This is a genomic window from Streptomyces ambofaciens ATCC 23877, assembly GCF_001267885.1.
Taxonomy (GTDB): Bacteria; Actinomycetota; Actinomycetes; order Streptomycetales; family Streptomycetaceae; genus Streptomyces; species Streptomyces ambofaciens.
Map to the genome: position 1 here is coordinate 4424732 of NZ_CP012382.1, position 56637 is coordinate 4481368.

The 56637-nt window shown below is 73.2% G+C and carries 51 protein-coding genes (2 of these 51 only partly in view); 31 read left to right on the top strand and 20 right to left on the bottom strand.

The window, feature by feature from the left end; genetic code table 11:
- On the top strand, positions 1-1214 hold the 3' portion of the coding sequence (locus SAM23877_RS19755) for a hypothetical protein (RefSeq protein WP_079030317.1). It extends 229 nt beyond the left edge of the window; the window shows 1214 of its 1443 coding nt (coding positions 230-1443); its start codon lies beyond the left edge, outside the window; the stop codon is at positions 1212-1214.
- A 42-nt stretch (positions 1215-1256) separates the two neighbouring features.
- Here the strand turns inward: SAM23877_RS19755 and SAM23877_RS19760 are convergent, their stop codons facing one another.
- Positions 1257-2531, bottom strand: a complete 1275-nt coding sequence (locus SAM23877_RS19760; RefSeq protein WP_053142662.1) for a PH domain-containing protein — start codon at positions 2529-2531, stop codon at positions 1257-1259.
- A 323-nt stretch (positions 2532-2854) separates the two neighbouring features.
- The gene (locus tag SAM23877_RS19765) at positions 2855-3376 is read right to left on the bottom strand and encodes a PH domain-containing protein (protein ID WP_053134884.1); all 522 of its coding nucleotides are present in this window, start codon (positions 3374-3376) and stop codon (positions 2855-2857) included.
- Between the two features lie 31 nt (positions 3377-3407).
- On the opposite strand from SAM23877_RS19765, the gene SAM23877_RS19770 reads away from it, so the two are divergent.
- Positions 3408-4559, top strand: coding sequence for an NADH-quinone oxidoreductase subunit D (locus SAM23877_RS19770; RefSeq protein WP_053134887.1), 1152 nt, complete (start codon positions 3408-3410; stop codon positions 4557-4559).
- On the opposite strand, the gene SAM23877_RS19775 is transcribed toward SAM23877_RS19770, so the two are convergent.
- Positions 4524-5708 (bottom strand): SAM-dependent methyltransferase, encoded by a 1185-nt coding sequence (locus SAM23877_RS19775; protein WP_053134890.1) that lies wholly within the window; start codon positions 5706-5708, stop codon positions 4524-4526. The two genes, SAM23877_RS19770 and SAM23877_RS19775, sit on opposite strands and share 36 nt — an antisense overlap.
- Before the next feature lie 118 nt (positions 5709-5826).
- On the opposite strand from SAM23877_RS19775, the gene SAM23877_RS19780 reads away from it, so the two are divergent.
- Positions 5827-7029, top strand: coding sequence for a sensor histidine kinase (locus tag SAM23877_RS19780; protein ID WP_053134893.1), 1203 nt, complete (start codon positions 5827-5829; stop codon positions 7027-7029).
- 114 nt (positions 7030-7143) lie between these two features.
- Positions 7144-7818: a response regulator gene (locus SAM23877_RS19785; RefSeq protein WP_053134896.1), complete on the top strand. Its 675-nt coding sequence runs from the start codon at positions 7144-7146 to the stop codon at positions 7816-7818.
- 104 nt (positions 7819-7922) lie between these two features.
- Here SAM23877_RS19785 and SAM23877_RS19790 read toward each other — a convergent pair whose 3' ends face one another.
- Positions 7923-9029, bottom strand: coding sequence for a DUF5937 family protein (locus SAM23877_RS19790; protein ID WP_053134899.1), 1107 nt, complete (start codon positions 9027-9029; stop codon positions 7923-7925).
- Between the two features lie 159 nt (positions 9030-9188).
- Between SAM23877_RS19790 and SAM23877_RS19795 the strand changes: the two genes are divergently transcribed.
- Positions 9189-9398 (top strand): hypothetical protein, encoded by a 210-nt coding sequence (locus SAM23877_RS19795; protein ID WP_053134902.1) that lies wholly within the window; start codon positions 9189-9191, stop codon positions 9396-9398.
- Between the two features lie 228 nt (positions 9399-9626).
- Here the strand turns inward: SAM23877_RS19795 and SAM23877_RS19800 are convergent, their stop codons facing one another.
- Positions 9627-10892, bottom strand: coding sequence for a threonine aldolase family protein (locus SAM23877_RS19800; protein WP_079030319.1), 1266 nt, complete (start codon positions 10890-10892; stop codon positions 9627-9629).
- 212 nt (positions 10893-11104) lie between these two features.
- Between SAM23877_RS19800 and SAM23877_RS19805 the strand changes: the two genes are divergently transcribed.
- From SAM23877_RS19805 to SAM23877_RS19825, 5 genes are read left to right on the top strand one after another with little or no spacing between them, the layout of a single operon-like run.
- Complete coding sequence (locus SAM23877_RS19805) at positions 11105-12184, top strand: Rossmann-like and DUF2520 domain-containing protein (RefSeq protein WP_053134905.1); 1080 nt, start codon at positions 11105-11107, stop codon at positions 12182-12184.
- Positions 12181-13194, top strand: a complete 1014-nt coding sequence (panC, locus tag SAM23877_RS19810; RefSeq protein ID WP_053134909.1) for a pantoate--beta-alanine ligase — start codon at positions 12181-12183, stop codon at positions 13192-13194. Before SAM23877_RS19805 ends, panC begins: the two co-directional genes overlap by 4 nt.
- Positions 13191-14924: an L-aspartate oxidase gene (locus SAM23877_RS19815; RefSeq protein ID WP_053134912.1), complete on the top strand. Its 1734-nt coding sequence runs from the start codon at positions 13191-13193 to the stop codon at positions 14922-14924. The genes panC and SAM23877_RS19815 overlap by 4 nt, the downstream gene beginning before the upstream one ends.
- Before the next feature lie 5 nt (positions 14925-14929).
- Entirely contained in the window at positions 14930-15910 is a 981-nt protein-coding gene (gene nadC / locus SAM23877_RS19820; RefSeq protein WP_053134915.1) for a carboxylating nicotinate-nucleotide diphosphorylase, read from the top strand.
- Between the two features lie 4 nt (positions 15911-15914).
- Positions 15915-16712, top strand: coding sequence for a type III pantothenate kinase (locus tag SAM23877_RS19825; RefSeq protein WP_053134917.1), 798 nt, complete (start codon positions 15915-15917; stop codon positions 16710-16712).
- Positions 16713-17183: 471 nt separating this feature from the next.
- Here the strand turns inward: SAM23877_RS19825 and SAM23877_RS19830 are convergent, their stop codons facing one another.
- Positions 17184-18386 carry an IS110-like element ISSam1 family transposase gene (locus tag SAM23877_RS19830; protein ID WP_053126455.1) on the bottom strand — a complete coding sequence of 401 codons (1203 nt, stop codon included), beginning with the start codon at positions 18384-18386 and terminating at the stop codon, positions 17184-17186.
- Between the two features lie 638 nt (positions 18387-19024).
- Between SAM23877_RS19830 and SAM23877_RS19835 the strand changes: the two genes are divergently transcribed.
- From SAM23877_RS19835 to SAM23877_RS19855, 5 genes are all read left to right on the top strand, one after another.
- Complete coding sequence (locus SAM23877_RS19835; RefSeq protein ID WP_079030320.1) at positions 19025-19663, top strand: hypothetical protein; 639 nt, start codon at positions 19025-19027, stop codon at positions 19661-19663.
- A 23-nt stretch (positions 19664-19686) separates the two neighbouring features.
- Complete coding sequence (locus SAM23877_RS19840) at positions 19687-19866, top strand: hypothetical protein (protein WP_053134922.1); 180 nt, start codon at positions 19687-19689, stop codon at positions 19864-19866.
- A 179-nt stretch (positions 19867-20045) separates the two neighbouring features.
- A complete protein-coding gene (locus SAM23877_RS19845; protein ID WP_079030321.1) occupies positions 20046-20444 on the top strand; it encodes a BlaI/MecI/CopY family transcriptional regulator in 399 nt (132 codons plus the stop codon).
- Between the two features lie 9 nt (positions 20445-20453).
- Positions 20454-20963, top strand: coding sequence for an amino-acid N-acetyltransferase (locus SAM23877_RS19850; RefSeq protein WP_053134925.1), 510 nt, complete (start codon positions 20454-20456; stop codon positions 20961-20963).
- A 265-nt stretch (positions 20964-21228) separates the two neighbouring features.
- A complete protein-coding gene (locus tag SAM23877_RS19855; protein WP_053134929.1) occupies positions 21229-21564 on the top strand; it encodes a histone-like nucleoid-structuring protein Lsr2 in 336 nt (111 codons plus the stop codon).
- A gap of 44 nt (positions 21565-21608) precedes the next feature.
- Here SAM23877_RS19855 and SAM23877_RS19860 read toward each other — a convergent pair whose 3' ends face one another.
- Positions 21609-22274 (bottom strand): SCO3374 family protein, encoded by a 666-nt coding sequence (locus tag SAM23877_RS19860; protein ID WP_053134932.1) that lies wholly within the window; start codon positions 22272-22274, stop codon positions 21609-21611.
- 430 nt (positions 22275-22704) lie between these two features.
- On the opposite strand from SAM23877_RS19860, the gene SAM23877_RS19865 reads away from it, so the two are divergent.
- Complete coding sequence (locus SAM23877_RS19865) at positions 22705-25230, top strand: ATP-dependent Clp protease ATP-binding subunit (protein ID WP_053134935.1); 2526 nt, start codon at positions 22705-22707, stop codon at positions 25228-25230.
- A gap of 71 nt (positions 25231-25301) precedes the next feature.
- On the opposite strand, the gene SAM23877_RS19870 is transcribed toward SAM23877_RS19865, so the two are convergent.
- Both SAM23877_RS19870 and SAM23877_RS19875 read right to left on the bottom strand, forming a co-directional pair.
- Positions 25302-28250: an NACHT domain-containing protein gene (locus SAM23877_RS19870; RefSeq protein ID WP_079030323.1), complete on the bottom strand. Its 2949-nt coding sequence runs from the start codon at positions 28248-28250 to the stop codon at positions 25302-25304.
- A gap of 43 nt (positions 28251-28293) precedes the next feature.
- The gene (locus SAM23877_RS19875; RefSeq protein ID WP_053134938.1) at positions 28294-29010 is read right to left on the bottom strand and encodes an HAD family acid phosphatase; all 717 of its coding nucleotides are present in this window, start codon (positions 29008-29010) and stop codon (positions 28294-28296) included.
- A 591-nt stretch (positions 29011-29601) separates the two neighbouring features.
- Here SAM23877_RS19875 and SAM23877_RS19880 point away from each other — a divergent pair.
- On the top strand, positions 29602-30282 hold the full coding sequence (locus SAM23877_RS19880) for a M23 family metallopeptidase (protein WP_053134940.1): 681 nt from the start codon (positions 29602-29604) through the stop codon (positions 30280-30282).
- Positions 30283-30292: 10 nt separating this feature from the next.
- Here SAM23877_RS19880 and SAM23877_RS19885 read toward each other — a convergent pair whose 3' ends face one another.
- A complete protein-coding gene (locus SAM23877_RS19885) occupies positions 30293-30892 on the bottom strand; it encodes a TetR/AcrR family transcriptional regulator (protein WP_174532235.1) in 600 nt (199 codons plus the stop codon).
- Positions 30893-31050: 158 nt separating this feature from the next.
- Between SAM23877_RS19885 and SAM23877_RS19890 the strand changes: the two genes are divergently transcribed.
- Together SAM23877_RS19890 and SAM23877_RS41960 are read left to right on the top strand one after the other, a co-directional pair.
- Entirely contained in the window at positions 31051-32655 is a 1605-nt protein-coding gene (locus tag SAM23877_RS19890; RefSeq protein ID WP_053134943.1) for an MDR family MFS transporter, read from the top strand.
- A 46-nt stretch (positions 32656-32701) separates the two neighbouring features.
- A complete protein-coding gene (locus SAM23877_RS41960; protein WP_342342863.1) occupies positions 32702-33031 on the top strand; it encodes a VOC family protein in 330 nt (109 codons plus the stop codon).
- Here the strand turns inward: SAM23877_RS41960 and cseC are convergent.
- The 5 genes from cseC to SAM23877_RS19920 all read right to left on the bottom strand — a co-directional run bounded on the left by cseC (position 33028) and on the right by SAM23877_RS19920 (position 38078).
- Entirely contained in the window at positions 33028-34470 is a 1443-nt protein-coding gene (gene cseC / locus SAM23877_RS19900; RefSeq protein WP_053134946.1) for a two-component system sensor histidine kinase CseC, read from the bottom strand. The genes SAM23877_RS41960 and cseC overlap by 4 nt on opposite strands.
- A 24-nt stretch (positions 34471-34494) precedes the next feature.
- Positions 34495-35199 (bottom strand): two-component system response regulator CseB, encoded by a 705-nt coding sequence (gene cseB / locus SAM23877_RS19905; RefSeq protein ID WP_053134949.1) that lies wholly within the window; start codon positions 35197-35199, stop codon positions 34495-34497.
- 363 nt (positions 35200-35562) lie between these two features.
- The gene (locus SAM23877_RS19910; protein ID WP_053134950.1) at positions 35563-36228 is read right to left on the bottom strand and encodes a hypothetical protein; all 666 of its coding nucleotides are present in this window, start codon (positions 36226-36228) and stop codon (positions 35563-35565) included.
- Complete coding sequence (locus SAM23877_RS19915; RefSeq protein ID WP_053134953.1) at positions 36216-36755, bottom strand: SigE family RNA polymerase sigma factor; 540 nt, start codon at positions 36753-36755, stop codon at positions 36216-36218. The genes SAM23877_RS19910 and SAM23877_RS19915 overlap by 13 nt, the downstream gene beginning before the upstream one ends.
- 297 nt (positions 36756-37052) lie before the next feature.
- On the bottom strand, positions 37053-38078 hold the full coding sequence (locus tag SAM23877_RS19920; RefSeq protein WP_053134956.1) for an HhH-GPD family protein: 1026 nt from the start codon (positions 38076-38078) through the stop codon (positions 37053-37055).
- A 119-nt stretch (positions 38079-38197) separates the two neighbouring features.
- Between SAM23877_RS19920 and SAM23877_RS19925 the strand changes: the two genes are divergently transcribed.
- Both SAM23877_RS19925 and SAM23877_RS19930 read left to right on the top strand, forming a co-directional pair.
- The gene (locus SAM23877_RS19925) at positions 38198-39880 is read left to right on the top strand and encodes a sensor histidine kinase (protein ID WP_244902969.1); all 1683 of its coding nucleotides are present in this window, start codon (positions 38198-38200) and stop codon (positions 39878-39880) included.
- Positions 39877-40548, top strand: a complete 672-nt coding sequence (locus SAM23877_RS19930; RefSeq protein WP_053134959.1) for a response regulator transcription factor — start codon at positions 39877-39879, stop codon at positions 40546-40548. Before SAM23877_RS19925 ends, SAM23877_RS19930 begins: the two co-directional genes overlap by 4 nt.
- 78 nt (positions 40549-40626) lie before the next feature.
- On the opposite strand, the gene SAM23877_RS19935 is transcribed toward SAM23877_RS19930, so the two are convergent.
- A complete protein-coding gene (locus tag SAM23877_RS19935) occupies positions 40627-41271 on the bottom strand; it encodes a phosphatase PAP2 family protein (protein ID WP_174532236.1) in 645 nt (214 codons plus the stop codon).
- A 174-nt stretch (positions 41272-41445) separates the two neighbouring features.
- On the opposite strand from SAM23877_RS19935, the gene SAM23877_RS40055 reads away from it, so the two are divergent.
- Complete coding sequence (locus SAM23877_RS40055) at positions 41446-42309, top strand: hypothetical protein (RefSeq protein ID WP_162492117.1); 864 nt, start codon at positions 41446-41448, stop codon at positions 42307-42309.
- 98 nt (positions 42310-42407) lie between these two features.
- On the opposite strand, the gene disA is transcribed toward SAM23877_RS40055, so the two are convergent.
- Together disA and radA are read right to left on the bottom strand one after the other, a co-directional pair.
- On the bottom strand, positions 42408-43532 hold the full coding sequence (disA, locus tag SAM23877_RS19945; RefSeq protein WP_053134964.1) for a DNA integrity scanning diadenylate cyclase DisA: 1125 nt from the start codon (positions 43530-43532) through the stop codon (positions 42408-42410).
- Positions 43533-43613: 81 nt separating this feature from the next.
- Positions 43614-45023: a DNA repair protein RadA gene (radA, locus tag SAM23877_RS19950; RefSeq protein WP_053134967.1), complete on the bottom strand. Its 1410-nt coding sequence runs from the start codon at positions 45021-45023 to the stop codon at positions 43614-43616.
- A gap of 276 nt (positions 45024-45299) precedes the next feature.
- On the opposite strand from radA, the gene SAM23877_RS19955 reads away from it, so the two are divergent.
- A complete protein-coding gene (locus tag SAM23877_RS19955; protein WP_425314762.1) occupies positions 45300-47060 on the top strand; it encodes a BACON domain-containing protein in 1761 nt (586 codons plus the stop codon).
- Positions 47061-47068: 8 nt separating this feature from the next.
- Here the strand turns inward: SAM23877_RS19955 and SAM23877_RS19960 are convergent, their stop codons facing one another.
- Positions 47069-47881: a DUF3109 family protein gene (locus tag SAM23877_RS19960; RefSeq protein ID WP_053134973.1), complete on the bottom strand. Its 813-nt coding sequence runs from the start codon at positions 47879-47881 to the stop codon at positions 47069-47071.
- 71 nt (positions 47882-47952) lie between these two features.
- Between SAM23877_RS19960 and SAM23877_RS19965 the strand changes: the two genes are divergently transcribed.
- The 4 genes from SAM23877_RS19965 (at position 47953) to ilvD (ending at position 52475) form a co-directional block, all read left to right on the top strand.
- Positions 47953-48885: a Ppx/GppA family phosphatase gene (locus tag SAM23877_RS19965; protein ID WP_053134975.1), complete on the top strand. Its 933-nt coding sequence runs from the start codon at positions 47953-47955 to the stop codon at positions 48883-48885.
- Between the two features lie 127 nt (positions 48886-49012).
- Complete coding sequence (locus tag SAM23877_RS19970; protein WP_053134977.1) at positions 49013-49879, top strand: sugar phosphate isomerase/epimerase family protein; 867 nt, start codon at positions 49013-49015, stop codon at positions 49877-49879.
- On the top strand, positions 49876-50487 hold the full coding sequence (locus tag SAM23877_RS19975; protein ID WP_053134980.1) for a TetR/AcrR family transcriptional regulator: 612 nt from the start codon (positions 49876-49878) through the stop codon (positions 50485-50487). Before SAM23877_RS19970 ends, SAM23877_RS19975 begins: the two co-directional genes overlap by 4 nt.
- 134 nt (positions 50488-50621) lie before the next feature.
- Complete coding sequence (gene ilvD, locus SAM23877_RS19980; RefSeq protein ID WP_053134984.1) at positions 50622-52475, top strand: dihydroxy-acid dehydratase; 1854 nt, start codon at positions 50622-50624, stop codon at positions 52473-52475.
- A 25-nt stretch (positions 52476-52500) separates the two neighbouring features.
- Here the strand turns inward: ilvD and SAM23877_RS19985 are convergent, their stop codons facing one another.
- Positions 52501-54609 carry a serine/threonine-protein kinase gene (locus SAM23877_RS19985; RefSeq protein ID WP_053134987.1) on the bottom strand — a complete coding sequence of 703 codons (2109 nt, stop codon included), beginning with the start codon at positions 54607-54609 and terminating at the stop codon, positions 52501-52503.
- A 191-nt stretch (positions 54610-54800) separates the two neighbouring features.
- Between SAM23877_RS19985 and SAM23877_RS19990 the strand changes: the two genes are divergently transcribed.
- The 4 genes from SAM23877_RS19990 to SAM23877_RS20005 all read left to right on the top strand — a co-directional run.
- The gene (locus SAM23877_RS19990; RefSeq protein WP_053134989.1) at positions 54801-55139 is read left to right on the top strand and encodes an SH3 domain-containing protein; all 339 of its coding nucleotides are present in this window, start codon (positions 54801-54803) and stop codon (positions 55137-55139) included.
- Positions 55140-55188: 49 nt separating this feature from the next.
- Entirely contained in the window at positions 55189-55689 is a 501-nt protein-coding gene (locus tag SAM23877_RS19995) for a hypothetical protein (RefSeq protein ID WP_053134992.1), read from the top strand.
- Positions 55690-55774: 85 nt separating this feature from the next.
- Positions 55775-56593 (top strand): class I SAM-dependent methyltransferase, encoded by an 819-nt coding sequence (locus tag SAM23877_RS20000; RefSeq protein WP_053134995.1) that lies wholly within the window; start codon positions 55775-55777, stop codon positions 56591-56593.
- A 32-nt stretch (positions 56594-56625) separates the two neighbouring features.
- Positions 56626-56637, top strand: partial view of an ABC transporter ATP-binding protein gene (locus SAM23877_RS20005; RefSeq protein WP_053134997.1) — the 5' end (the start) only. It continues 804 nt past the right edge of the window; only the first 12 of its 816 coding nucleotides appear in the window; the start codon lies at positions 56626-56628; its stop codon lies off the right edge, out of view.

A 56637-nucleotide genomic window follows, 5' to 3' on the forward strand; every position in this document is an offset into this window, starting at 1 on the left:
GGGCGAGCGACGAGTGGCGGTACGAGGAACGGGTCGCCGAACTGGAGTCCGACCTGGAGGAGTCGCGCGAACTGCGCGTGAAGCTGGAGCACCGGCTGCGGGCCAAGCGCACGGAACTGGCGGGGCTGCGCAACGAACACGCCGCCCTGCTGCGGCGCTACGCCACGGCGGAGACCGAGCGGGCCAGCGCGCTGGAGGGCCGCAGGCTGCTGGAGATAGAGGCCGTGCCGTCGGCGCGCGCCCTGCCGGCGGCACGAACGGCACCGGCGGGGGAGACCTCGGCCGGTGTGGTCGCGGGTGACGGGGCTTCGGTCGGCGTCGCCGCGGCGAGCGGGACGCCGGTCGGAGCGGGTGCAGAGGGCGGAGAGGGCTCGGAGGGCGCCGAGGAGGCCCCGGCCGTCTTCTCTCCCGAGGGCTCCCGGCTGTTCCTGCGGGCGAACGCCGCCCTGGCACGGTTGGACGAGGGCGCGCCCGCCGCACCGGACGCCGCCCACCGTGACGGTGACAGCGAGTCCGAGGACGGTGGCGGCGACGACGGTGACGGAGGGGGCAACGGCGGCGGCGAGCGCGCGGCGGCGGCCGAGGCCGACCAGGAGGACGAGGCACAGGGCCGGCCCGAGGCCCTCGGCGGACACGAGCGCACCGCCGCCGCCTCCCCGACGACCCAGCCCGGCGGGCCCGGGCAGCCGCAGGAGCCCGAGCAGACCGGCGAGCAGTCCGCCGAGCGGAACGAGCAGTCCGGCGAGCAGGCCGAGCAGTCCGGCGAGCAGTCCGAGCAGTCCGGCGAGCTGAACGAGCAGGCCGAGCAGGCCGAGCGGTCCGGCGAGCGGCCGGGTGAGCGGTCCGACGGGGAGCCCGCACAGCCCCAGCAGGCCACCCGGCAGACGTCCGGTCACTTCACGGTGCCGACCGCGGTGGCCGTCGTCCCGACGGCTCCGGTGCGGCGGCCCGTGGTCGAGGGCGGTTTCGACTTCTTCGGCACCAAGGACGCCGAGGACGGACCGGCCTCGCCCGGCACCCTGGAGGCCGTCCAGAACGAGGACCTCGCCGACGTGGTCGGCCAGGAGGCCCTCGCCCTGCACAAGGCCGAGGCGGAGGCCGCCTTCAAGCCGGCCGGCGAGGAGTCCCGGGGAGTGGGCCAGGTGATCGACCTGACGGCCCACGACGAGACGGAGCAGATCGACGTGCAGGGGCTGCGCAGCGCGGTGTCCTGACACCGGCCCGCGGCGTGGCGGGCGGGTGGGTCGCCGCCGCCCTCAGGCCATCCACCGGTCCGGCGGCGCGTCCCGCCGCCCGGTCCGGGAGCGTTCCGCCTGGGCCCGCAGCAGTTCCGCCGCCTCGTCCGCGTCACGCAGTCGCGCGGTCACGGTCTTGTTCGCTCCCGTGTCCACCCGTACGTCGGCCAGCCGCAGCGCCCGCTGCCAGGGCCCCTGGGTGCGGCGCACGCTCTGCACCTTGGCGTGCGGCACCAGCGCCAGGGTGCGGCGCAGCAGCCCGTACCGGGCGGCGAAGACCGCGTCGGTGACGACGAGCCCGTAGCCGCGCCACCACCACGGCCGGCACCGTGCGGCGCGGCGCGGTGGCCGCGACAGCGCCGTGTCCGTCGGCACGGTCACCCCGGGCAGCACCCGCGCGACGACCGACTCCGCGATCTCCCGCGGGGCGACCGGCAGCAGCACGGAGTTCGACGACCCGGCCACGTCCAGCTCCACCCGCACCCAGCCCCGCCGCCGCCACAGCAGCGGCTCCACGATCCGTACGGTCTGCACCCGGCCCGGCGGCACGGTCTCGTGCGTGCGGTCCAGCAGGCCGCGGTCGATGCGCAGACCGTCCGGGGACTCGGCCACCGTCCAGTCGTACTCCCCGACGAACCGGCCCGCGCTGCTCGCGCCCGCGGCGCCCAGCAGGGGCAGGGCGGTCGCCAGCACCGTCCACAGGTTGTGGGTGGCCAGCCACAGCAGCGTCGGTACGAGGACGGCGGCGATCAGCGTGCCCCAGGTCGCGCCGGTCAGCAGCAGCGAGGCGGCGAGCACGCGCGGCGGCACCCGCAGCAACTGCCGGGAAGGGGCCTCGCCGACCTCGTGCGCGGTCTCGGGGGCGAGGCCGGCGGCGCGGGCGAGCAGCTCGGCCCGCAGCGCACCGGCCTCGTCGGCGCCCAGGAAGGCCAGCTCGTCCTTCTTGCCGGTGCCTATGACGTCGAGTTTCAGTTTCGCCACCCCGGCGACGCGGGCGAGCAGCGGCTGGGTGACGTCGATGGCCTGGACGCGTTCCAGGCGGATGTGGGCGGTGCGCCGGAACAGCAGACCGGTACGGATGCGCAGTTCCGTGTCGGTCACCGCGAAGTGGGTGAACCACCAGGTCAGGAAGCCGTACAGGGCGGCAGCCGGGATGAGTACGGCGAGGCCGATCAGCAGGTGGGTCGTCGTCAGCCGGGTGAGCTGGCGCTGCGCCTGGTCCGGATCGTGCACGGCCCACCCGACCAGCACGGCCACCGGCGCCCACGCCCGCCGCAACGGCGTGACGGGATGCAACCGCCGCTCGACGACACCCCCCGCGACCGGGGCCGTGCCGTCGAGCCCGGCCCCTGCCGGGTCGCCCTCGGCCGCGGTCGCACGGCTGCCGGCCTCGGCGCCGGTGGGGCCGTCTCCGGTCGCGGTCACACCGTGCCCGGGGCCGGTCCCGGTCGATCCGTCCGGGGTGCCGGTGTGGGGCGTGCCGGTGCCGGTGCGGGGCTTGGTCGTGCCGGTTCCGGTCGTCGTTCCGGCCCCGGTTCCGGTTCCGGTCGTCGTCCCGGTCTCGGTCCCGGTCGCGCCGTCTCCCGTTCCCGGTCGGCCGTTCTCCGCCCCGTGCGTGGTCACAGCCCCGCCGATCGGGCTTCGCCCAGCTCGGTGAGCCGGTCGCGCAGGCGTTCGGCCTCGGCCGGGTCGAGGCCGGGGATGGTCGCGTCGGTCGCGGCGGCCGCGGTGTGCAGTTGCACGCTGGCCAGGCCGAAGTACCGTTCCACCGGCCCGGACGTGACCTCGACCAGTTGCATTCGCCCGTACGGGACGACGGTCTCCTCCCGCCACAGCACGCCCCGGCTGATCAGCAGGTCGTCGGCTCGCTCGGCGTAGCGCCAGGAACGCCAGTTGCGCTCCAGCATCGCCCAGCCCCAGGCCGCCCCGGCCAGGGGGAGTACGGCCGACGTCGCCCAGAAGGGGCCCAGGAACAGCCCGAGCAGCACGCCCGCGGCGAGCGCGAGCAACCCCAGCCACACCACCAGCAACAGCCGCCGCATGCGCAGCAGTCCCGGTGGCAGGCCGGTCCACACCGGCTCGTCCGGCGCCGCCCGCGTCCCTCTCGCCGTACCCGTGTCGTCAGGGCTCCCCGTCTCCATGGGGCCAGCGTACGTAGGGGAGACTGTGGGCATGACTCCCAAGACGGAGACCATGGTCGGTATCGGCGGCGCCGCGGAGAGCACCGACATGGTGCTCAACATCGGGCCCCAGCACCCGAGCACGCACGGCGTGCTGCGGCTCAGGCTGGTGCTGGACGGCGAGCGCATCACGAGTGCCGAGCCCGTGATCGGCTACATGCACCGCGGCGCGGAGAAGCTGTTCGAGGCCCGGGACTACCGTCAGATCATCGTGCTCGCCAACCGCCACGACTGGCTGTCGGCGTTCTCCAACGAGCTGGGCGTGGTCCTCGCCGTGGAGCGGATGCTCGGCATGGAGGTCCCCCCGCGCGCGGTGTGGCTGCGGACGCTGCTCGCGGAGCTCAACCGGGTGCTCAACCATCTGATGTTCCTCGGGTCGTACCCGCTGGAGCTGGGCGGTATCACCCCGGTCTTCTACGCCTTCCGGGAGCGCGAGGTCCTCCAGAACGTGATGGAGGAGGTCTCCGGCGGGCGCATGCACTACATGTTCAACCGTGTCGGCGGCCTCAAGGAAGACCTGCCGGCCGGCTGGGCCACCCGCGCGCGCGGCGCCGTCGCCGCGGTGCGCTCGCGCATGGACGTCTTCGACGACCTGGTGCTCGGCAACGAGATCTTCCGGGGCCGTACCCGCGGGGTCGGCACCCTCGCCCCCGAGGCCGTGCACGCCTACGGCGTCAGCGGGCCGATCGCGCGCGCCTCGGGCGTCGACTTCGACCTGCGCCGCGACGAGCCGTACCTCGCCTACGGAGAACTCCAGGACACCCTGAAGGTCGTCACCCGGACCGAGGGCGACTGCCTCGCCCGCTTCGAGTGCCTCCTGGAGCAGACGCACAACGCCCTCGACCTCGCCGACGCCTGCCTGGACCGCCTGGCCGGACTGCCGCCCGGGCCGGTCAACCAGCGGCTCCCCAAGGTACTGAAGGCGCCCGAGGGCCACACGTACGCCTGGACCGAGAACCCGCTCGGCATCAACGGCTACTACCTGGTCAGCAAGGGCGAGAAGACGCCGTACCGGCTGAAGCTGCGCTCGGCCTCGTACAACAACATCCAGGCGCTCGCGGAACTGCTGCCCGGGACGCTGGTCGCGGACATGGTGGCGATCCTGGGGTCACTTTTCTTCGTGGTCGGGGACATCGACAAGTAGCGCGGACGCGTCGACGGCCCCCACCGGCTGGAGCAGCCACACGAAGTCGCCCAGCCCGCCCGGCGCGATCAGCTCGGCGGCCTCCGAGGCGCGCGTGAGGGCGCGTACGTACGCCGCCGGGTCGGTGGAGGCCAGTGTGAGCGGAGGGCGTGCGCCTGTGACACCGAGGGCGCGCAGGGCCTCGCGCTGGGGGCGCAGAAGCGCACCGGAGGGCGCGCACTCCGGAACGCACTTCTCGGCGTGACGCGCCGCGTCGCCTTCGGCGTGACGGGCCGCGCCACCGTCGGAGCGACGCGTCGCGTCGTCAGCGGCCTGACGCGCCGAGGAGCCTGCCGCCGCGCACGCGTCCAGGGCGACGTGCGAGGTGATGTCGCACGTCCCGTCGGGCACCGGCGCCGTCTCCCGCCCCTCCCGGAAACCGGTGAGCGACCCGTAGGGCGGGCGGGTGGCCGCGGTGTGGGCGTAGTCGGCGGCCACCGCGAGCCCGCCGTCCAGCGCCGCCACCGCGGACGCCCAGGCGGAGTCCCGGGGGAGGCCGATCTCGGCCCGCAGCCCCTCCTCGCCGGGCAGCGGCCACCAGCGCGCCAGCCACCGCGCCTCCGCCCCGCCCACCGGCTCCCCGAGCCGTTCGGTGCCGTCGTCGCGGACGAGCACCCGCCGTGCCACGCCGGCGGAGTCCACCTCGGCCACGTCCACGGGCACGTTGTCCAGCCACTCGTTGGCGAACAGCAGCCCCGTCACCCCGCCCGGCGGCTCGGGGAGCCACTCGATCCGGTGGTCCAGCCCCCGCGGGCGTCCGGCGACCTCGACGGCGTACGCGCGCGTGCGAGCGGCCACGTCGGCGGGCAGCGCGGCCAGTACCCCGGTGACCAGCTCGCCCCGCCCGGCCGCCATGTCCACGAAGCCCAGCGACGCGGGCCGCCCGAGCGCTTCGTCGACCCGGCACAGCAGCCGCGCCACGGCCCCGGCGAACAGCGGCGATGCGTGCACGGACGTGCGGAAGTGCCCGGCCGGACCCTCGGGCCGGACTCGGTAGAAGCCGGCCGGACCGTAGAGGGCGTCCTGCGTCGCTTCCCGCCAGCCCCGCCAGCCCCGCCAGAGGTCCCGCGTCCCAGAGGCCGCTCTGTTCCCTGTCGTCCCTCGCGTCACAGACCCAGGCTAGGCGGACAGGAGAGCGGAGCCTCCACCTTGCGGAGTACGCGCGCGGGACGCGGATCGGTCCTCCGGTTGACCCTTGCACCTATCGCGCTTCCCTACGCTGGTTTACGTGCAGCGCCTCTACGCTTTCCTCCGCAGACACCCGACCGGGGTCGACTGTTTCTGGGCTCTGGTCCTGTTCGGAGTCTCCGTCATGTCCGTGGTCCCCCAGCGGGAGGCCAGAGGGACGGACGCCACGGCGCTGATCATCCCCTGTGTCCTGCTGCTGTGCGTCGTGATAGCGCTGCGCCGGGTGGTGCCGGAGAAGATGCTGCTGCTGGCCGCCGCGGTGGGCCTCGGGCAGGTGGCGCTGGACGTGGCGACGATGGCGGCCGACTTCGCCCTCCTGGTGATCGTCTACACGGTGGCCGTGTCCGGCGCCCGCTGGGCCTCCAGAGCCGCCCTGACCATGGGGCTGTGCGCGGCGCCCGTCGCGCAGCTGCGCTGGCCCATGGAAGACGTGAGCATAGGCAACAACGTCGCGATAACGGTCTTCCAGACGGTGCCCTTCGCTCTGGCCTGGGTGCTCGGGGACTCCATCCGCACCCGCCGCGCCTACTTCGCGCAGCTGGAGGAGCGGGCCGCCCGGCTGGAGAAGGAGCGCGAGGCGCAGTCCAAGGTCGCGGTGGCCGCCGAGCGCGCCCGGATCGCGCGCGAGCTGCACGACGTCGTCGCGCACAACGTCTCCGTGATGGTGGTGCAGGCGGACGGCGCCGCCTACGTCCTGGACGCCGCCCCCGACCAGGCGAGGAAGGCCCTGGAGACCATCTCCTCCACCGGCCGCCAGGCCCTCGCCGAGATGCGCCGCCTGCTCGGCGTGCTGCGCACCGGCGAGCACCATGAGGCCGGTGAGTACGTACCGCAGCCGGACGTCCAGCAGATCGAGGACCTCGTCGAGCAGTGCCGCAGCTCGGGGCTGCCCGTGGACTTCAAGGTCGAGGGCAGCCCGCGCACGCTGCCCAGCGGCGTCGAGCTCACCGCGTACCGCATCGTGCAGGAGGCGCTGACCAACACGCGCAAGCACGGCGGCCCCAACGCGGGCGCCAGCGTGCGGCTGGTCTACTTCGACGACGGTCTCGGCCTGCTCATCGAGGACGACGGCAAGGGCGCCCCCCACGAGCTGTACGAGGAGGGTGGCTTCGACGGCCAGGGCCACGGCCTGATCGGCATGCGGGAACGCGTCGGCATGGTCGGCGGCACCCTGGACGCGGGCCCGCGGCAGGGCGGAGGATTCCGCATCAGTGCGTTGCTGCCGCTGAAACCCGCACACTGACACCCGTGCTCGTACGCATGTACGGCGTTGACACCTGTCACAACCGGCCGGCGATCCGGCGGAGAACCGGCGCAACCGGCACAACCGGACGGCCGGAGAACGGAAGAGGCCCCGATGGCGATCCGCGTAATGCTCGTCGACGACCAGGTGCTGCTGCGCACCGGTTTCCGGATGGTGCTGGCGGCCCAGCCGGACATGGAGGTCGTCGCCGAGGCCGGGGACGGCGTGGAGGCGCTCCAGGTGCTGCGTTCGACGGCCGTGGACGTCGTGCTGATGGACGTCCGCATGCCCAAGCTCGACGGCGTCGAGACCACCAACCGGATCTGCGTGGACCCGGACGCGCCGAAGGTGCTGATCCTGACCACCTTCGACCTCGACGAGTACGCCTTCTCGGCGCTGAAGGCGGGCGCCTCGGGCTTCATGCTGAAGGACGTGCCGCCCGGCGAACTCCTCGCGGCGATCCGTTCCGTGCACAGCGGTGACGCGGTGGTCGCCCCCTCGACCACCCGGCGGCTCCTGGACCGGTTCGCCCCGATGCTGCCGACCACCGGGCAGGAGCCCCGGCACAAGGAACTGCAGCGGCTCACCGGGCGCGAGCGGGAGGTCATGGTGCTGGTGGCCCAGGGCCTGTCCAACGGCGAGATCGCGGCCCGCCTCGTGCTGTCCGAGGCGACCGTGAAGACGCACGTGGGCCGCATCCTGACCAAGCTCGGCCTGCGCGACCGGGTGCAGGTCGTGGTCCTCGCCTACGAGACCGGGCTGGTGCGGGCCGGCGGCGGGCAGGGCTGAACGGCGGGCCGGGACCGGTGGCGGGGAGGGCCGGCTGAGGGCAGAGGCCGGGGGCGGAGAGGGCTGAACGGCGGGCCGGGGTCGACCGACCGCGGTCCGGCGGGTCAGCGGAGTATGCCCTCCAGGAAGTCGCTGCCCAGCCGGGCCACCACCGTCACGTCCAGCTGGTGCAGGACGTACCGTCCGCGCCGGCGCGTGGTGATCAGGCCCGCCTTCTTCAGCACGGCCAGGTGCCGGGATATCTCCGGGGCCGTCATGCCGTGCACCTGCGCCAGCTCGCTCGTGGTGTACGAACTGCGCGCCAGGTAGCGGCAGATCCGCATCCGGACCGGGTGCGACAGCGCGGACATCCGCAGGGTGAGCTGCTCGACCGACGGAGGCGAGGCCAGTTCCGGGGAGTTGACGGGATAGTGCAGCACCGGCTGCCAGTCGTAGCGGTGCAGGACGGACAGGTGGGGCCAGCCGAGGCTGGTGGGTATCAGCAGCAGGCCGCCGTCCCCGGTGGCCGTCCGGCCGTCCCCCAGCTTGTCGACCGTGATCCGCCCGGCGGGCTCGTCCAGCTCCACCGCCGGGGACACCGCCGCCAGCGCCTCGGCCAGGCCCCTGCGCCGCAGGATCTCCGTCTTGTGCCGGGCGTCGGCCGCGAGCTGATGGCACAGCCGGGACCAGGCCGCCGCGAAGAACGCCTCGTCGCAGTCCTGCGCGAACTGCCGCAGCCAGCTCCGGATGCGGGGCGGGTCGGCCAGCAGCCGCTCGCTGAAGCGCAGCTGCTGCGGCCCCCGCGCGGCGGCCAGGTCCAGCGCCCGCCGGCGCACCCCGGCGTCCGTGAGCGCGGAGACCCCACGGGTGCTGTACGGCAGGGCACAGGTGAACTCCAGCGCCGCGTCCACGAACTGCTCGTCGGTCAGCTTGTCGAGCAGGTCCAGGTCGTCGGCGAGGGTGGCGCCGGGCAGGGTGCTGCGGCCCGGCACGCCCGCGAACGGCATGAAGAGGTCCGAGAACGTCGTACGCCACAGGAAGTCGGCCTCGCACATCCGGTCGGCCAGATGCGAGTCGAGCCCGGCGGTCACGCCCGTGGCCCAGCCCTGGAGGCCCGGGTGGTGCCCCGGCTCGGACAGCGCGTGCAGCGCCATGCCCAGCTCGGCCAGGGGCGAGGGCACGACGGCGACCCTCTCCGGCCGCAGCCCCGCGATGTCGATGTGCACGCTCATGTCCTCATGGTGCACCCGGCCACCGACAACGCCGCCGTCGATTGACCGTCGCGGTCAATCGACGCGACCGCCGCGCCGCACCGGCGCAGGCTGGACCCACCGGGGCAGCCGCGGAGCCCGCCCTCCCCGCCAGACGTCCCTCCGAGAAGGCGATCCGCCATGAGCGTCACGCAGCAGTACCTCCTCGACATCCACCGCGCCCGGCAGCTGGGTGAGCCCGCGCCGCCGGCGCCCGGCACCCACGACCGGCAGGTCGTGCGCGCCTGGCGCGACCGCCGCCGGTTCCACGCGGTCCTCGCCGGCCGCCCGGTGCGCGGGCGCGTACGGCGCGCCCTGCGCCGGCGGTGGCCGCTCCCGCCACGGGCCTGACCCGCGAGGCCGACCGCGGCCGTCGATGCGGTCGGCACCCGGCACCCGGCACCCGGCGACCGGCGACCGGCACCGGCACCGGCACGCGGCGACCGGCGATCGGCACGCGGCGATCGGCGATCGGTGCGGTCAGCCCTCCGGCGGTCGGTCGGTCGCTCGCTCGGCGCGGTCAGCCGGTCAGCCGGTCATCGTCAGCCGGCCGCCAGAGCCGGTGCACCGCTCCGTCGGTCAGCCGGTCAGCCGGGCCGCGAAGTCGGCCACCGCGGCCCTCACGTCGTCGGCCGTCCACCGCAGGCCCGCCGCCTCCACCCCGACCTCGGTGACGGCGAGCCCCGGACCGGGGGTCTGCCAGCCCCGGGAGAAGAGCAGCGTGCCGGTCTCCTCACCCTGCCGGACCGCGGCCTCACCGACGACCTCGGCCTCGTACGGCAACCAGACCTGGAACTCGTGGGTGTGCGGTACCTCGGGGTGCACCCGCGCCCACGGCAGCCCGGCCGCCGCGAAGCCCTCCCGCAGCGCGGCGGCCACCACGCGCGCGTGGGCCACGTACTCCGGCAGCCGGGGCAGCTCGCGCTCCAGGCCGGCCAGCGCCGACAGCACCGTGGGGAACTGCTGGAAGACCTCGCCGCCGTACCGGTGCCGCCAGGCCCTGGCCTCCTCGATCAGGGTCCGGGGGCCGGCGAGAGCGGCGCCGCCGTAGCCCTTGAGGGACTTGTAGAACGAGACGTACACGCTGTCCGCGAGACCCGCGATCTCGGCCGCGGACCGGCCGAAGTGGACGGTGGACTCCCACAGACGGGCACCGTCGAAGTGGACCACCGCGTCGCGCTCCCGCGCGGCGTCGACGACCTCGGTGAGCTCCTCCCAGGTGGGCAGCACGAAGCCGGCCTCCCTGAGCGGCAGCTCCAGCATCAGGGCCCCGAAGGGTTCCTCGAAACCGCGTACCTCCTCGGCCGTCGGTATCCGCGGCTCACTGGTCAGCCGTACCGGGCGCAAGCCGCTGACCAGGCTGAAGGCGTTGCGTTCGTGCAGCTCGGGGTGGCTGAGACCGTGCAGGGCGACCGCCGGGTCGCCGGTACGCCCCGCCCAGCAGCGCAGCGCCACCTGCTGGGCCATGGTGCCGGTCGGGAAGAACGCGGCGGCCTCGGTGCCGAGCAGGGCGGCGGTCTTCTCCTCCAGGGCCTCCACGATGCCGTTGCCGTACATGTCGGAGGCCTCGTCGAGGTCGTACAGCTCAGCGGCCCCGTCCAGCAGGGCGAGCCGCTCGCGCAGGGTCGTACCGAAACCCGGTGCGGCGAGCACGCGCCGGGCACCGCGGTGGGCGGCCACGCGCCGCTCCCGGAGTCCGCGGCCGGGCACCTCCGCCGCCTCCGTTCCGGCCGGTCCCGGCGCCCCGGCCCTCCGCTCGCGCCGCACCGCGTCCTCGCCCCCTCCCGCCTCCGCGCCCCGCGCCCCGCGCTCGTCGTGTTCCGTCCGCTCCGCCGCATCGCTCATGCCGGGATCATGCCGCGCGGACGTCGGCGTGGGCACGCCGTTTTTCCCACAGCTTCCGCCACGCCCGACCACGCGCGGGGAGAGGTGTGCGCCGTCACCGCACGGAAACCCACAGCCTGTGGACAACCGGACGTGCCCCGAACCAATCGCGTTAACATGACGAGAAATCGTCCGGTACCCCGAGCGGACTGGAACGGGAAGGCCGCCGTCGCGTGAACACAGCCCCACAGCCAGACCCCAAGGACCGCCCCGCGCGGCTCACCGTAGGCGTCGTCGGCGCCGGACGCGTGGGCCCCGCGCTGGCCGCGTCCCTCCAGCTCGCCGGGCACCGCCCGGTGGCCGTCTCCGGGGTCTCCGACGCCTCCAGACGGCGTGCCGCCGCACTGCTCCCCGACGTGCCGCTCGTGCCGCCGGCGGAGGTCCTCCAGCGCGCGGAGCTGGTCCTTCTGACGGTCCCCGACGACGCCCTGCCGGACCTGGTGACCGGGCTCGCCGAGACGGGGGCGGTGCGTCCGGGCCAGCTGCTCGTGCACACCTCCGGGCGGTTCGGCGCCAAGATCCTCGACCCCGCGCTGCGCGCCGGCGCCCTGCCGCTGGCCCTGCACCCCGCGATGACCTTCACCGGCACGCCCGTGGACGTCCAACGCCTGGCCGGCTGCTCGTTCGGCGTGACCGCTCCCGAGGAGCTGCGGCTGGCCGCCGAGGCCCTGGTCATCGAGATGGGCGGCGAGCCGGAGTGGATCGCCGAGGAGAAGCGCCCGCTGTACCACGCCGCCCTCGCACTCGGCGCCAACCACCTGGTCACCCTGGTCGCCCAGTCCATGGAGCTGTTGCGCACGGCCGGCGTCGAGGCTCCCGACCGCATGCTCGGCCCGCTGCTGGGCGCGGCCCTGGACAACGCCCTGCGCTCGGGTGACGCGGCGCTCACCGGCCCCGTCGCGCGCGGGGACGCGGGCACGGTCGCCGCGCACATCGTGGAGCTGCGCGCCCACGCCCCGCAGGCCGTCGCCGGCTACCTGGCCATGGCACGCGCGACCGCCGACCGGGCCCTGGACCACGGCCTGCTGAAGGCCGAACTCGCCGAGGACCTGCTCGGAGTACTCGCCGACGGAACCGGCGCGGCAGGCGCCCCCACGAACACCGAAGGCGCCCGGGGACCCGCAGGCCCAGCGGCCCCCGAAAGCCCAGCAGACGCAGCAGACCCCACAGCCCCCGCAGACCCAGCCAAGAACACCGACGACCGCGACGGAACGGACGGCACCGGCCCCGGCCCCGAGGGAGACGCCCGATGACCACCACCCCGCCCGTCCTGCTGCGCACCGCCGACGAGCTGCACGCGCGCGTGCGGCACGGCCGCCGGGCCGTCGTGATGACCATGGGCGCCCTGCACGAGGGCCACGCCACCCTGATCCGCGCGGCGCGCGACCTCGTGGGCGGTGACGGCGAGGTCGTCGTCACCGTCTTCGTCAACCCGCTCCAGTTCGGCGCCGGCGAGGACCTCGACCGCTACCCGCGCACCCTGGACGCCGACCTGGAGATCGCCGGGCGGGCGGGCGCGGACGCCGTCTTCGCCCCCTCCGTCGAGGAGGTCTACCCGGGCGGCGAGCCCCAGGTGCGCGTCACGGCGGGCCCCATGGGCGAACGCCTGGAGGGTGCCTCCCGCCCCGGTCACTTCGACGGCATGCTCACCGTCGTCGCCAAGCTGCTCCACCTCACCCGCCCGGACCTCGCCCTCTACGGCCAGAAGGACGCCCAGCAGCTGGCCCTGATCCGCCGCATGGTCCGCGACCTGAACTTCGGCGTGGACATCGTCGGCGTCCCCACCGTGCGCGAGGAGGACGGCCTGGCCCTGTCGAGCCGCAACCGCTACCTCTCGCCCCAGGACCGGCGCACGGCCCTCGCCCTCTCCCAGGCGCTGTTCGCCGGCCTGGACCGGCACGCCGCCCAGGAGGCCCTGCGCGCGCGGGCCCGCGAAGTACCCGCCACGCAGGCACGCGCCGAGGCGCTCAGCGCCCTGGGCGAGTCCCGCGCGGCAGCCGACGCGCACGCCGTCGCCACCTCGGCCCCGGCGAGCACCACGGCGAGCGCCACGGCCGTCAAGGCCGCCGCCCGCCTGGTCCTGGACGACGCCGCCCGCCTCGACCCCCCGTTGGAGCTGGACTACCTCGCCCTGGTCGACCCGTCCGACTTCACGGAGGTCGGCGACGACCACACCGGCGAGGCCGTCCTCGCGGTCGCCGCCCGGGTCGGCGCGACCCGGCTGATCGACAACGTCCCCCTCACCTTCGGAGCCGCCTCGTGACCAGCACAGGCATACGTCTGCACGCCCCCGCGCCCGGCTGGGCCATCGCCGCGGACGTGGTGGTCGTAGGCTCCGGCGTCGCCGGACTCACCGCGGCCCTGCGCTGCGAGGCCGCGGGGCTGCGGACGGTCGTCGTCACCAAGGCCCGCCTCGACGACGGTTCCACCCGGTGGGCGCAGGGCGGTATCGCGGCGGCCCTCGGCGAGGGCGACACTCCGGAGCAGCACCTGGACGACACCCTGGTGGCCGGCGCGGGCCTGTGCGACGAGGAGGCGGTCCGCACCCTGGTCACCGAGGGCCCGGACGCCGTACGCCGCCTCATCGCCACCGGCGCGCACTTCGACGAGTCCACCGAGGGCGGGCTGGCCCTCACCCGGGAGGGCGGCCACCACCGCCGCCGCATCGCCCACGCCGGCGGTGACGCCACGGGCGCGGAGATCTCCCGCGCCCTGGTCGAGGCGGTACGCGCGCGAGGGATGCGCACGATCGAGAACGCCCTCGTCCTGGACCTCCTCACGGACGCCGGGGGCCGCACCGCCGGCGTCACCCTGCACGTCATGGGCGAGGGCCAGCACGACGGCGTCGGGGCGGTCCACGCCCCCGCGGTGGTCCTCGCCACCGGCGGCATGGGCCAGGTCTTCTCGGCGACGACGAACCCGTCCGTCTCCACGGGCGACGGCGTCGCGCTCGCCCTCCGCGCGGGCGCCGAGGTGAGCGACCTCGAGTTCGTCCAGTTCCACCCCACGGTCCTCTTCCTCGGCCCGGACGCCGAGGGCCAGCAGCCCCTGGTGTCCGAGGCGGTGCGCGGCGAGGGCGCCCACCTGGTGGACGCGGACGGCGTGCGCTTCATGCTCGGACAGCACGAGCTGGCCGAACTGGCCCCCCGCGACATCGTCGCCAAGGGCATCATGCGCCGCATGCAGGAGCGGGGCACCGAGCACATGTACCTGGACGCGCGCCACTTCGGGGCGGCGATGTGGGAGCACCGCTTCCCGACGATCCTCGCCGCCTGCCGCGCCCACGGCATCGACCCGGTCACCGAGCCGATCCCGGTCGCCCCCGCCGCCCACTACGCCTCCGGCGGAGTCCGCACCGACGCCCACGGCCGTACGACGGTCGCCGGCCTCTACGCCTGCGGCGAGGTCGCCTGCACCGGCGTGCACGGCGCCAACCGCCTGGCCTCCAACTCCCTCCTGGAGGGCCTGGTCTACGCCGAACGCATCGCCGCCGACATCGCGGCGAGCCACGCGGCCGACACGCTCCCCGCGCCCGCGCCCGCCCCCCTCCCGCAGCCGGCCCACCCGGCGCACCCGCTGCTCCCGCCCGAGGCCCGCCTCACCGTCCAGCGGATCATGACCGGGGGCGCGGGCGTCCTGCGCTCGGCCGACTCCCTCGCGCGCGCGGCCGACCAGCTGCACCACCTCCACACCGAGGCCCGCGAAGCCCTGTACGAGAACGGCAAGACGTCCGAGCCGGGCGTCGACACCTGGGAGGCCACCAACCTCCTGTGCGTCGCCCGCGTCCTGGTGGCCGCCGCGCAGCGACGCGAGGAGACCCGCGGCTGCCACTGGCGCGAGGACCACGCGGACCGCGACGACACGACGTGGCGCCGCCACATCGTCGTACGCCTGAACCCGGACCGGACCCTCGCCGTGCACACCACGGAGACCGCAGACTTCCCCCCGACCACCGACAGCCCCCAGTCCCCGCAGCGTCCCCAGGAGCAGTGACAGCAGTGAACACCCCCGACCTTCCCCTCGCCTCCGGCGGAGGCTGCGGCGACGGCTGCGCCTGCGGCGCGGACACCGACGAAGAGACCTACATGGAGTGCGGCCTCGATCCCGCACTCGCGGCACTTCTCCTCGACTCGGGTCTCGACCCGGTGGAGGTCGAGGACATCGCGAACATCGCCGTCCAGGAGGACCTGGCGGGCGGCGTCGACGTGACGACGGTCGCGACCATCCCCGAGGACGCCGTGGCCACCGCCGACTTCACCGCGCGGGAGGCCGGCGTCGTGGCGGGCCTCAGGGTCGCCGAGGCGGTCCTGTCGGTCGTCTGCACGGACGAGTTCGAGGTGGAACGCCACCTGGAGGACGGCGACCGCGTCGAAGCGGGCCAGAAGCTCCTCTCGGTCACCACCCGCACCCGCGACATCCTCACCGCCGAACGCAGCGCGCTGAACCTGCTGTGCCGCCTGTCGGGCATCGCGACGGCCACGCGCGCGTGGACGGACGTTCTGGAGGGCACCAAGGCCCGGGTCCGGGACACCCGCAAGACCACCCCCGGCCTGCGCAGCCTCGAGAAGTTCGCGGTCCGCTGCGGCGGCGGCGTCAACCACCGCATGTCCCTCTCGGACGCGGCCCTGGTCAAGGACAACCACGTGGTGGCCGCGGGCGGCGTCGCGCAGGCCTTCCAGACGGTCCGCGAGAGCTTCCCCGACCTCCCCATCGAGGTCGAGGTCGACACCCTGCACCAGCTCCGCGAGGTCGTGGACGCGGGCGCCGACCTGATCCTCCTGGACAACTTCACCCCGGACGAGTGCGAGGAAGCCGTCGCCCTGGTCGCCGGCCGGGCCGCCCTGGAGGCCTCGGGCCGCCTGACCGTCGGCAACGCCAAGGCGTACGCGGCCACGGGAGTCGACTACCTGGCCGTGGGCGCCCTCACCCACAGCTCCCCGATCCTGGACATCGGCCTGGACCTGCGAGCGGCGGAGTAGAGCCATGCTGCTGACGATCGACGTAGGCAACACCCACACCGTCCTCGGCCTCTTCGACGGCGAGGACATCGTCGAGCACTGGCGCATCTCGACGGACTCGCGCCGCACGGCCGACGAACTGGCCGTCCTCCTCCAGGGCCTGATGGGCATGCACCCGCTCCTCGGCGACGAACTGGGCGACGGCATCGACGGCATCGCCATCTGCGCGACGGTCCCCTCGGTCCTGCACGAACTCCGCGAGGTCACCCGCCGCTACTACGGCGACGTCCCCGCGGTCCTCGTCGAACCGGGCGTCAAGACGGGCGTCCCGATCCTCACCGACCACCCCAAGGAGGTCGGCGCCGACCGCATCATCAACGCGGTCGCGGCCGTCGAGCTCTACGGCGGCCCGGCGATCGTCGTGGACTTCGGCACCGCGACGACGTTCGACGCGGTCAGCGCGCGCGGGGAGTACGTCGGCGGGGTCATCGCCCCCGGCATCGAGATCTCGGTCGAGGCGCTCGGCGTCAAGGGCGCCCAGCTCCGCAAGATCGAGGTGGCCCGCCCGCGCAGCGTGATCGGCAAGAACACGGTCGAGGCGATGCAGTCCGGGATCGTCTACGGCTTCGCCGGCCAGGTCGACGGCGTCGTCAACCGCATGGCCCGCGAACTGGCCACCGACCCCGACGACGTCACGGTCATCGCGACGGGCGGGCTCGCACCGATGGTCCTGGGCGAGTCCTCGGTCATCGACGAACACGAACCGTGGCTGACCCTGATGGGCCTCCGCCTGGTCTACGAACGAAACGTCTCCCGCATGTAGCCGCCGCCCGCCCGAAACCAGCAAGCCAGCCGCCGGGGGACGCCCCGCACCCCCCGCCCGCCCGGAACCAGCAAGCCAGCCGCCGGGGGACGTCCCGCATCCCCGCCCGCCCGGAAGCAACAAGCCAGCGGCCGGGGGACGCCCCGCACCCCCCGCCCGCCCGGAACCAGCGAGCCAACGGGCGGGGGCGACCCGCGCCCGCGTACGGCGGCAAGGGGCCGTGCCGGGGGGGTGCCTCTATGTCCTTCGTCAAGCGCGGCGTGGCCGCCTCCCAGGACGCGTCGTCAAGCGCGCGCCGTTGCGTCTTCGCCGGCTGCGGGTGCGGCTCGGGTGGACGCGCCGGGGCGGGGGGCGTTCGTGTGGCGTTGCGGAGTCCGTTGGTTGCCGCGCCGGAGTGGTCATGCGCGGTGCGGGGGCGCGTCGGCGGCTTCGCGGAGTCGGGTTGCGGCTGGGGGTGCTCTATGTCCTTCGTCAAGCGAGTCGAGGGCTCCTCGGCTCGTAGAAGGTTCCGTCGCGGAGCAGGGCGAACAGGACGCTGATGCGATGGCGGGCGAGGCGGAGGAGGGCCTGGGTGTGGGTTTTGCCGCGGGCTCGGCAGCGGTCGTAGTAGGTGCGGGAGGCGGGGTCGTGGAGGGCTGCGAACGCGGAGAGGAACATCGCTCGTTTCAGCTGCCGGTTGCCGCCTCTGGGGGCGTGCTCGCCGTGGATCGACGTGCCGGACTGCCGGGTTACCGGGGCGAGGCCGGCGTAGGAGGCCAGGTGGGCGGCGGTGGGAAAGCTGCTGCCGTCGCCGACGGTGGCCAGGAGGACTGCGGCGGTCCTGACGCCGATGCCGGGCATCGAGGTCAGGACCTGGGAAAGAGGGTGGGCCTCCAGCAGTGCCTCAATCCGCGTTTCCAGGGCCCGGCGTTGTTCGTGAACGGCGGCCAGCGACTTCGCCAGCGACGGGACGATCACGTCGAGGGTGCCGGTGCCCGGGACGACGACGGTCTGCTCGTCGAGTGCGGTGAAGGTGTCGTCGACCAGCCGCTCGGCCATGCGCGGGGCTCTCGGGCGGACGACCTCGACCAGCTTGCGGCGGCCCGCTTTGCGGAGTGCTTGCGGGGATCCGTAACGCTCGAGGAGCCAGGTCACTGCCGGATGGTCCAGGCGCGGGCCGAGGACGCGCTCCAGGCTGGGGTGGAACTGGGTGAGCAGGCCGCGGATGCGGTTGGAGGTGCGGTTGGCCTCGCCTGCGAGGTCCTGGTCGAAGCCGACCAGCATGGTCAGCTCCGCGGTGACCTCATCGGTCAGGTCGAGGGTGCGCAGGGTGTGGGGCATGGTGCGGGCAGCGTCCGCAATGACCGCGGCGTCCTTCGCGTCGGTCTTGGCCTCGCCCGGGTAGAGGTCGGCGATCCGGCGCATCGCCAGTCCGGGCAGGTAGGCGACCTGGCAGCCGGCGTCCCGGGCGACGGTCAGTGGGAGGGCGCCGATGGAGGCGGGCTGGTCCACGATCACCAGGACGGTGCCGAACTTGGCCGTGAGCTTGTCGAAGACAGCCCGCAGCTTCGGTTCGCTGTTCGGCAGCTGCTTGTCGAACACCTTCTTCCCGGCCGGGGTCAGGCCGTGGCCGTGATGCGTCTGCTTGCCGACGTCCAGGCCCAGGAAGACGCCCACCCCGTCGATGCTGATCACCGTGCCCCCACATGTGTCGATGCGTGCCGGCCTCAAGGTCGGGAGCCGTTCTCGCGCATCCACGTTATGCAGACCTGCCGCCCGCGAGCGGCCTGGCATTGCGCCCGGCCGGACGGTGGTCGGACCTCTGATCAGCGTCTCCGACGGCACCCCTCGGACCCGGTGACACCACCCCCCAGGTCATCCCATCGACAGGGGGCAACAGTCATGCCGGGCCCGGAGGCCAGCGGCCCTCTTGCAGGACCGCGAAAAAGATAACGGGGGGTGTCCGCCCGCAGCGGTTGGCGCGTCAACGCCCTCACCTCCCGGCCGACCGACTCCGCGCCGTTCCGAGGACCGATACCCCCCGGCGCGGCCCCGACCCACAGCCCACCGCACGCGCACCGCACACCCCCACCGAACCCGCACAGGCGCCGCAGGCACCCCGCACCGAAACCGGCACAGGCGCCGCAGGCAGGCCACCCGCACCCCCACCGAACCGCACAGGCCGCCGCAGGCAGCCCACCCGCACCCCCCAAACCCCGCAGGCCGCCGCAGGCCCCCCGCCCAACCGCCGGAGGCCCTCGCATCCGAGTGGCCCCCCACGCCACACCCACCCCCTATGCCGAGTTTGTCTGATTAGCGCGTATCGTCGCCCCATGCCCACGCCCTACGGATCCCGCGGCGGTATGGCGTTCGGTGCCCAGGAGCTGCGTGTGCTCCGGCGCGCCCTCGCCCTCGCCCTGAACCCCAGCCCCGTCACGGCGGAGGAGGCCCAGGACTGCCTCCGCCTCGCAGAGTCGCTCGACGAGGCGATGCGGGAGAGCGCCCGGCTGCGCGCCTTCCTGGTGGCCGACCTCGCCCGGTACCGCGCCGCCCTCCCCGGCACCGCCACCGGTTACCTCACGCTCCTGGACGAGGCGCTGAGTGCCGGCCACCGCCCCGACGCGGACGACCTCGCCGCCCTCGGAGCCCTGCGCGGCAACGCCACCGCGGCCGCTCTCCTCGACCGCTGCAGACCCCCACGCGCCAGGGCAGGCACGGCGACCACCGCGACCACCACCACCGCGACCGGCGTCACGACCACCGCGCCCACCGTCGTCCTCCCCGCCGCACGCACCCGCCTCCACGCCCTCCCCGGCGGCCAGCAGCCCGAGAAGAAGCCCGCGCAGAAGCCGGCCCCCCGCCCCGCCCCGGCCACGCCGAAACGCCCCGTCCCCACCCCGGGCGAGGTCTTCCCCCGCCGCAAGCCGGCCCCTCCCGCCCCCGGCTCCCGGCACCACCTCGCCGTCGGCTGACCCGGCCTGGCTACCCTGGGGTCATGGACTACGTCTCCGCGCTCCTGCCCCCGGCCGTCATGGCCGTGTTCTTCATCGGCGTGATCAGGGTGATCGTGAAGACCCAGGGCGGCGCCAACAAGGCCAAGGAGGACGCGGCCGTGGACGCCGCCCTCGCGCGAGCGGAGGGCGCCCGCCAGCCGTCCGCCCACCCCGAGGCCTGACCTCCGGCTCCCTTCTCTCGCCTCCCCCTCCCGCCTCCCCCCCCTCGTCGAACACCGGCGTACGGCTCCCCGCTCCACGGCGAGCCGTACGCCCTTTTTGTGCCCGTTTGACGGCAAAATCGCACGTCCGGCACGCCATCGCCGGGATCTCCCACTATCGTCGAGGTGTGCCTCGCCCATTGGGAGAACTCGAAGACGCGGTCATGACGAGGGTGTGGAAGTGGAACCGCCCCGTGACCGTTCGAGAAGTCCTGGAAGACCTGCAACAGGAACGGTCCATCGCGTACACCACGGTGATGACCGTTTTGGACAATCTCCATCAGAAGGGCTGGGTGCGACGAGAGTCGGAAGGCCGGGCCTATCGATATGAGGCGGTCTCCACCCGCGCCGCCTACGCCGCCGCGCTGATGAACGACGCATGGTCCCAGAGCGACAACCCCGCCGCCGCCCTCATCGCCTTCTTCGGCATGATGAGCGAGGAACAGCGCCAGGCTCTCGGAGACGCGATCCGCATCGTGCAGGGACCGGAAACCCCCGCACCCAACCCCGGCTCCGTACCGGACGCGGGCGAGCGATAGCGTCCCCACATGTCAAATGCCATCAGCGTCCGACGGGCCCGCACCAGCGATGTCCCGGACGTGCGCCGGCTCCTCGACGCGTACGTCCGTGACCGCATCCTGCTCGACAAAGCGATGGTGACGCTTTACGAGAGCATCCAGGAGTTCTGGGTCGCGGAACGGGACGACAACGCCGAGGTGGTCGGCTGCGGCGCCCTGCACGTGATGTGGGAAGACCTCGCGGAAGTACGGACGCTCGCGGTGAAGCCCGGCCTGAAGGGTGTCGGCGTCGGGCACCGGCTGCTGGAGAAGTTGCTGGACACGGCTCGTTGGCTCGGTGTTCGTCGCGTTTTCTGCCTCACCTTCGAAGTGGACTTCTTCGCCAAGCACGGCTTCGTGGAGATCGGGGAGACTCCCGTCGACACCGATGTCTACGCGGAGCTGCTGCGTTCCTATGACGAGGGCGTAGCGGAGTTCCTCGGTCTCGAACGAGTGAAACCGAACACCTTGGGCAACAGCCGGATGCTTCTGCATCTGTGATCACCGAGCACCGATGCCATCCGCAGCACTTCGCCAGGTTTATTCCGCCGAAGGACCGTGTGCGGGTTCGTTCGGGTTCCCTATGTCCGAAACGCGCACCTTTTCGGTCCGGGGGCGGGCTGCCGGTCTCCGTCGGGGGTTTGTGTTTTTCCGGCAAAAGCGGTTTGCTTTCCGACGTACTGCAGTACTGCATATAACAGGGGTTGGCGATACGGCGGACGCCGACGGACCTCCGGCCCTCACGTTATCGATGAAAGGAAATCCGGTGGCACAGAAGGTTCAGGTCCTTCTTGTCGACGACCTCGACGGTGGCGAGGCAGACGAGACCGTGACGTTCGCGCTGGACGGCAAGACGTACGAGATCGATCTCACCACCGCCAATGCGGACAAGCTCCGTGGACTTCTCGACCCGTACGTGAAGGGTGGTCGTCGCACCGGGGGCCGCGCCTCGGGCGGACGCGGCAAGGCGCGCGCCTCCGCCGGCGGCAGCCAGGACACCGCGGCGATCCGCGCCTGGGCCAAGGAGAACGGCTACGACGTCAACGACCGCGGTCGTGTCCCCGCGATGATCCGCGAGGCGTACGAGAAGGCCAACGGCTGATCACCCGCCCCGCACCACAGGACCAGCCGCCGGCCCGCGGGCCGTCAGCGCGTCGCCCGGGAGGGACGCGCGAACCGGGAGGACGGGGCGAGCCGGATCCGGTGGCACTGGGTCGCCAGGGTGTGGACCAGCCGTGCGAGATCGGGGGCGGTGCCCGTGCCCCCCATGGCCGACAGCGTCGGCAGCGAGGCCTCGACCTCGCACCCCGGCTCCGGGGGCCGCAACCAGACGGCGGCCCCCCGCAGCCCGTCGCGACCCGGGGGACGCGGCGGCGGACCGGTCGATGCGGATCCGACGGGCAGGGGTGCGTCGATGACGCCGCCCGCGCCGACCGCCGTGAGGCCGAGCGGCAGCGAGCCCCAGTCCAGCCACTCCAGCAGCCCCGGCATCTCCTCCGCGCTGCCCGCCGCCACGAGCAGCAGCATCCGCTCGCCGTGAACGGCCACGGGGAAGCCCGGTCCGTGCGCGGCCGAGCCGAACCGGTCCAGTGCCGCGTGCCCGGCCTCGGCCGGGACCTCCAGGACGTCGAAGCGGACGCCGGTGCGGAGCCGCACCGGAGGGCCGGGCGTCGTCGGCCAGCCGAGCACGCACTCGTACCACCGCAGGCACTCCCGGGCACCGCCCGGCGCGAGCGGTCGGCGGGGGAACGGCACCGCGGGGACCGAAGGGGCCGGAAAGGCCGGAGGGACCGGGAGCGGGGCGCCAACCATGCCAAGTGCAACGGTCGAAACGGCGTCCGGGTTACGCTGGGTGGTGCGCTGATCGCACTGTGTGCCGCCCCAGGGGGCGTGCGGGGTCGCGGGGAGGCACAAGGTTGTTCGCCCGTAGCGGAGGGAACCGGTGCGCGCGGCATGGAGTGTCAGTCCCAGCGGGTAAGACATCCCTAGTGGGAGGGGGCGACACGCGGATTGGGCCGTCTCACGTTCGCCATCGGCGTACTGGCGACTGGGGTAAGTGCCTGGCCTGCGGGAACATCGTCTCGCACCATCGGGTTGTGGCAGATGTCGGCGTCAGGGGTCAGGAGGCCATCGACGGTGTCGGCAGTTGGAATGAGCGGTCCCCGCTTGCGGGACTAAGCTGCGGAAGGACAGGGAGGGGAAGTTCCCCTTACTGCCTGACCGCTCTGAGGAGCGATTAACGATGTTCGAGAGGTTCACCGACCGCGCGCGGCGGGTTGTCGTCCTGGCTCAGGAAGAAGCCCGGATGCTCAACCACAACTACATCGGCACCGAGCACATCCTCCTGGGCCTGATCCACGAGGGTGAGGGTGTCGCCGCCAAGGCCCTTGAGAGCCTCGGGATTTCGCTCGAGGCGGTCCGCCAGCAGGTGGAGGAGATCATCGGGCAGGGCCAGCAGGCCCCGTCGGGTCACATCCCCTTCACCCCCCGTGCCAAGAAGGTCCTGGAGCTGTCGCTCCGCGAGGCCCTCCAGCTCGGTCACAACTACATCGGCACGGAGCACATCCTGCTCGGCCTGATCCGTGAGGGCGAGGGCGTCGCCGCCCAGGTCCTGGTCAAGCTGGGTGCCGATCTCAACCGGGTGCGGCAGCAGGTCATCCAGCTGCTCTCCGGTTACCAGGGCAAGGAGACCGCCACCGCCGGTGGTCCTGCCGAGGGCACGCCCTCCACGTCCCTGGTCCTCGACCAGTTCGGCCGGAACCTCACCCAGGCCGCTCGCGAGTCCAAGCTCGACCCGGTCATCGGGCGCGAGAAGGAGATCGAGCGGGTCATGCAGGTGCTGTCCCGCCGCACCAAGAACAACCCGGTCCTGATCGGTGAGCCCGGCGTCGGCAAGACCGCCGTCGTCGAGGGCCTCGCGCAGGCCATCGTCAAGGGCGAGGTGCCCGAGACCCTCAAGGACAAGCACCTCTACACCCTGGACCTCGGCGCGCTGGTCGCCGGCTCCCGCTACCGCGGTGACTTCGAGGAGCGCCTGAAGAAGGTGCTCAAGGAGATCCGCACCCGCGGCGACATCATCCTGTTCATCGACGAGCTGCACACGCTGGTCGGTGCGGGTGCCGCCGAGGGCGCCATCGACGCCGCGAGCATCCTCAAGCCGATGCTGGCCCGCGGTGAGCTCCAGACCATCGGTGCCACCACCCTGGACGAGTACCGCAAGCACCTGGAGAAGGACGCGGCCCTCGAGCGCCGCTTCCAGCCGATCCAGGTCGCGGAGCCGTCGCTGCCGCACACGATCGAGATCCTCAAGGGTCTGCGTGACCGGTACGAGGCCCACCACCGCGTCTCCATCACGGACGAGGCCCTGGTCCAGGCGGCGACGCTCGCCGACCGCTACATCTCGGACCGCTTCCTGCCGGACAAGGCGATCGACCTGATCGACGAGGCCGGCTCCCGGATGCGCATCCGCCGGATGACCGCGCCGCCGGACCTGCGCGAGTTCGACGAGAAGATCGCCGGTGTCCGCCGCGACAAGGAGTCCGCGATCGACTCGCAGGACTTCGAGAAGGCCGCCTCCCTCCGCGACAAGGAGAAGCAGCTCCTGGCCGCCAAGGCCAAGCGGGAGAAGGAGTGGAAGGCCGGCGACATGGACGTCGTGGCCGAGGTCGACGGCGAGCTGATCGCCGAGGTCCTCGCGACCGCCACCGGCATCCCGGTCTTCAAGCTCACGGAGGAGGAGTCCTCCCGCCTGCTGCGCATGGAGGACGAGCTCCACAAGCGGGTCATCGGCCAGGTCGACGCCGTCAAGGCGCTGTCCAAGGCGATCCGCCGTACCCGTGCCGGCCTGAAGGACCCGAAGCGCCCCGGCGGCTCGTTCATCTTCGCCGGTCCGTCCGGTGTCGGTAAGACCGAGCTGTCCAAGGCGCTCGCCGAGTTCCTCTTCGGCGACGAGGACGCGCTGATCTCCCTCGACATGTCGGAGTTCAGCGAGAAGCACACGGTCTCGCGTCTCTTCGGTTCGCCCCCCGGCTACGTGGGCTACGAAGAGGGCGGCCAGCTGACCGAGAAGGTCCGTCGCAAGCCGTTCTCCGTCGTCCTCTTCGACGAGGTCGAGAAGGCCCACCCGGACATCTTCAACTCGCTGCTGCAGATCCTGGAGGACGGTCGCCTGACCGACTCCCAGGGCCGGGTCGTGGACTTCAAGAACACGGTCATCATCATGACGACCAACCTCGGCACCCGGGACATCTCCAAGGGCTTCAACCTCGGCTTCGCCGCCGCGGGCGACACGAAGACCAACTACGAGCGCATGAAGAACAAGGTCCAGGACGAGCTCAAGCAGCACTTCCGGCCCGAGTTCCTCAACCGCGTCGACGACGTGGTCGTCTTCCCGCAGCTCAGCCAGGCCGACATCCTGCGGATCGTCGACCTGATGATCGACAAGGTCGACGAGCGCCTCAAGGACCGGGACATGGGCATCGAGCTCTCCCAGTCCGCCAAGGAGCTGCTGTCCAAGAAGGGCTACGACCCGGTGCTGGGCGCGCGTCCGCTGCGTCGCACCATCCAGCGCGAGGTCGAGGACACGCTGTCGGAGAAGATCCTCTTCGGCGAGCTGCGTCCCGGTCACATCGTGGTCGTGGACACCGAGGGCGAGGGCGAGACCCAGACCTTCACCTTCCGCGGTGAGGAGAAGTCGGCACTGCCCGACGTCCCGCCGATCGAGCAGGCGGCCGGCGGCGCCGGTCCGAACCTGAGCAAGGAGGCGTAGCCCTCCGGGGGTGAGCCTGGAAAGGGGCCGCCCGGGACTTCGGTCCCGGGCGGCCCCTTTTCCCTGCGCCGTCATCGGACGCGCAGGATCCTGGCCCGGGGGAGGAGGCCGGTGATCCTGGTGGTGTCCGGCTCGCGGTAACCGCGCAGGAAAAGGGTGTGCACTCCGGGAAGCGGCTGCGCGTCCGGGCCGAGGTCGAGGACCGACGCGTCCAGCGTCAGACACTCCAGCCGTGGCAGTCGGGACAGTTCCGTCCAGTCGTCAGGGGTGACAGGGCCGGTCATGCTGACTTCGCGCAGCGTGGACCAGTGGGACAGACCGCGAAGACCGGTGTCCACGGTGGTCGTCCGGCCGAGGTGGAGCTGTTGCAGGCGCGCCGACACCGGGAGGGTGTCGGTCAGGCGGGTGCCCGGGAGCCGTTGCAGTACCGACAGCTCCTGGAGCGAGGCCAGTTCCTTCAGGCCGGTGAGATCGGCGCGTCCGACCACCTCGAGGCCCTCCAGGGGCAGGGCGGACAGCCGCCCCAGGCACCGCGCGGACCCGCAGTCGAACAGTGCCAGATGCCGCAGGGAGCCGAGTGCCAGCAGCGGTTCCAGATCGGCCACCTCCGGGTTGTCCTGGACGACCAGTTCCTCGACCGCGCCCGGCTCCGGCAGACAGGCGAGGATGTCGTCCAGGGTGTGCGTACCGTGGAACGCGATCTTGCGCCACGGCCGCATGTCCGCGTGCGCTGCGCGCTGCGCCGCTGTCGTGCAGCTCAGGAACAGTCGCGTCGGATCCAGGTGCTCCAGGACCTCCTTCGCGTACTCCCGCGCGTCGAACCGGTCCCACGTCCCCACCAGCTGCCGCCGCACGTCCAGCGCGGGGTGCCCACGGAACCGGCGTAGAACGGCCAATGCCCCGCTCGGTTCCCGCTCCGCCAGCAGTGAGGCCGTCACCGTCACCCCGTGGGCCTCCGCGTCCGTCAGCCCATCCGGACCCGGCAGCAGCTCCAGAACCAGTGGCCCCGCCTCCGCCAGCGCCCTCGCGGCCGCCGTCGACCTCGGCGGGATCAGCGTCCCCGCCCGGGCCTCCACCTCCGCCCGCACCGCCGGGTCCAGGGCGGTCGCGTGTTCCAGGCAGGCCAGGGCCAGCAGGGTGAGGCGAGAAGAGTCCGCCGCCAGCAGCCGCCGCAGCAGTACCGCGCGCTCGCCGGGCCGGGCGTGGGCGACCGCCATCCGGATCACGTCCTCCCAGAGCGGATCGTCCGCCCGGCCCGCGATGACGTCCAGGTGGCCCTCCTCGACCGCGTACCGCGCGCCCAGGTAGTCCTGGAAGGTGCGGTGGACGAAGTCCAGGACGCCCTCGCCGGGCCGGCGGAGCAGGCCGCTGCGCAGCACCAGCGCCCGCAGGACCGCTGCCGCGTCCCCCTGTCCCGCCGCCGAGGCGACCGACGGCAGGGCGCGCTCCACGATGCCCTCCGCCGTCTCCACCTCCATCTCCGTGCGCCCGCTCAGCACCAGCGCGTACGCCAGTCGCTGGAGCAGCTCCAGCTGGGCCTCCTCGCCGAGCTCCACCGCCTCCATGCCCCGCTCCCGGTCCCGGCGGGCCAGCAGCATGGTCAGGGCGGCGTCGTACAGCTCCTTGCGCCCGGTGGGGAGGTAGCCCCGCCGTTCCCGGTGGAGGGCGCAGATCAGGCCGCACATCAGCGGGTTGGTGGCGAGGCGGGCCAGGTCGCGCTTGGTGCGCAGGGCGTCCAGCAGCCGGGCCTCGTACTCGGGCGCCTCGGCCGCCGTGTGCCAGCGCCGTACGAAGGTGGTGACGTCGGACTGACGCATCGGGGTGAGGGTCAGTTCCCGGAAGCCCTCGGCGGCCAGCCAGTCGGGGCGTACGGCGGTGGGGCGGGAGGTCAGCAGCCAGCGGTTGCCGGGGAAGGCGCGGATGAGGGCGAGGAGCCAGTCGCGGGTGCGGTGCCGGTCGGCGGCGGGGATCTCGTCCAGGCCGTCCACGAGGACCAGGCCCCGGCCGGCGCCCAGCACCCGCTCCGCCCAGCCCTCCGGCGGGGTGAGCGGGCAGCCCACGGCGGTGAGGAAGGCCGCCGGTGAGGGCAGCGCGCCCGCCCGGACCAGGGTGCGCAGGGGCAGGACGTACGGGACCCGGTCCCCGCCGCGCGCGGCGGTCACCGCCAGCCACTGGACGAGGGTCGTCTTGCCGGAGCCCGCGTCACCGCGCAGCAGCACGCGGTCGTCGGCGCGCAGGGCGTCCTCGGCGCGGAGGCTGACCGTGCGTTCCGGCTCGGGAGGTTCGCCGGGGAGCACCGTCCGCTCCCCGGTGCCGGTCGCCTCCAGGCTCAGGTAGGCGACCTCCAGGGGCCACCGGTCCGGGGAGTCGCGCAGGTCGATGCCGTAGATGGTGATGCGGTTGTACTGCTCTGCGGCGTGGGGCAGATAGCGGCGTTCGAAGGCGGTGTCACGGGCGTCGGGGCGCGGGGTGCGGGCGATCAGTTCGTCGACCCTGGCGATCAGCTCCGCCTGCCACCGGGACTGCTCCACCAGGGTCCGGGCGACGAAGGTGGAGCGCCGGGTGAAGAACTCCAGGACGTGCAGGCAGGCCCACTCCGTCACCGAGTCGAGGAAGTAGCAGGCGTCGGCGGACAGCCCTCCGGTGGCCGAGGGCGTCCGGTACTGCAGCTGCTTGGCCAGCTCCTGGTGCCCCAGCCGGACCGCCTGGACGTCGTCCATGTCCAGGTCGCCGAGGGCCAGCAGCCGGGCGGCCAGGGCGTCGGCGACGGCGGTCTCCTCGTCGCGGGGGAAGGGCGGCTCGCCGGGGGAGTCCAGGGAGTCCCCGACCAGCCGCCCCGCGAGCCTGCGCACCTCCTTCTCGCCGAGCGTGCGCTGCTCGCCCCGGAAGGAGACCAGGCGGGCCAGCCGGACCGGCTTGTCGACCAGTCCGGCGCCGGGGCCGCCCGTCACGAAGAGCTTCTTCACCAGCGGGGCGACCAGGCCGGACGCCAACTTCCCGCCGAGTACCGCCGGTTCCATGCGCCACCCCCGTGGTCGGTCGACCAGGGGAGCCTAGCGGGCGTCAGGACAGTTGGCCGTCGTAGTCCGGGAGCTTGAAGCCCTTCTCGGCGTGGCCGCCCGACAGGTCGGTGGCGCTGTTGCCGATGTTCGCGATGATCGTGTAGCCCTTCGACTCGATCTTGGCGCGCTGGGCGGTCTTGTACTCGGCGACGTCGCGGAACAGGTCGAGGAAGCCGCGGACGTACAGGCCGGAGGACTCGTAGCCGGCGTGGTCGAGGTTCCACTCGGTGGGCGCCGCGATGATGCCCGGCCGGGCGGTCACGAAGAACAGGGCGACGCCGTGCTCCTGCGCGTACTCGGCGACCTCCAGGACCGGCCGGTTGGCGGGCTGCGGGTAGCTGAAGCCGAAGTCGGTCTCCAGGGAGGTGTTGTCGATGTCGAGGACGATCGCCTGCTTCTCCCCGGGCCGGGTGTCGGCGATCCGCTCCTTCAGGTACGGCAGTGCCTGGTCCATCACGGCCCGGCAGTCCTTCTGCCAGGTGTCGTAGCCGACGTCCGCGGCGGACGCGGCCATCGGCGCCGCGGCGGGCCTCGCCTGGACGGACGGCGTCCCGACGGACGTCCCGGCGGGCCGTGTCTCGGCCGGGGCGGCGGCGACGGACGGCGTGGCCGTCGCGGTGAGCGCCGCCGCGGCGACGGCGGCCGTGCCCGCGGCCCGCTTCCAGGTACGCCGGGTCTGCCCGGCCCGTCTGGGCTGTTCGGTCACGGGGGATGTCATGGGGGGTGTCATGGGAGGTTCGGGGTCCTCTCGTGCTGCGCGGATGCCTGACGGCAAAGTTGTCGCGAGCATGCTCACCTGAGCAAGTGGCCGTACGGCAACGATTGGGTTACTCGGCGGTAGGTGGCTGGTTCGCGCCCGCGAGAGGGGTCTTGGGTGAGGGGAAATGGCCCCTTTCGCGTGACCCCGACCACGTTCGGACCCCCGGTCGACCCCCTCGCACGGGGGGCGGGTCAGGCCGGAAGGCAGTAGCCCCCGTCACATCGCGGGGGGCCCCGGTCGAGGCCGCCGGTGATGTGCCGCACAGGCGATCCGAGGGGTACTACGCGGAATAGTGGAAGCCGCAAGAACTACGAAAACGGACAGATCGGGCCAGGGTGGTAGGGGTTTTCCGGGGCCCTGAGCTGGTTTTGTCCGTAATGGGGGCTCTGTCAAGGGTCGGGAAGTTTCATCTGGAAGTACTAAATAACGTCGTAGGTCACACCTTTGTGCGGTTCGGGCCCGTCGGGTTACCAAGGTGGAGCCCGCCCGGTGAGCGCCTCGGCGTCACGCCGGAGGGCATCCCTCTGTTCCCGTCCCCATGAGGTTCGAATGTTTCCGCGTGTCACGTCCCGTTCTTCCCGTACGACCATCCGCACCCGCGCCGCGGTGATGGCCGCCGGCCTCGGAGCCTCGGTCGCACTGGGAGCCGGGGTCGCGGCCGCCACCGGCACCACGGCGGCTTCCAGCACCTCCTCCGCCGCGAGCGCCGTCGAGGCCCAGGCCGCGGCGCAGGCCAAGGCGGCGCAGGCCGAGAAGGCGACGAGCGCGAAGACCGTCGCCGCCAAGAAGACGGCCGCCAAGAAGAAGGCCGCCTCCTGGGTGGACCCGGTGAAGAAGTACACGCTCAGCGCGAGCTTCGCCCAGAACGGCGGCATGTGGGCCAGCAAGCACAGCGGCCAGGACTTCGCCGTGCCGATCGGCACCAACGTCGTCGCCACGCACGGCGGCACCGTGGTCAAGGCCGGCGGCAACGGCGCCGGTGACGGCCCCGCCTACGGCAACGCCGTCGTGATCAAGCACGGCAACGGCACGTACTCCCAGTACGCGCACCTGTCCAAGGTCAACGTGAAGCCCGGCCAGATCGTGAAGACCGGCCAGTCGATCGCCAAGTCCGGCAACACCGGCAACTCCAGCGGTCCGCACCTGCACTTCGAGATCCGTACGACCCCGAACTACGGCTCGGCCGTCGACCCCGTCGCCTTCCTGCGCGACAAGGGCGTGACCGTCTGACGATGACCGGCTAGGAGCCGTCGGCTCCCCGGTGGGCCTGGCTCACCAGGTCGGTGGCGACCTCGAGAACGGCCGCGCGCTTCTTCTCGGGGTCGCCCTCCAGATCGTGGAGCACGAACATCCCGGCGTGCAGCGTGAACAGCGCACTCACACAGCGGACCTGGTCGACCAGGTCCGCTTCCGGGTCTATGAGGATGTCGCGCAGACCGAGCATGCGGGTCTTGAACATCTCGCCGATGCGCAGGTCCCGCACCGTCGCCTGGTTCTCCTGCATGAAGCGGAAGAGCGGCGCCGCGGCCGCCAGGGCCTCGCTGTAACGGCGGACGATGTCCTGCTTCGTCTCCAGCGTGTGCGGCTGCCGCGACCCCCAGGCGATCAGGTCCTCGATCGGCCGCGAGAGATCCTCGAAGATGCTGACCAGGATCTCTTCCTTGGTCTTGAAGTGGTAGTAGAGCGCCGCCTTGGTGACGTCCAGGCGCTCGGCGATCTCGCGCAGCGAGGTCTTCTCGTACCCCTGCTCGGCGAAGAGCTCCAGTGCCACGTCCTGGATGCGCTGGCGGGTGTCCCCGCGGCGCCGCTGCTGCTTGGTGCTGTCCATCGTGCCGCCCATCCTCCTACGCACCCCCTGTTCCGCGCACATGCCCGGCCGCGCCGGACGCCTTTCCGAAAAACTTACTTGACGCCCGGCTAGTTACGCGTCTACTTTCCCGAGTGTAGTCAACTTGCCGGTCGGCAAGTAAGTAGCAGTGGCTGGGGGAGTGAAGGGCAATGGCGGACACACCGGCGGCAGGGACCGTGGAGAAGGACGGCGAACAGCCGAAGAGCGTGCGGGTGGTCCTGCTCGCGCTCATGATCGCGATGATGCTCGCGATGCTCGACAACATGATCATCGGCACCGCCATGCCCACGATCGTGGGCGAGCTGGGCGGCCTGGAGCACCTGTCCTGGGTGGTCACCGCCTACACCCTCGCGACCGCCGCCTCCACCCCGCTGTGGGGCAAGCTCGGCGACATGTACGGGCGCAAGGGCTCGTTCATGACGTCGATCGTCATCTTCCTGATCGGCTCCGCGCTCAGCGGCATGGCCCAGGACATGGGCCAGCTGATCGGCTTCCGTGCGGTGCAGGGGCTCGGCGCCGGCGGCCTGATGGTCGGCGTGATGGCCATCATCGGCGACCTGATCCCGCCGCGTGAGCGGGGCAAGTACCAGGGCATGATGGCCGGCGTCATGGCGCTCGCGATGATCGGCGGACCGCTGGTCGGCGGCACCATCACCGACCACTGGGGCTGGCGCTGGTCCTTCTACATCAACCTCCCGCTCGGCGCGGTCGCGCTGGTCGCCGTCAGTGCCGTGCTGCACCTGCCGAAGAAGCGCAGCGAGGCGCGCATCGACTACCTGGGCGCGGCGCTGCTGACCGTGGGCATCACCGCGATCGTGCTCGTCACCACCTGGGGCGGCACCGAGTACGCCTGGACCTCCGCGCGGATCATGGAGCTGATCGGCATCGGCGTCGCCGCGCTGGTCGGGTTCGTGTTCTGGCAGACCAGGGCCGCCGAGCCGATCGTGCCGCTGCACATCTTCCGCAGCCTCAACTTCACGCTGATGTCCCTCATCGGCTTCATCACCGGCTTCGTGATGTTCGGCGCCACCCTCTTCCTGCCGCTGTACCAGCAGGCGGTGCAGGGCGCGTCCGCCACCAACTCCGGGCTGCTGCTCCTGCCGATGCTGGGCGCGATGCTCGTCACGTCGATGGTCGCCGGGCGGGTCACCACGAACACCGGCCGCTACAAGGTCTTCCCGGTGGTCGGCGGCGCGCTGATGACCGTCGGGCTGTACCTGCTGTCGCTGATGGACACCGACACCAGCCGCTTCACCTCCGGGGTGTACATGGCCGTGGTCGGCCTCGGCATGGGCTGCCTGATGCAGATCACCATGCTGGTGGCGCAGAACAGCGTGGAGATGAAGGACATGGGCGTCGCGTCCTCGTCCACCACCCTCTTCCGCACCCTCGGCTCCTCCTTCGGCGTCGCGATCATGGGTGCCCTGTTCAACCACCGGGTCCAGGACGTCATGGCCGAGCGGGCCGGCGCGCTGGGCTCCGAGGTGACCGAGCAGTCGGCGCAGCTGGACGCGGACAGCCTGGCCAGGCTGCCGGAGGCGGCGCGCGAGGCGTACCAGCACGCGGTGTCCTCCGGGACGCACGGGGCGTTCCTGCTCTGCGCCGTGGTGGCGGTGCTGGCCCTGGTCGCGGCGGTCTTCGTGAAGGAGGTCCCGCTGAAGGGGGCCGGTCCGAAGACGGCGGAGGGCCCGGACGGCGCCGGTGGCGACGAGGACGGGACCACGGCGAGGACGCCGGTGGCCGAGTCGGTCTGACCCGCACCACGCAGGGCCCCGGGGCGCGTCCCCGGGGCCCTGCGGCGTGCCCGGCCGCCGGTCCTCGCCCCGAGGGACGGGCCGTCGGCGAGATCCCGGCGGGCGGTCGCCGACGGGGCGACGGTGCTCGCTCCTGCCGCTGTCGGTGCCCCGTGGCACCATCGGCCCCATGGACCTCGGTGCCGGCGTGCTGACCACCGACGACATCCACGGCGACTACCAGAAGCTCAAGGACCGCGGGGTCGAGTTCCTCCAGGAGCCGCAGGAGCGCCCGTACGGCACGGAGGCCCTCTTCCGCGACGACTCCGGCAACTGGTTCTCCTTCACCCAGCCCCGTGAGGGCGGCCTCGACACGGACCGGGACTTCGCCTGCTAGACCCGGCCGCCCGCGGAGCCGCTGTGGGAGCGGTCCGGCAGCATCGGGTAGCTCCCGGTGTTCGTCGGTGCGTGCTCCGGCAGCCACAGGACGGCGACGGCCCCCTCGGCGGGCACGTGCTCGGGTGCTCCGGCGGGCCGTACGTTGCGGAAGGTGAGCCGGGCCCCCAGTACCCGCGCCTGGCCGGCCGCGATGGTCAGGCCCAGCCCGTGACCGCGGCCGGCCCGGTCCGTGCTGCCGGTGCGGAAGCGGCTCGGGCCCTCGGCGAGCAGGGCCTCGGGGAATCCGGGACCGTGGTCGCGCACCCGGATCACCCGGCCCTCGACGCTGACCTCGACGGGGGACCGGCCGTGCCGGGCGGCGTTGGCGAGCAGGTTGAACAGCACCCGTTCCAGGCGGCGCGGGTCGGTGGTGACCTCCGACTCGTGCACCACGTGGACCGCGACGGCCGGGTCCTTGGCCGCCACCCGCCGGGTCACGAAGTCGCCCAGCATGATGTCCTGGAGCTCGGCCCGCTCGGAGGCCCCGTCCAGCCGGGCCACCTCCAGGACGTCCTCGACGAGCGTGCGCATCGCCTTCGCCCGGTCCAGCACCAGCTCGGTCGGCCGGCCCGGCGGCAGCAGCTCGGCGGCGGTCAGCAGCCCGGTCACCGGAGTGCGCAGCTCGTGCGCGATGTCGGCGGTGACCCGGCGTTCGGCCTCCAGCCGTTTCTGCAGGGCGTCCGCCATCGCGTCCACGGCGCTCGCGAGGTCGTCGGTCTCGTCCCGGACGACCCCGCCGATGGCGTCCCGGACGCGGACGTCGGGCTCACCGCCGGCGACCCGGTGCGCGGCGGTGGCGGCCTTGCGCAGCCGGCGCGACAACTGGCCGCCGATGAGCACGCCGAGCGCGCTGCCTCCGAGGACGACCGCGATGGAGCCGATGACCAGGGCCTGGTCGAGGTCCTTGAGGATGTCCGCGCTGCGGTCGGTGAACCCGGAGTGCAGGGACATCACGTGCCCGTCCTTGAGCGGCACCGCCGCCCAGATGTCCGTCACCCCGTCCGCCCGCTCGGAGACGTACGTCGCCCGCCGCCCGTCCTCGACCTTCCTGCGCAGCTCGGCCGGCAGCTCGGGGTCGTCGATCTGGGCGTTGGGGAAGTTCTGCCGCCCGGACAGCTCGTAGTTGCGCTGGGCGATCAGGACCCGGTCGTCCGCGAGGTCGCGCGCGTTGTCCAGCATCGACACCCGGGCCGCGTTGTGCACGACCAGGCTCAGCGCGACCGCGACCAGCGCGCCGACCAGCGCGATGGCGGCGCTGAGCTTCCAGCGCAGGCCGGTACGGATGCTCAGCGCACGGATGCCCGGCGCACGGTTGCCCGGCGCACGGTTGCCCGGCCCCGTACGGGTGCCCGGGCGCCCCGGTCGCGAGGCGGTCAGGCGTCGGAAGAACCCCCGCATGTCCCTGTGTCCCCGTATCCCCGCTCAGGCCTTCAACTTGTAGCCGAAGCCGCGGACCGTCTCGATCCGGTCCTGGCCGATCTTGGTGCGCAGCCGCTGCACATGGACGTCGACGACGCGGGTGTCCCCGCCCCAGCCGTAGTCCCACACGCGTTCCAGGAGCTTGTCGCGGGAGAGCACCGTGCCGGGCGCGGAGGAGAACTCCAGCAGCAGCCGCATCTCGGTCGGGGTGAGCGCCACCGGCCGCCCGGCCCGGCGCACCTCCATGCCCTCGGTGTCGACCTCCAGCTCGCCGAAGGTGAGCGGGCCCCCGGTGTCCGCCGCGCCCCCCGCGTCCGAGCGGTCGCCGCCGCCGGCGTGGCCGAAGCGGCGCAGCACCGCCCGCATCCGGGCGACCAGCACGGCCCCGTCGAACGGCTTGGTGACGTAGTCGTCGGCGCCGGCCTCCAGACCGAGGACGACATCGATGGAGTCCGCCCGCGCCGACAGCATGATCACCGGCACGGTGGACTCGTCCCGGATGCGGCGGCACAGGCTGACCCCGTCCAGGCCGGGGACCATGACGTCGAGGAGCGCGATGTCGGGGCGGTCGGCCCGGAACGCCTCCAGGCCCGACAACCCGTCGGGCATCGCGGTGACCGCGAAGCCGTCCCGCTCCAGGGCGAGCTGGGTCGCCTCGCGGATGACGTCGTCGTCCTCGACGAACAGGACGTGTGTCTGGTCTGCCATCCCGGTGCTCTCAGTCCTCGTGTGCCGTCACTGGGGAGACGCGGGGAGCGTGCGCCGCGTTCACTTCTGCGTGGGTGTTCATGTCTCCATCGGTCCGAGCGGCCCGCCCGGTTCACGCGCGTGTCCCTGTCCGTGCGCGTCGGGCGTCTCGTCGGGTTCTCCTAGGCGTCGGGTGTCCTACGCGTCGGGTGGTCGTCTCGCCTCGGGTGGTCGACCCGCATCGGTCGGGTGGTCGTCTCGCCTCGGGTGCCCGTGCCCGTCCGGGGGCCGAGCGCGTCAGCCGTCCGGGCACGTCGCTCCTCGCGCGCCCGTCCGCCGGCCGAGCGCATCGGTCGTCACCTGCGCGTCAGTCGTCCGCGCACGTCAGCTGTCCGGCTCCGGAGCCGGTGAGGGCGCGCTGCCGACCGCGTTGCTGTAGTCGTTGTGGGTGCGGTACTCCTCGGTGAACCGGTTCGAGGCCCAGCGGTACGTGATCACGTTCTCGGCGGACGGACTGGACACCGGGTCACCCTTCTCGTAGACCTGCTTGGTCACCACCAGGTCACCGCGGTCGATCTCCGCGTAGACCGGCGGCTCCTCGGCCTTGAACACATTCTGGTACGCGCCGCCCTCCTCGCGGTACACGTAACTGCCCACACCCACCGCGTCACCGCACGTCAGCACGTTGACGACGACGTCCTCCGCCGAGCCCCCGGTCAGCTCCCCGTACGACACGTCGACGGGGTACTGGTCGGCGACACACGGCTTCAGCTCGCGCTTGACCTCCGCGGAGACCTCGGGGTCGGCCTTGACCAGCCGCACCGCGTCCACGCGGTCGGGGGCCTTCGACGGGGAGATTGCGGGCGTGGAGGAGGCGGCGCCGCCCACCGCGTCCGCGTGGGCCGGGCCCTCGTCGCGGGCGCCGGTGCCACCGGCGCCGCAGCCGGAGAGGGAGACGCCGAGGGCGACGAACACGGCCACCGCCGTACTCGCCGCCTGCACGCTCTTCCGGGCCTCCCCGGGTGATCGACCGACGGTCAGGCCGCGCAACGCTCCCGCTCCTCACGCTCCAGCGCCCGTGCGTCCAGATCGCGGGCGACCAGCTCCTCGCGGAGCCGGGCGAGCGCCCGGTGCAGCGTGCTCTTGACCGTTCCGGCCGACATGCCGAGGGCGGCGGCCGTCTCCTCCGTTGACATCTGCTCCCAGTGTCGCAGCACCACGACGCTGCGCTGCTTCGGGGCGAGCACCTTCATGACGTCCATCAGCAGGGCGCGGTCGGCGTGCTGCTCGGTGGAGTCGTCCACACAGGACTCCGGGAGCTGCTCGGTCGGCACCTCCTCCAGCTTCCGGGCGCGCCACCACTCGGTCCGCGTGTTGATCATCACGCGGCGCAGGTAGGCGTCCGCCAGCCGCTTGTCCTCGATGGTCGACCAGCGGCGGTACGTCCGGGCCAGCGCGGTCTGGAGCAGGTCCTGGGCGTCGACGGGGTCGGGGACCAGGCGCCGTGCGCTGCGCAACAGCGCGTCCTGCCGGGTACGGACGTACTCCTCGAACTCGAGCACCTCGCCCTGCGCCATGGTCAACCGCCTTCCGAATCCCCGTTTCCGGCGGTCTGATCACCGCCGGTCCCACTGCCTGTGGTCCGTAGTCGTGCTGCGCCCGAGGGGCACGCAAACGAAGGTAGGGAAGCGTTGTCACGGCGCTGTGCGAAGCAGCCTGCGGCAAACCCTCGGCTGTCCGTCGGTTGTGTAACGGAGACGGGAACCGGGTCGAGCGATGGGCCACTTGCAGGGGATAGCGGGTGATTTGTCCGGCGGTGCCGCTGTCACGGAGGCCGTCGCGGCGCACCTCCACCGCTGTGCCGCGGTGGTGCGTCAGCTCAGCGGCAGCCGGTACATCCCGTCCGCCAGCGGCTCCACCAGACCGTCGGCGACGAGGCCGTCCAGGGCGCGGGCGCGCTGGACCGGTTCGTGCCACACCTGGTCGAGGGCCGACTGCGGCACGGGCACGTGCGCGTCCCGGAGCACCGCGAGCAGGCGGCCGCGCACCTGCCGGTCGGTGCCGGCGTACGTCTGACCGCGCCGCGGCGGTCCGTCGTGCGCGGGCTTCCCGGCCAGCCGCCAGGCGCACTGGGCCGCGATCGGGCAGCGGTGGCAGGACTCGTTCTTCGCCGTGCAGACGAGTGCGCCCAGTTCCATGGAGGCGGCGGCCCAGCGCGCGGCGCTCGCCTCGTCGTCCGGCAGCAGGGCCCGCGCCAGCTTCCGCTCGGCGGCGGTGGTGGCGTTCGGCGGGTACTGCACGCCGGTGACCGCGCGGGCGAACACCCGGCGGACGTTGGTGTCCAGCACGGCGTGCCGCTGGCCGTAGGCGAAGGAGGCCACCGCGGCGGCCGTGTACTCCCCGATGCCGGGCAGCGCCAGCAGCTGCGCGTGGTCCGCGGGTACGTCGCCGCCGTGCCGTTCCGTTATGGCCGCGGCGGCGCCGTGCAGGCGCAGGGCACGGCGCGGGTAACCGAGCCGGCCCCAGGCGCGGACCGCCTCGCCGGGCGCTTCCGCGGCGAGGTCGGCGGGGCGCGGCCAGCGGGCCAGCCACTGTTCGTAGACGGGCAGCACGCGGCTCACCGGCGTCTGCTGGAGCATGAACTCACTGACCATCACCCCCCAGGCGCCGGCTTCCGGGCGCCGCCAGGGCAGATCGCGGGCGTGCTCGTCGAACCAGTCGATGACGGGGGCGTGCAGCGGCACACCGGACGCCTCCCGCTCTCCGGCCGGGGAGGTGCCCGGGGCGGCCGGGGCCTGGTCCGGGACGGTGTCGGGGGCCGTACCCGGGGCCGGGGTGCGGGACGGCTTCGCGGCGGGATCGGAGGGGCCGTTGTGCGAGGGCTTCGTGGGCGCAGTCATGACCCTCCGATCCTGCCACGGGAGGACCGTCGTACGGGCGCGCCACCACCCGGTGGCGGCCACGACACCTGACGATCGGCAGGGGCGCCGTGCTGCCGACCGCTTGTAGCGTCGGCTCCATGAAAGGCATCCGCCCGGCCGGCGACACCGACGAGGGCGGCGACATGGCCCCCCTCCGCCCCGCCGGCCTCGCCCGCCTCGGCAGGGGCGTCCTGCTCTGGGGCGCCCTCGCCCTGCCCGCGGTCACCGCGGACCGGGCCGGGATGAACGAGCCCCGGCCGCTCTGGCAGCAGCTGGCCGGGCTGGGGATGCTCGCCGTGGCCGTCGCGCTCTCCCGGCGGCAGCCGTTCGGCGCGTTCGCGGTGACGGCGGGCCTGAGCCTCGCCGCCGCCCCCGCCCTGTTCAGCGTCTCCTACGGCCCCACCCTCGGGCTCTTCGCCCTGCTGCTGGGCCTGCGCGAGCAGCGCGCGCGGCCCGCGGTGGCCGGCTTCGTCGCCGTAGGCGCGGTCGGCACCGCCAGGATCGCCCTGACCGGCGTCGATCCGCCGCCCGAGTGGCTGGTCCTGACGGGCTCGCTGCTCTTCGGCTGCGTCCTCCCGTGGCTCGGCGGGCGCTACTGGCGGCAGAGCAGGGCGCTCGCTGAGGCCGGCTGGCTCAGGGCGGCCCGGCTGGAGGACGAGCAGCGGCACGCCGAGGAACGGGCCCGGCTGCGCGAGCGGGCCCGGATCGCCCAGGACATGCACGACTCCCTCGGTCACGAACTGAGCCTGCTCGCCCTGCGCGCGGCGGCCCTCCAGGTCGCCCCCGGCCTCGCCGCCGACCACCGCTCCGCCGCGGCCGGCCTTCGCGTCGCCGCGGCCGACGCCACCGACCACCTGCGCCGCATCATCGGCGTCCTGCGCGAGGACGACGAGCCGGCCCCGCTGACCCCGGCGAACGAGAGCCTGGCGGAACTCGTCGCCCGTGCCGCCGAGTCCGGTCTCCCCGTCCGGTGGGAACCGCCGGACGCCGCCCCGGCCCCCGAGCCCGGCGGCATCGCCGATCGGCTGCTCCACGGGGTCGTGCGCGAGGCACTGACCAACGCGGCCCGGCACGCTCCGGGCGCCCCCGTCGTCGTGGCGGTCACCGGACAGGCCCGCGGAGCCACCGTCACGGTCACGAACGGACCACCCACCCGGGAGGCACCGTCCGCGGCGTCGGGCGGGTCGGGCCTGCTCGGACTGCGCGCCGCCGTCACCTCCGTCGGCGGCGACTTCCGGGCCGGGCCGCACGGGGCCGGGTTCCGCGTCCGGGCGTACGTCCCCGCGCAGCAGGTCGCCGTCCCCCCGGCCCCGTCCACCCCCGTGGCACCCTTCGCCCGCGCCCGCCGCCGCGTCGCCCTCGGTCTGGGGGCCGCCACCGGTGCGGGCGTCGTCGTGGTCGGTGCCGCCTTCGGCTGGTACGCCTACACGGAGACGCACTCGGTGCTCACCCCGAGCGCGTACGCGAAGCTGCGCGCCGGAACACCGCTCGACGACATCGCGCCCGTACTGCCGGACCGCGAGGCCCACGACCCGCCCACCGAACGCGCCTCGACGCCGCCGCCGGCGGGCGCCGACTGCCGCTACTACCGGGCGAGCGGCGAACTCCTCGTCTCCACCGACCACTTCCGTCTCTGCTTCGACGAGCGTGACCGGCTGCTGACCAAGGACGTCGTCCCGGGCGTCGGACGCCCCGCCGAGAGCCGCGAGGATCACGAGGATCACGAGGAGCGCGCGGGGGACGCGCGCCACGACCGACACGGGGAGGGGTCCACACGGTGATCCGGGTACTGCTGGCCGACGACGAGGCCATGGTGCGGGCGGGCGTGCGCGCCATCCTGGCGAGCGGCGGCGAGAGCGAGGTCGTCGCCGAGGCGGGCGACGGCCGCGAGGCGGTCGAACTGGCCCGCGCCCACCGGCCCGACGTGGCCCTGCTGGACATCCGCATGCCCCGTCTGGACGGCCTCACGGCGGCCGAGGAGATCGTACGGACCGCGCCCGGCACCGCCGTGGCCATGCTGACCACCTTCTCCGAACAGGCCTACGTCGCCCGCGCCCTGGCCGCCGGAGCCACCGGTTTCCTGCTCAAGTCCGGGGACCCCTACGAACTGATGGCGGGCGTGCGGGCGGTGGCCGAAGGCGCCGCCTTCCTGTCCCCCAAGGTCGCCCGGTACGTCATCGAGGACCTCGGCAGAGGTGGTGGGGGCGGACGGCTCGCCCGCGAGGAGCACGCGCGGGCACGGGTCTCCCGGCTCAGTCCCCGCGAACGCGAGGTCCTCGGACTCGTCGGCGCCGGCCTGTCCAACCCGGAGATCGCCGCCCGGCTGCACCTCGTCGAGGGGACGGTGAAAGCCTACGTGAGCGCGGTCCTGGACCGGCTGGAGGTACGCAACCGGGTCCAGGCGGCGATCGTGGCGTACGAGGCCGGCCTCGTGGGGACGGACGCCTGAGGGGTGCATGACGCCGGCCCCGGGGGCGTTCGCCCGAGGCGCGGCCAGGACACGGCGGGGGCCGTCCGCCCGACGCGGTCAACGGCGCCGGTGCGAGGGTGCGGACGCGGTGGCGGCGTTCGGCCCCGGTCCGGACAGCCGGCGCACCACGGGCGCCGACGACGCGCGCATGGCCTCGGCCAGCCGCGTCGCCGGACGCGTGCACAGGCGCACGGTCGTGGCCGCGACGACGGCCCCGAGCAGCAGCCCGGCGACGACGTCGTGGGGGTGGTGCACGCCCACGAACACCCGGGAGAAGGCCATCAGCAGGGCGAGCGGGGCCGCCAGCCGGATCAGCGTCCGCCGGACCAGGAACAGGGCGACGGCCGAGGCGCCCGCTATGGTCGCGTGGTTGCTCGGGAAGGACCAGTCACCGGTGGGCGGGCACTCGGCCAGGGACGGCACCGCCCCCGTGACCGACCGGCACGGTCGCTCCTCGTCGAAAACGGACTTGAGCAGTTCACTGCACACGTACGCCACAGCCGTGGCCACAGGTGCAAGGGCCGCGATCGCGAACGCGCGCGGACCGTCCCGGCGCGACCGCCACCACAGGGCGACGAACAGCGCGCCGAACACCAGGATTCCCGCCTCCGTCCACACCTCCGCCGTGTGCTGTACCCACGTCGGGGTGTCCTGGGCGAAACCGGTGATGTCACGGTAGAGCTCGTCGTCCTCGAAGGTCATGCTCACGGACGGTAGGCGGACGCCCGATACGGTCACACCCCGCGATCGTCACGCACCGCACCCGACGATCGGCAGGGGGCCGGGGCCGTCTCCGGGATGATGATCCGTAAAAGTTGATGCCCCGAACGGCGGGTGGGACCGGGGAACGCGCCGATCTCTCGTACAGTTTGCGCCGTGGGATCTCTGCGCAATCCGGTCGGGCCGCTTCCCTCCTCCATCTACTGGCGACGGAGGGCCGTACTGCTGTCTCTGCTCGCTCTGTTGGCACTGCTGATCACCTTGATCGTGGTGTCCGGCGGCGGTGACGGCGGCAAGGGCCGTGAGGACGGCGCCGACGGCAAGAACCCGGCGCCGTCGATCACTCCCGGACCCTCCGGCTCCGGGCCGGCGATCAGTCAGGCGCCGGGCGGGCGCGACGAGTCGGGGAGCGGGGACTCCAGCGGTTCCGGTTCCGGTTCCGGTTCCGGGTCGGGTGCCGGCAGCGGCGACGGGTCCGGTGACGGGGCCGGTTCGAGCGGGGCGTCCGGTGGTGCCGACGGCTCCGGTGGCGCGGGTGGTGCGGGATCGGGCGGCTCCGCGGGCGGCACGGCGACCGGCGTCGGCGCGGGTGACGCGCTGCCGGGCGGTACGAGCCTCCCCAACTGCACGCCCGGTGCGGTCAAGTTGAGTCTGCGCAGCGTCCGCAACAACTACGCGCCCGGTCAGACCCCCGCCTTCGAACTGACCGCGCGGAACACCTCCGGCAGCGACTGCAAGGTCGATCTCGGCCCGAAGCGCGCGGTGCTGACCATCACGCCGGCCGAGGGCGAGGACGTGTACTGGTCCTCCGACGCCTGCGTCAAGGGCACGGGCAGCCTGCAGTACCGGGTGGCGGCGGGCAGCGGCATCACCTACACCGTGAAGTGGGACCGCAAGCCCAGCGCCAAGGAGTGCGGGACGCCGCCCGCGGGGTCGGCCAAGGCGGGGACGTACCTGGTGGAGGCCAAGGCGGCCGGGTTCGAGAAGGTACGGACGTCGTTCGTGCTGAAGAGCGACTGACGCAGGGGCCGGCCCACGGCCTGACGCAGGACCGGCTCACGCCCTGACGCAGGGGCCGCCGCGCTCCTGGGCCCGGCCCGGACGCGGCCCTCGCGGCCTCAGACGTAGCGCTCCAGGATCGACGACTCCGCGAGCCGCGACAGGCCCTCCCGCACGCTGCGCGCCCGCGCCTCACCGACGCCGTCCACCGTCTGGAGGTCGTCCACGCTGGCGGCGAGCAGCTTCTGCAGGCCGCCGAAGTGCTCCACCAGGCGGTCGATGATCGCCCCGGGCAGCCGCGGCACCTTCGCCAGCAGCCGGAAGCCGCGCGGCGACACCGCCGTGTCCAGGGTCTCCGGGGAGCCGGTGTAGCCCAGGGCCCGGGCCACCGTGGAGAGTTCGAGCAGCTCGGCGTGGCTCAGCTTGTCCAGCTCGACGAGCGCCTCGTCGACGGTGCGGGAGCGCTTGGCGGTCGGCTCGGGCACGTAGTCGCGCACGACCAGCTCGCGCTCGGGCTCCACTCCGGCGATCAGCTCGTCCAGCTGGAGGGCCAGCAGACGCCCGTCCGTCCCCAGCTCCACCACGTACTCGGCGATCTCGGTCGCGATGCGGCGCACCATCTCCAGCCGCTGGGACACCGCCGAGACGTCCCGGACGGTGACCAGGTCCTCGATCTCCAGCGCCGACAGCGTGCCCGCGACCTCGTCGAGGCGCAGCTTGTAGCGCTCCAGGGTCGCCAGGGCCTGGTTGGCGCGGGACAGGATCGCCGCGGAGTCCTCCAGGACGCGGCGCTGGCCGTCGACGTAGAGGGCGATGAGGCGCATGGACTGGGAGACGGAGACGACGGGGAAGCCGACCTGCTTGCTGACCCGGTCCGCCGTACGGTGCCGGGTGCCCGTCTCCTCGGTGGGGATCGTCGGGTCGGGGAGCAGCTGCACGCCCGCCCGAAGGATCTTGCCGAGATCCGCGGAGAGCACGATGCCGCCGTCGAGCTTGCACAGCTCGCGCAGCCGGGTCGCCGTGAACTCGACGTCCAGCACGAAGCCGCCCGTGCACATCGACTCCACGGTCTTGTCGGAGCCCAGCACGATCAGACCGCCGGTGTTGCCGCGGAGGACCCGTTCCAGGCCGTCCCGCAGGAGCGTGCCGGGCGCCACCGCGCTCAGCGAGGCGCGCATCAGGCCATCGGCACCGGCACTCCCACCGGACTTTCCGGGAGCTGCTGCCCGGTCGTTGGCTGCCACTGCACTCCTCCGGTCGCAGGTTCTTCTGGCGCTCCCGTGTCGCACACTCGGTCGTACGGACGGACGAGACCAGGGCAAAGTCTACCGGCGGTCCTCCTGCTCCCGTGGGGCCTCTCGCCGACGCGAACGTGGAAGCACCCGCAGGGCGTCCCCTATGTCCGCGACCTCCAGGACCTTCATGCCGTCAGGAACCCGGCCGGGGTCGGTCGGTACCAGGGCGTGGGTGAAGCCCAGACGGTGCGCCTCGGAGAGCCTGCGCTGCACGCCCGTGACCCGTCTCACCTCTCCGGCGAGGCCGACTTCGCCGATCGCGACGAGGTTCTTGGGCAGGGGGGTGTCGCTGGCGGCACTCGCCAGCGCGAGAGCGACGGCCAGGTCGGCGGCCGGCTCGGAGAGCTTCACGCCACCCACCGTCGCGGAGTAGATGTCCCTTTTGCCCAGCGCGCTGATGCGACCGCGCTGTTCCAGGACGGCCAGCATCATGGAGACGCGGGAGGTCTCCAGACCGGAGGTGGTGCGCCGGGGGGACGGAATCTGCGAGTCGACGGTCAGCGCCTGGACCTCGGCGACCAGCGGGCGGCGCCCCTCCAGCGTGACGGTCAGACAGGTGCCGGGCACCGGCTCGGCACGCCGGGTGAGGAACAGCCCGCTCGGGTCGGTCAGGCCGGTGATGCCCTCGTCGTGCAGCTCGAAGCAGCCGACCTCGTCGGTGGTGCCGTACCGGTTCTTGACGCCCCGCACCAGCCTCAGGCGGGCGTGCCGGTCGCCCTCGAAATGGAGCACGACGTCCACGAGGTGCTCCAGCAGCCGCGGGCCCGCGATGGCCCCGTCCTTGGTGACGTGGCCCACCAGCAAGGTGGACATCCCGCGGTCCTTGGAGGCGCGGATCAGCGCCCCCGCCACCTCCCGCACCTGGGCCATGCCGCCGGGGGCGCCGTCGATCTCGGGAGAGGCCACGGTCTGCACGGAGTCGAGGATCAGCAGCGAGGGCTTGACCGCGTCCAGGTGACCCAGCACCGCCGCGAGGTCGGTCTCGGCGGCGAGGTACAGGTGGTCGTCGATGGCCTTGATGCGGTCGGCGCGCAGCCGCACCTGGCTCGCCGACTCCTCACCGGTGACGTAGAGGGTCTTGTGTTCCTCGCTGGCCGACTTGGCCGCCACGTCCAGCAGCAGGGTGGACTTGCCGACGCCGGGTTCGCCCGCGACGAGCACCACGGCGCCGGGCACGAGTCCGCCGCCGAGCACCCGGTCCAGCTCGGGCACGCCCGTGGAGCGGGCGGTGGCCTGCCGGCCGTCGACCTGGCCGATGGGCACCGCGGAGGTGGTGACGCGCCCCGGCGTCGTCGTGCGCACCGCGGGCACGCCGTACTCCTCGACCGTGCCCCACGCCTGGCATTCGGGGCAGCGGCCGAGCCACTTGGCCGTCTGCCAGCCGCACTCGGTGCAGCGGTAGGACGGCCGGTCCTTGGTGGTCTTCGCACGGGCAGCCATGCACGAACCGTAACCGCCCCCACTGACAACGCGGCCCCCGGCCGAACCCCGGCCCACGCCCGCGACCGAGCCCCCCGGTAGCCCCCGGCAGCCCCCGGCCACGGACCGGCCCACGGCCGCGACCAGGCCGCCACCACCCCGAACGGGCCACGGCCACCCCGAAACGGCCACGGAGCATCGGCTTCCTGTCCCCTTATGAGGGATCGTTTCACCCGTACGGATTAAAAGGGGCCAATGCGCCAGTTCGCGCCACCCATAGCCCCCTACGGTCGCCGAGTGATGAGGAGCAGTCCGGAAACCACGACCCGCACGACCGGCGCACACCGGGCGCACCGGGAAGCGCGTGACCGCACCGCGGCGCGCACGCTGGCGCAACGGCCGCCCGCGCGCTACGACGCGTATCTGGACGGCCTGTTCACCTACTGCCTGTCCGTGCTCTGCGACCACGAGGCCGCGACCGCCGCCCTGGGCGACGTGCTGGCACTCGCCGAGCGCCGCGGCCACCGCGGCCCCGGGTCCGCCGCCGACCGCAGGGCCTGGCTCTACGCACTGGCCCGCTGGGCGTGCCTGCGCAAGCTGGCCGAGGCCAAGCAGAAACGTCCGAGCAGCCACGCGGCGGGCCGCCCGGACGCCGACCGGCAGCGCACCGCGCAGCAGCAGCCCGCGTCCCCGCCCCCGCCCGCCGGGAACGACGAGGAGCAGCGGCGGCACCGCCGTGAACTCGCCCTCCTCGCCTGGCCGGAGGCGGCCGGCACCACCCCGGAGCAGCGCGAGGCCCTCGAACTGGCCGTGCGCCACCACCTCGCCGCCCACGAGGTCGCCGCCGTCCTCGGCATGGATCTGGCGGCCACCCGCGAACTGCTCGCCGCGGCCGCCTGCGAGGTCGAGCGCACCAGCGCCGCGCTGGCCGTCGTCGAGACCGGCGGCTGCGCGGGCGTGGCCCGCCTCACCGGCGACAACCAGTACGTGCTGAGCGCCGCCCTGCGCCGCGAGCTCGTCCGGCACGTCGACGACTGCCCGCGCTGCCGCCGTACCGCGGAGCGCGCGGTCCCCGGTCGCTGGCCCGGCACCAGCGTGACGCCCGCCGAGCTGCCCGTCCTGGAGGCGCCCCGCGCGGCGCTGCACATGGTCATGACGCACCTCCCGCGCGCGGGAGGCGCCGCGCCCCGTTTCGACCGGCGCGGTTTCCCGATGGACCCCAAGGACCGCGCGGCCCGGCGGGACCGCCTGCGCGCGCGTGCCGTCACCACGACCGTCGTCGCCACCGTCGTCGCGGCCCCCGTGCTCGCCCTGTGGGCGGCCTACCGCGGCACCCCGGTCGTCGAGGGCGAGGGCGGCCGCTCGGCCAGCGCCAGCGAGGGCCAGAGCCCCGACGGCCTGGACGGCGAGTCCGCGGGCGGCGCCTACGGCTACGAGAACACCGGCAACACCCGCACCACGCCCGGCACCCGCTTCGGGAAGAACGGCAAGGCCGACGTCTCCGTCGAGGTCGTCAGCGTCTCCGGCGCCGGCGCGAAGGGGGCCGGCCACCTCGACGTGACGGCCGGCCACGACGGCGACACCACGCTGATCACCCTGACCGCGACCGGCGACGCCCCCGTGGCCTGGTCCGCGTCCACCGGCGCGTCCTGGCTCTACCTGAGCCAGTCGTCGGGCACCCTGCGGCCCGGCGAGGCGCTGACGGTCAAGGTGTACGTCGACCATCTGCGCGAGCCGTCCGGCCACTGGAGCGCACGGGTGGCCGTCTCGCCCGCCGGCGCCGTCGTCTCCATCGAGGGGTACGGCACGGCGCCCGTCCCGTCCCGTCCGCACCCGCGGCCCAGCACGCCCGACGCCTCCCCGCGCCCGTCGGACCCGGGCCCGGACCCCTCGCCGTCCACCTCGGCGCCGCCGGACCCGTCGCCCACCGACGACCCGCCGCCCACGTCGCCCGATCCCGACCCGACGCCCACCGACGACCCGTCGCCCACCGGCGGCACGGGCGGTTCCGCACCGCCGTCCGGCGACGGCGACGGTCCGAGCCGCTCCGCCTCGTAGCGGCGCGCTCAGCGGGCCGGGTCGGCCGGGTGCGGGGCCACCAGCGGCAGCTGCGAGGCCAGCCGCTGCTCGCACAGCTCGACCAGCCGGTCGTAGCCCGCCTTGCCCATCAGCTCGGTCAGCTCCGGCCGGTACGAGACGTACACCGGGTCCCCCGCGCCGTGCGCGGAGGTCGCCGAGGTGCACCACCAGTGCAGGTCGTGCCCGCCGGGACCCCAGCCGCGGCGGTCGTACTCACCGATGGACACCTGGAGCACGCGCGTGTCGTCGGGCCGGTCGATCCACTCGTACGTCCGCCGGACCGGCAGCTGCCAGCACACGTCCGGCTTGGTCTCCAGCGGTTCCCGGCCCTCCTTCAGGGCCAGGATGTGCAGCGAGCAGCCCGCACCGCCGGCGAAGCCGGGCCGGTTCTGGAAGATGCACGAGCCCTGGAAGGGCCGGGTCTGGCGGGAGCCCTCGTCGTCCTCGGAGATCCAGCCGCCCCGCGTGCCCTCGGCATGGTGCTGCCAGACGTCCGGCGTGAGCCTCGCCACGTGTCCGGCGACCCGCTTCTCGTCGTCCTCGTCGGAGAAGTGGGCGCCCAGCGAGCAGCACCCGTCGTCCGCGCGGCCCGCCTGGATGCCCTGGCAGCCGCTGCCGAAGATGCAGTTCCAGCGAGAGGTCAGCCATGTCAGATCGCAGCGGAAGACCTGTTCGTCGTCCGCCGGGTCCGGAAACTCCACCCACGCGCGCGCGAAGTCGAGCCCCTGCTCGTCGCTCGTTTCGCGCTTCTTGTCCTTCTTGGCCGACTCTTCGTCCTTCGCCTTTTTCGTCTTTGGCACGGTTCCAGGGTAAGTCGACCGGACCGGATGACGGCACCGCCGCACTCCCGGCTGGCAGTAGCGTTCCGTCCATGAGACTCGGTGTCCTCGACGTGGGTTCGAACACGGTGCATCTGCTGGTGGTGGACGCGCACCCGGGCGCGCGCCCGCTGCCCGCCCACTCGCACAAGGCGGAACTGCGCCTCGCCCAGCTCCTCGACGAGGACGGCGCGATCGGTGCCGACGGCGTCGACCGGCTGGTCGCGGTCGTCCGGGAGGCGCTCCAGGCCGCCGAGGACAAGGGCGTCGAGGACCTCCTGCCGTTCGCGACCTCCGCCGTGCGCGAGGCGAGCAACGCCGACGACGTCCTCGCGCGCGTGCGGGAGGAGACCGGCGTCGAGCTGACGGTCCTCAGCGGTGCCGAGGAGGCCCGGCTCACCTTCCTCGCCGTGCGCCGCTGGTTCGGCTGGTCCGCGGGCAAGCTGCTGGTCCTCGACATCGGCGGCGGCTCCCTGGAGATCGCCTACGGCATCGACGAGGAGCCCGACACCGCCGTGTCGCTGCCGCTCGGCGCGGGCCGGCTGACCGCCGCCTGGCTGCCGGGCGACCCGCCCGACGCGGAGGACGTCCGCGGGCTGCGCCGCCACGTCCGTACGGAGATCGCCCGCACGGTCGGCGACTTCAGCCGGTTCGGCGCCCCGGACCACGTGGTCGCCACCTCCAAGACCTTCCGGCAGCTCGCCCGCATCGCCGGCGCCGCCCGCTCCGCCGAGGGCCTCTACGTCCAGCGCGAGCTGAAGCGCGCCTCCCTGGAGGCCTGGGTGCCCCGCCTGGCCGCCATGACCACCGCCGAGCGCGCCGAGCTCCCCGGCGTCTCCGAGGGACGCGCGAGCCAGCTGCTGGCCGGTGCCCTGGTCGCCGAGGCCGCGATGGACCTCTTCCGCGTGGAGAACCTGGAGATCTGCCCCTGGGCCCTGAGAGAGGGCGTGATCCTGCGCAGACTCGATCACATGGGGCCGGTCTAGCCCTCCGCCCCGGCCACGGGGCACCGTGCGGAGAGCCGCACCGCGCCCGCGCCCGCCCTATGGCAATCACCACAACGCCGAACGGGCGCCCCGCGGGCACCCGACCGCACCCCGTAACCTGGCCCTCGTGCCAGAACCAAGGGACGTAGTCCGCATCCCGGATGCGAAGGTCGCCCTGTCGACGGCTTCCGTCTACCCGGAGTCGACGGCGACGGCCTTCGAGATCGCCGCACGCCTCGGGTACGACGGCGTCGAAGTCATGGTGTGGACCGATCCGGTCAGCCAGGACCTCGACGCGCTGCGCAGACTCAGCGACTACCACCACATGCCGATCCTGGCCGTGCACGCCCCCTGCCTGCTCATCACGCAGCGGGTCTGGTCCACCGACCCCTGGGTCAAGCTGCAGCGCGCCCGCGCCGCCGCGGAGAAGCTGGGGGCGAGCACCGTCGTCGTCCACCCGCCGTTCCGCTGGCAGCGCCAGTACTCCCGGGACTTCGTCAACGGCATCTGGCGGATGGCGAACGAGACCGACGTGCGGTTCGCCGTCGAGAACATGTACCCCTGGCGCTACCGCGACCGCGAGATGCAGGCGTACGCCCCCGACTGGGACGTGACGAAGGACGACTACCGCCACTTCACGATCGACCTCAGCCACGCGGCGACCTCCCGCTCCGACGCCCTGGACATGCTCGCCCGCATGGGCGACCGCCTCGGCCACCTCCACCTCGCCGACGGCCGGGGCTCCGCCAAGGACGAGCACCTCGTCCCCGGCCGCGGCAACCAGCCCTGCGCCGAGGTGCTGGAGCGCGTCGCCCGCTCCGGCTTCGACGGCCACGTCGTCATCGAGGTCAACACCCGTCGCGCGATGTCCGGCGCCGAACGTGAGGCCGATCTCGCCGAGGCCCTGGCCTTCACGCGCCTCCACCTGGCGTCGGCGGGCTCCGCGGACCCGCTGGGCCCGGCGGACCCGGCGGCGAAGGCGCGCCGGCGATGAGCGCCCCCGCCGGGGGCACCCGACGCCGCGGCCGCCCTCCGCGCACGGAGTCCGCCGGCACCCGCGACCGCATCCTCACCGCGGCCCGTGAGGAGTTCTCCGAGCGCGGCTACGAGAAGACGTCCGTCCGCGGCATCGCCAAGGCCGCGGGCGTCGACCCGGCGCTGGTGCACCACTACTTCGGCACCAAGGAGCAGGTCTTCGAGGCGGCGATCGAGGTCGCCTTCGCCCCCGTCCTCGGGGCCTCGGCGACGGTCGCCGACGGGCCTCCCGACGGCGCCGGCGAGCGGCTCACCCGGTTCTTCTTCGGCCTTTGGGAGAACCCGGCCACCCGCACCCCGCTGCTGGCCATCGTCCGCTCCGCCTTCGACAACGAGACCGCCGCCGCCGTCTTCCGCCGCCTGGTCGCCGCCCAGCTGCTGCGCCGCGTCGCCGCCCAGCTGGAGCAGCCGGACGCGGAGCTGCGCACCGAGCTGGCGGCCGCCCAGCTGGTCGGGTGCGCGGTGCTCCGCTACGTGATCAAGGCGGAGCCGCTGGCCTCGGCGGACCCGGAACAGCTCGTCGCCCGTCTGGCACCGGTGGTGCAGGGCCACCTCACCGGCCCCTGAGCGCGTCGCGGCAGCGCCGTACCGCGAGACGTGCATCCCGCATTCCGGACACCCTGTCCCGAGTCCTGGATGACCGGCGTACGCTCGACGGCAGTCATTACTCCCCAACGAGCCCACGAGCGAGGCGAGCGACGATGCCCGAGCTGAGGTCCCGCACAGTCACCCACGGCCGCAACATGGCGGGCGCCCGCGCCCTGATGCGTGCCTCCGGTGTACCCGGCGCGGACATCGGCCGGAAGCCGATCATCGCCGTCGCCAACAGCTTCACGGAGTTCGTGCCGGGCCACACCCACCTCGCCCCGGTCGGCCGGATCGTCAGCGAGGCGGTCGTGGCGGCCGGCGGCATCCCGCGCGAGTTCAACACGATCGCCGTCGACGACGGCATCGCCATGGGCCACGGCGGCATGCTCTACTCCCTGCCCTCCCGCGACCTGATCGCGGACAGCGTGGAGTACATGGTCGAGGCCCACTGCGCCGACGCGCTGATCTGCATCTCCAACTGCGACAAGATCACCCCGGGCATGCTCAACGCGGCGCTCCGCCTGAACATCCCCACGGTCTTCGTCTCCGGCGGCCCCATGGAGTCCGGCCGCGCCACCCTGGTCGACGGCACCGTCCGCACCCTGGACCTGGTCGACGCGATGTCGGAGGCGGTCAACGACAAGATCTCCGACGAGGACATCCTCCGCATCGAGGAGAACGCCTGCCCGACCTGCGGCTCGTGTTCCGGCATGTTCACCGCCAACTCGATGAACTGCCTCACCGAGGCCATCGGCCTCTCCCTCCCCGGCAACGGCTCGGTCCTGGCCACCCACACCGCCCGCAAGGCGCTCTACGAGAACGCCGCCCGCACGGTGCTGGACCTGACCCGCCGCTACTACGAGCAGGACGACGACTCGGTCCTGCCCCGCAACATCGCCACCCCCGCGGCCTTCGGCAACGCCATGGCCCTGGACATCGCGATGGGCGGCTCGACCAACACGATCCTGCACCTGCTGGCCGCCGCGCAGGAGGCGGAGGTCTCCTTCGGCCTCACCGAGATGGACGCCCTCTCGCGCCGCGTCCCGTGCCTCGCCAAGGTCGCGCCCAACGTCGCCAAGGACCGCACGTACTACATGGAGGACGTGCACCGCGCCGGCGGCATCCCCGCCCTCCTCGGCGAACTGCACCGCGGCGGCCTGCTCAACGAGGACGTGCACTCCGTCCACAGCCCGTCCCTGGCCGACTGGCTGAAGACCTGGGACGTGCGCGGCGGCTCCCCGTCGCAGGAGGCGGTCGAGCTGTGGCACGCCGCTCCCGGGTGTGTGCGGTCGGCGGAGGCCTTCTCCCAGTCCGAGCGCTGGGACTCCCTGGACGAGGACGCCGAGGGCGGCTGCATCCGCTCCGTCGAGCACGCCTACTCCAAGGACGGCGGCCTCGCCGTCCTGCGCGGCAACCTCGCCGTCGACGGCTGCGTCGTGAAGACGGCGGGCGTCGACGAGTCCATCTGGACCTTCGAGGGCCCGGCGGTCGTCTGCGAGTCGCAGGAGGAGGCCGTCGAGAAGATCCTCACCCAGCAGGTCAAGGAGGGCGACGTCGTCGTCATCCGCTACGAGGGCCCCAAGGGCGGCCCCGGCATGCAGGAGATGCTCTACCCCACCTCGTACCTGAAGGGCCGCGGCCTCGGGAAGACCTGCGCCCTGGTCACCGACGGCCGCTTCTCCGGCGGCACCTCGGGCCTGTCCATCGGCCACGCCTCGCCGGAGGCGGCCGCCGGCGGCACCATCGCCCTCGTCGAGGACGGCGACCGCGTCCGCATCGACATCCCGAACCGCTCCATCGAGCTGCTGGTCGACGACGCCGAACTGGCCCGCCGCGAGCAGGCCCTGAACGGCAGGTACGCCCCGAGGAAGCGCGACCGCAAGGTCTCCGCGGCCCTGAAGGCGTACGCGGCCATGGCGACCAGCGCCGACAAGGGCGCGGTGCGGGACGTGAGCAGGCTGGGCTGACCGCCCGGTCCGCCGCCCGGCGGGTTCACCAGGCGGCCGGGTCCCGTCCCGCCACGCCGAAGACGGTCCCGTCGGGCGCCCCGACGTACACGTGCCCGCCCGCGAGCAGCGGCTCGGGCAGGGTCGCGGGCACCCGGTCCGACTCGGCGCCGAGCCGGGGCCGGGTCTGGCCGAGGAGCCGGCCCGCACGGGCGTCGACGCCCAGCAGCCGTCCGTCGGGGGCGGTCATGTACACGTGCCGGCCGTCGGAGACGGGAACCGAGCCCCGGCTCACCCCCGTCTCCAGCCGCCACCGCTGCTTCCCTGCCGCCATGTCGACGGCGACCAGCGAGCCGCCCGCGCCCGCCAGGTGGACGGTGTCCCCGTGGACGCCGACCGCCGCCTGCTCGACCGGCACCGGCAGGTCCGCCCGGCGGGTCTCCCCGGTGGCGGGCGTGTAACGGACCACGGCCGTCACGTCGCCGTGGGTGGCCGCCTCGGGAACGAGGTACACGGAGCCGTCCGCCGCCCCCACCAGGGCCAGCGCGCCCTCCAGCTCCGCCTCCCACCGCACGTCCCCGTCGGCCGGGTCCACCGCGGTGACCCGCGTACGGCTCCCGTCCGCGGTCTCGCTCGTCGCGTACGCCGCCGGCCGCCGTTCCCCGGCGAACGAGGTGAAGTAGGGCACGGACTGCCCGGGGATCCGGCGCGTCCACCGGGTCCGGCCCGAGGCGCCGTCCACGCCGGTGACCATCCCGTCGGCGCGGGTGAGCAGGAGCACGTCACCGACGCTCCGGAGACCGTCGTACGCGGGCATCTCCTCCCGCCACGCCGGCTCACCCGTGGCCGGGTCGAGCGCCTCCAGGGGGCCGAGCAGCCCGACGTCGGGCTGTACGAGCCCGCCCGACATGACGGGCGGCTGGCTCCGCACCGCCTCCTCGACCGCGTGCCGCCACAGCGTGCTTCCGTCGGCCGGATCGACCGCGAACACCGTCCCGGGCTGCGCGCACAGCAGGCGCGGTGCCGCGTACGAGCACAGGGGCGTGCCGCCGTCCCGTCGCCCGGGCACCGCCTCCCACGCGCCGAAGCCGCCCGGCGCACTCCGCGCGGCGGGCGTCCGGTGCGCCGGTCCGGTGTCGCCGGACACCTGGACCGCGACGAGTCCACCGCTCACGGCGAGACACAGCGCACCGGCCACGAGCGCCGCCCGCTTCCCGAGCCGCCGCACGACGGGCGCCACCTCCGCGGGCTCCTCCGCGTCCGCAGCCGTCCCCGGCGCGGGTGCCTCCTCCCGCCGGCCCGGGACGAACACCTGCGTGTCGTAGGCCGCCGCCACCGACCGCAGCTCCCGCATCAGCTCGTCCGGCGTCGGCCGGTCCTCGGGCTCCTTGGCCAGGCACCGCAGCACCAGCGGCGCGAGCGACTCGGGCACGCCGGTCAGGTCGGGCTCGTCGTGCACGACCTGGTAGGCGACGACGTACGGGCTGTCGGAGTCGAACGGCCCGCGTCCGGTCGCCGCGTGCACCATGAGCGAGCCGAGCGCGAAGACGTCGGCGGCGGGACCGACCTCCCGCGGCCGCCGGAACTGCTCCGGGGCCATGAACGGGGGAGTCCCGATCAGCTTGCCCGTCTCGGTGCGCAGTTCGCTGTCCTTCGGCCGGGAGATGCCGAAGTCGATGACCTTCGGGCCGTCCTCGGCCAGCAGCACGTTGCTCGGCTTCAGGTCCCGGTGCACGACCCCGACCCGGTGGATGTCCCGCAGCGCCTCCGCCAGCCCGGCCATCAGCCGGCGCAACTGCGCGGGGTCCATGGGTCCGTTCCGCTTCACCTGCTCGGAGAGCGTCGGGCCGGGGATGTACAACGTGGCCATCCAGGGCCGTCCGGCCTCCGGATCGGCATCGACGACCGGCGCGGTGAACGCCCCGCTGACCCGCCGGGCGGCGGCGACCTCCTGCCGGAAACGCCCCCGGAACTCGGGGTCCTTGGCGTACGACGCGTGCACGACCTTCACCGCGACCCGCATCCCGGAGGTGCCCCGGGCCAGATGCACGACGCCCATGCCGCCCGAGCCCAGACAGGACTCCAGGCGGTAGTGACCGTCATACTCCGGAAGTTCCGCTTCCGCCTCAGCCCCGGCCTTCCGGTGCGGCGCCATGGAACCACCCCCGTGCTGTTCGTCCGCGCGCGCGACGCTCGGAGCCTAGTCGATGGTTCGTACGGGGCCACGGCGGCTTGCTAGCCTCCGCGTGCGAGCGGCGAACACGTGTCTCGTGGCTCGTTCCGCGGGTTCCCCGCGGATGCAAGCCGCCCCACGACACCCGTGGGGCGCGACGGGGGAGGTAGTACATGACGGTCGACCAGGTGTCGCCCATCGAGGGCGGCGACGAGAGAACGACCACGCTCACGGCCGAGGAGGCCCTCACCACCGCGGCGGCCACGGCCCTGCGGTCCTACCCGGTCGCCCCGGGCCACCGGCTGAACGTCCGCAGCGGACCCGGCACCGGTTACTCGGTCGTCCGGACCCTGTCCGAGGGTGCCTGGGTCCAGATCAACTGCCAGACCCCGGGCACCCGCGTGACCGGCCCGTACGGCACCTCGAACATCTGGGACAACATCGGCGGCGGGTACGTCTCCGACGCGTACGTCCGCACCGGCAGCGACGGATACGTGGCCCCGCGCTGCTAGGGCACGTCCCACCCGGGGCCCGCGGCGGGGCCGGCGCCATAATCGACCCGTGAGCGCAGCGAACGGTACGAACGGCATCCCGGACACCCCCGCGGGCCCCCGCCCCGAACCCCTCCGGTTCTACGGCACGACCTGGGTGGACCACGACCACGGCTACGCCGCCCGCCGGGCCGGCCTGGCCGTGGGCTCCCTCGCCGCGGCGGCCGCCGCCTGCTTCGTCCTGCGCATCGCCTACGACGGCCTGCGGATCGCCGACGTCGGCAGCTTCGTCTCGCTGCTGATGGTCGTGATGTTCGCGGTCTGCAGCGCCCTGGCCTTCCGCCACACCTGGTCCGCCTTCGGTTCCCGCCCCGACCCCGACCGCCAGGCCTCCCTCCGCGGCCTGCTGGCCATCGGTTTCGTCGGCTCCCTCCTCGCCTACTTCCTCCGCACCCTCACCGAGGCCCCGGGCGAGAAGCTCCACCGCGCCGAGTACGAGAAGGCCCGCGAGGAGTACGAGAAGCGCACCACCCGCCGCTCGGGCAACCCGTCCAGAAAACGCCGCCGCTGACCCCCACGGCACACCCCTCCCGTCCTCCCGCCTCCGGCGCCCGCGCCGGCTCCCGGCGCCCCCGCCCGGCCGCCACCATGGCCGTATGACGACACCCGGGACCACCCCGCCCCCCGCCGAAACCCCCCGCCCCGCCGAGGCCCCCCACACCACCCGCGCCCACTCCTTCAACGCGGCCGCGGCCCAGTACGCGGCCAACCGCCCCTCCTACCCGCCCGCCCTCTTCGACACCCTGGAGGAGCTCGCCGGCCGCCCCCTGGCCGGATCCCGCGTGGTGGACGTGGGCGCCGGTACGGGCATCGCCACCGCCCGCCTGCACGCGCGCGGCGCCGACGTGATCGCCGTCGAGCCCGGCGCCGGCATGGCCGCGGAGTTCCGGCGCGCGCTCCCCGGCGTCCCGATAATCCGGGGCAGCGGCGACGCCCTCCCCCTCGCCGACCGCAGCGCCGACTTCCTCACCTACGCCCAGGCCTGGCACTGGACCGACCCGGCCAAGGCCGTCCCGGAGGCGCTGCGCGTGCTGCGCCCCGGCGGCGCGCTGGCCCTGTGGTGGAACACCGCGGCCCTCGACGTGCCGTGGATCGCGGCGGCGGCCGACCGCATCGACCGCCACTTCGGCCTCGAACTCTCCGCCGAGCAACGGAACGTCGGCGCCCGCGCCGCGGACCCGGCCGGCCTCCTCGACTTCGTCCACCGCACCGTCCGCTGGAGCCGCCGCGTCCCCCTCGACACGCACCTGGCCAACCTCGGCAGCCACTCGGTCTTCCTGACCGACGGCGAGGACCGCGGCGCCGCCTTCCTCGCCGAGGAGCGCCGGCACCTCCTGGCCGACTTCCCGGACGGGATCGTCGAGGAGACGTACGTCGTCCGCCTCCTGTTCGCCAGGGCCCCCGCGACCGCTTGACGGCACCCGGGCGGGAGAGCAGTATTCATCACATGATGAATTAC

Excerpts from the sequence above, each read along its gene's own strand:
- SAM23877_RS19770 (WP_053134887.1), top strand. The coding sequence starts at position 3,408 with ATGACTCCCAAGACGGAGACCATGGTCGGTATCGGCGGCGCCGCGGAG.
- cseB (WP_053134949.1), bottom strand. The coding sequence starts at position 35,199 with ATGGCAGACCAGACACACGTCCTGTTCGTCGAGGACGACGACGTCATC.
- radA (WP_053134967.1), bottom strand. The coding sequence starts at position 45,023 with ATGGCTGCCCGTGCGAAGACCACCAAGGACCGGCCGTCCTACCGCTGC.
- SAM23877_RS19800 (WP_079030319.1), bottom strand. The coding sequence starts at position 10,892 with ATGAGCGATGCGGCGGAGCGGACGGAACACGACGAGCGCGGGGCGCGG.
- SAM23877_RS19870 (WP_079030323.1), bottom strand. The coding sequence starts at position 28,250 with ATGGAACCGGCGGTACTCGGCGGGAAGTTGGCGTCCGGCCTGGTCGCC.
- SAM23877_RS19785 (WP_053134896.1), top strand. The coding sequence starts at position 7,144 with ATGGCGATCCGCGTAATGCTCGTCGACGACCAGGTGCTGCTGCGCACC.
- ilvD (WP_053134984.1), top strand. The coding sequence starts at position 50,622 with ATGCCCGAGCTGAGGTCCCGCACAGTCACCCACGGCCGCAACATGGCG.
- SAM23877_RS19765 (WP_053134884.1), bottom strand. The coding sequence starts at position 3,376 with ATGGAGACGGGGAGCCCTGACGACACGGGTACGGCGAGAGGGACGCGG.
- SAM23877_RS19790 (WP_053134899.1), bottom strand. The coding sequence starts at position 9,029 with ATGAGCGTGCACATCGACATCGCGGGGCTGCGGCCGGAGAGGGTCGCC.
- SAM23877_RS19975 (WP_053134980.1), top strand. The coding sequence starts at position 49,876 with ATGAGCGCCCCCGCCGGGGGCACCCGACGCCGCGGCCGCCCTCCGCGC.
- SAM23877_RS19860 (WP_053134932.1), bottom strand. The coding sequence starts at position 22,274 with ATGGTTGGCGCCCCGCTCCCGGTCCCTCCGGCCTTTCCGGCCCCTTCG.
- SAM23877_RS20000 (WP_053134995.1), top strand. The coding sequence starts at position 55,775 with ATGACGACACCCGGGACCACCCCGCCCCCCGCCGAAACCCCCCGCCCC.
- SAM23877_RS19990 (WP_053134989.1), top strand. The coding sequence starts at position 54,801 with ATGACGGTCGACCAGGTGTCGCCCATCGAGGGCGGCGACGAGAGAACG.
- SAM23877_RS19835 (WP_079030320.1), top strand. The coding sequence starts at position 19,025 with ATGCCCACGCCCTACGGATCCCGCGGCGGTATGGCGTTCGGTGCCCAG.
- SAM23877_RS19880 (WP_053134940.1), top strand. The coding sequence starts at position 29,602 with ATGTTTCCGCGTGTCACGTCCCGTTCTTCCCGTACGACCATCCGCACC.
- SAM23877_RS19925 (WP_244902969.1), top strand. The coding sequence starts at position 38,198 with ATGAAAGGCATCCGCCCGGCCGGCGACACCGACGAGGGCGGCGACATG.
- SAM23877_RS19985 (WP_053134987.1), bottom strand. The coding sequence starts at position 54,609 with ATGGCGCCGCACCGGAAGGCCGGGGCTGAGGCGGAAGCGGAACTTCCG.
- SAM23877_RS19915 (WP_053134953.1), bottom strand. The coding sequence starts at position 36,755 with ATGGCGCAGGGCGAGGTGCTCGAGTTCGAGGAGTACGTCCGTACCCGG.
- SAM23877_RS19935 (WP_174532236.1), bottom strand. The coding sequence starts at position 41,271 with ATGACCTTCGAGGACGACGAGCTCTACCGTGACATCACCGGTTTCGCC.
- SAM23877_RS19825 (WP_053134917.1), top strand. The coding sequence starts at position 15,915 with ATGCTGCTGACGATCGACGTAGGCAACACCCACACCGTCCTCGGCCTC.
- SAM23877_RS19840 (WP_053134922.1), top strand. The coding sequence starts at position 19,687 with ATGGACTACGTCTCCGCGCTCCTGCCCCCGGCCGTCATGGCCGTGTTC.
- SAM23877_RS19920 (WP_053134956.1), bottom strand. The coding sequence starts at position 38,078 with ATGACTGCGCCCACGAAGCCCTCGCACAACGGCCCCTCCGATCCCGCC.
- SAM23877_RS19865 (WP_053134935.1), top strand. The coding sequence starts at position 22,705 with ATGTTCGAGAGGTTCACCGACCGCGCGCGGCGGGTTGTCGTCCTGGCT.
- cseC (WP_053134946.1), bottom strand. The coding sequence starts at position 34,470 with ATGCGGGGGTTCTTCCGACGCCTGACCGCCTCGCGACCGGGGCGCCCG.
- panC (WP_053134909.1), top strand. The coding sequence starts at position 12,181 with ATGACCACCACCCCGCCCGTCCTGCTGCGCACCGCCGACGAGCTGCAC.
- SAM23877_RS19795 (WP_053134902.1), top strand. The coding sequence starts at position 9,189 with ATGAGCGTCACGCAGCAGTACCTCCTCGACATCCACCGCGCCCGGCAG.
- SAM23877_RS19965 (WP_053134975.1), top strand. The coding sequence starts at position 47,953 with ATGAGACTCGGTGTCCTCGACGTGGGTTCGAACACGGTGCATCTGCTG.
- SAM23877_RS19890 (WP_053134943.1), top strand. The coding sequence starts at position 31,051 with ATGGCGGACACACCGGCGGCAGGGACCGTGGAGAAGGACGGCGAACAG.
- SAM23877_RS19885 (WP_174532235.1), bottom strand. The coding sequence starts at position 30,892 with ATGGGCGGCACGATGGACAGCACCAAGCAGCAGCGGCGCCGCGGGGAC.
- SAM23877_RS19875 (WP_053134938.1), bottom strand. The coding sequence starts at position 29,010 with ATGACATCCCCCGTGACCGAACAGCCCAGACGGGCCGGGCAGACCCGG.
- SAM23877_RS19850 (WP_053134925.1), top strand. The coding sequence starts at position 20,454 with ATGTCAAATGCCATCAGCGTCCGACGGGCCCGCACCAGCGATGTCCCG.